This window comes from Bacteroides sp. Phil13, assembly GCF_001940965.1.
Taxonomy (GTDB): Bacteria; Bacteroidota; Bacteroidia; order Bacteroidales; family Bacteroidaceae; genus Bacteroides; species Bacteroides intestinalis.
This window is the reverse complement of the sequence record NZ_MSHA01000049.1, coordinates 119434-177104: the sequence shown is the minus strand read 5'-3', so window position 1 is coordinate 177104 and position 57671 is coordinate 119434. Positions and strand designations below refer to the sequence as shown.

The following is a 57671-nucleotide window of genomic DNA, read 5'->3' as shown; positions in this document are numbered from 1 at the left end:
TAATTAGCTTTAAACGTAGCAATTCCTCTGATAAAATCAATGCCCTTACTCACATTTCCCATAAAAAACCACGAATCAGAAGATACTGGTTGTTCCCGATAGGAGTATAAAAGAAAATCATCTACGAAACATTGCTCGCTTTGGTAAGGTGAACTGTTCCAAAAACGAAAAATACTTAGATTTGCAAAAAACTCTTCTAATGACCGCTTATAATAGATGTTTCCTATTATAGATTTTCCAACAGAAGTATCATACGTTTCATATCCACTTTTCAAGGTACGATAATCCGTAAGAATCAAACTATTATAATAATTCCCTACGTCATAACCTTGAGAAGAGACCTGCCCACTCACACTTACATTTAGCCTGGAATTAACATTCCATCTGACAACAAGTTGTGGAGAAAAAAGAATATCATTCTTTGATTGCAAACCACCTCCCAAATTCCAATGATAATAATTAGCAGGAACATTCAGCATAAAATCCCATCTACCTATCCCATATTCTAACTGCGGAGCAACATACAGTTGCAAATAATTGGATGTTATATCGTTTACTACTTGATTGGATGGTAAGGATACACCCTCCAGTTTACTATCCATTGAGCGCAATAATCCTGCCATCCCTCCCTTCAATGTAAGTACAAACTTATTAAGCGCAAGACTGTAACTGGCACTTTCATTTGTATAAAGGACTTTAGTATCCGTACTTTGATAAAGCCGCTTCTCGTTTTGTACCACATCCAAGTGCTGCGGGCGAGAGCACAATTGATTATTACTGGTAAATGTAATCAATTTCTTACCCAAACGTTGCATCCATTGCAAATGGCTACCCAGTTGATAAGAAGGCATCCATGCAGATTGTCTATTAGGATAAGAACCTCCGGTTTGTAAGTCAACATCATTCCATTGGATATTTGTACTTAGAACATGATTTAGATAGAAATTATCCTTGTTAGCTTCCAACATGATACGCCCTCCTAAATGATTTTGCCTGCTTACTCCCAGCTCATCCTCTGATATAACCCTCGCGCCATCCGGCAAGAAATACACCGTTTTCAACCAGTTATTGTCTACTTCCCTATTATTAAGATAATCCACTTGTGTTTTCACTTGTAACTTTTTCGACGTTTCCCATAGTTGGCTGGTAGAAATCAAATGCGAGCGATTGAAAAGCGTTCTTTCTTTTTCCAAATTAGAGATTTTTTTCGGACTGATATTAATATAGTTTCTCAATCCCATCATTGTACTGTTCTCATTCCACGCATTTGAGTAAAAGTTTTGAATATCATTTCCAATATTCACGCCTGTATTGTTACTTTTCAGAGTTGTAATATTCTGTATATTCTTCTTTATCAACATTCCGAATAAGACACTATTCCACAAAACATTCTTACTCCCGGCATATCCTCCTTCCGCCTCAAAACTGCCTACCCACTGCGCTTTAGCCTGATCTTTCAGTTTTAGATTAATAGCCGCCTGATCTGAAAACGAGAAACCTGCCATTACTTTAATGGGCTGATGATTCTCCATCACCTCCACTCGCCCTACATCTCTGTATGATATGCCTTTAGTTGCAATACCATAGCGGCCTTCCAATAAATCTTTACCCTCAATATAAAATTTGTTTATATCTACTCCATTATATTTTATTTTACCTTCTTTATCTACATTGATGCCAGGCATTTTTTTCAGCACATCGCCTATACTTTTATCTTGTTCGGTGGCAAAACCGGCTACATTATAAATCAACGTATCCCCCTGTTCGCCTATTCTCCGTGCTTTAACTACTACCTCTTTTATATGTATGGAGGTTTGCTCCAGACATACATTAAATTCTTGTTTTTTTCCATTTAAGGCATAAGACTTTGTTTTATAACTCATCAAAGAGAAGGAAATATTACAACTCGAAGCCATTTCATCCGATACATTAAGGCTGAAAAGTCCGTCATTATCGGTCTGTGTATATTTTATTATGCTACCTTGAGAATTTTTCAGCATAACAATGACATTGGAAAGAGAAGCATTGTTTTCTGCATCCACAACCTTTCCGGTTAAACTTACTTGTGGATAAACCGTCAATGCCGATAAAGATAATATGACAAGTATTAGCCAATTTTTCATGCATCACTTTCATTTATAGTCCCGCTCCATAGCATCTACTACATCTTCAGATATCCTTTCTGATTTCCCCAATTGCTGCATATCTCTATTTAATTTCCGTACTACATTCTTTAGACTTTTAGCTTGTTTGGCTATTATCTCTTTTCTGTCTACATCTTTATATCCACCTACATTATCCTCTCGTGGCTCAGCCAAAAAGATGCCCTCATTATCAGTTTTCCGTATCCCTTGTATTTCAAAACAATACAATTGTTTGCTATCTTCCACCTTCATTATCAGTCCCGGTAACCCACAAAATTTATAAGGACCGTCACTAATCGGTATATCAAGGGTAAACCATGCCGTATATTTTCTACCCCTCCACTTACAAGTCGCTTTCTGACAAGAATAGCCAATAATAGTCATAGTATCTTCTGCAATCTCCCATGATTGCAATTTTTGTATATCGTCTTCAATGTACTTATAATACTCATGAGATGCAGCATCCTGCACCAACATTTTCCCGTTTTCAGGATAGTTTTTATAAATCATATATTCAGATGCACGGCTTGGAATACCCATCAATAAAACTTTCATTTTGTCTTCTTTTCGGGATGTTTGAGCACTCTGCTTCAAAGCTTCATTAAATCTTTGATTAATTAATTGCTTACCATCAGGAGTACTGCATAAGGAGTCATGTTCAAATGTACTGTAGCTATAGAATTTAGAAAGTCGCTTTCCTACCTCAAGCCTCGTTGTTTCCGCCGTTTGTACGTTTGCAACATAATTATACTGAGAATATTTATACTGGCATACAAGATATACAGTGTCCAATTGCTGCCACCCCCAGGCTTTCATTGTTTGGGTTTGGGCATGAATGCCAATAGAGAAAAAAAAGAAAAGAATACTAACTGATATCTTCATAATATTTTCTATTAAAATAATCCCTCAAAACGTTTTAAGAACTATCCCACACCTTCAATAATAATAGTCGTATTAATTTTGAGATAGCCTCCAATTGTTAATTGATAAAGGCATATTCCTAATGAATATGCCTTTAAAGTCTTACGACATTACTCATCCTTTAGATACTAAAGTAACATCATCATACATTTTATCGCATCCGGCCTGCGTCCAACCTACCGCAAAACCCGTTGTTTCTCCAGCGGTAAAATTGCCATTACGGTTGTGGTACAAATCATGAAGTTGCTTGCAATACTCTTCTGCCGAAATACCACCTGCAATAGCATTCATCTGAACCTTGTTCAGCTTGAATGCTTCAAAACTACTTAAATTTTTCATAACAATAAAAAATTTAAAGGTAAATAAAAAGGTTATCCCGGATTTTTTTAAGCTGATTCCAAAACAGCTATTACTTCGCGAAAATAATATCTTTATGTTAATACATATCTTAAATCTGATAGCGGATACACTTCCGGTATATAATGCTTACTCACTATAACAGAGGGAGCCTTGTTTATTCTCTGTCTCCGGCAATATACCTGTTGCTTCATCCACAAGTCTTGTACCTCGGTTGTTATATTGTAATCATCCGCTTCTTTGATGCATTTCGTTTCATACCACTCTTCCAAAAGTTGCATTGCCTTATCCCACCCATCCATGTAATAAGCTGCAATGACAATTTGCGCAATTTTTTCTCCCAACCTATCATTTGGAAATGTCAGAAATACCAATGATACAGGAATCCTTGAAGCTATCTCTTTTACATGACGATGAACCCTCGCACAATTCTTACAATTGGGGTTAGTTACTATCATCACCTCACCACCTCCTGTCGCCTGACTATGCAGCGCAATATCCGGACTTGCCATCCCCTCTATTTGAGGCTTTAGTGTCAGTAACATCTGAAAAGTCTCCGAATTAAACAAACTACCAAGATGTTTCTTTAGAGAAACTCTTTCCCTCTCCTTGTTCTGGATAGTTTTTATTTGTATTTCAACAATCAAACAAATACATCCTATAGCAACAAATACGGAAAATGAAGTAAAGGAAAAGTCTATATCAAAATAGTTTCTTAACATATAAAGAGCAGCTGCATTGCCCCATACTGCCAAGTTTACCAACATGCAAAGCATGCACCCCTTATGAAAAATGAAAGCCTGATAAATAATGGAATATAGAGTGAACACCGTTGCAACAACACAGCAAATGGCAGAAATCCCATAAAAATCATTCCAACGGCTCAAAGAAAACAAAAAGAGAACAGCAAAGTAGAACAGAGATAATTCTCCTAATCCTACACCTGCTATATTTGCTCCCTTAGAATGAAGCACTTCATTACAGTTCACCGCCTTCCCTATATGGCAGAATGACTCCATGAATTGCTCATTCACCCGTTCTTTGTAGAGGATAGCGATAGACGCAAGAATGCCAAGACTCAATGTACATAAATAGACAATAAAAGCAGGTGATTGATTTTGAGAGAATGCAGTTTGCATCCCCAATATCAGGATAAAAAGTATAGCGATGGCAGACCTATAACGCAACAAATAGAAAATAATATTTTTCATTACATAGTAATGTTCATTCGAGGTCTTTTCAGTAGGCTCTCCGAATAAGACAATACCCGTCCAGTGTGGCAAAAATTTGTCCACCGTCATACTGTGTTCTCGTCCATCTCCATTAATGAATTCTACGATGAAATCGTCCTTTTTTGTCACTACACAAAATGGATTTTTGTCCACCTGAAGCATTGTGATGAAAGGAGATTCTAATTGCGAAAAATAATCGGATGACGGAAGTTGATATACTTCATTCTTTACATGAAGCATATCCAGTGCATCGCTGATACTTCGTATGCTATCTCCTAACGGAGTATCGAGCAAACGATGCACAGTACTTCTGCTCGCCTTTACAGATAGTACCCGTAAATAGTGATAGAGTACAACAGCGATATTATTATCAACTTCAGCCATGATTACCCTTGTTTATATAGAATATTATAAAGGGAAATATCCTTCTAACGTGATTTCATCAGAGACAAGTTCTATCATATAATCTCCTGCGTCTTTCCCGCTTAGATCAATAGAAAAGCTTGTAGGATTAGTAAACAGCTCAGAATAAACAGTTTCTCCAGTAGTTTCATTAATAACATTGACCGTAACAGCAGAGAATGCAGCCTGGAAGTCAACTATTACCACCTTATTATATAAGTAAGCATACACAGGTTGAAAAATAACACTGCGAGTTTGGGGAGCATCTTCCGGAGTTATATCACCAACCGGCCCGATTGGATCTCTATCCCCATCCTTCTGGGTAAGCATTATCTCCCTATTACCAGAAACGAACTGAGCGTTTGCAGAACCGGCTAAAACCAAAAACGAAAATAAAATAAATAATACCTTTTTCATATGCATCAGACTTTTGTTTTATGATGGCTAAATTACAAAAGTCTGTGCAAACAAAGTGTGTCACAAGTGTGTCATCACCTATTTTCTTTGCAAAATTTCTTCAAATCCACAATTTTGCTCAACACCCATCCGCTTAAGCAAAACATTTTTCTTTCGATAGAGTGTTTTTCTGGAAAGATGCAATAAGTATTCTAAATGGGAAAATGGAAAGCCTGCCAAACTTAAACACACCAAATGAAGTTCTTCTTTAGATAATTGGTACTTTGCACAAAGATCTGTTATGACGTTATTCCACTGTATATCCATTCCGACTACAAATTCCTGCCATTCCTGATCGCTTATTTCTTCATCAGATTGATCCCTATCCTGATAATCTTTTATAATAGCCTGCATCTTTGTGTAAAGCGGTGAGTGCAGGAAAGCCTCTTTTGCCAAAGTCCTTCGCTTCAAAATCATCTCGTCCAGTTCTGCCTGCAAGTTTTCTCTTTGTTCTTCATCAATCTGATGCGAAGCCAATTCTTTTCTCAACCCTTCAATCTCCAGATTCTTTTGTTCTATATTAGTCTGTAAACTAACATAATGTTGATTTAAATTCTGATTTATCTTTTCTAATTCTTGTTTATCCCTTTGCAATAAGTCATTTTTTCTTTGATATCGTCTATATAGAAAAAGAACAATTGCCACAATTATTATTGTTATTAGTATAAAACCATATATATATGTATTTAAACGTCCTTTATAATATAGCTTTTGAAGCATTGCTTGTGCATCTGTTTCTGCTTCAATTATTTCATTGACAACTACACTCCGACGAAACTTATATAGGCTATCTTTATATGCAGAACTGTTCCTCTCCAATTCTACGGATAAGGCGGCATTTCCCTGAATCATTGCAATGTCTGCCAAACGCATATAAGCACCTGCCTTTCTTCCATAATCTTTACTCAACAGACTTTTATTTAAATAGAAAGTAGCAGAATCATACTGGCCTAATTTATAGTAGGCATCTCCCAGAAGAAGAAAAGCACGATAAGCCCGTGCTGTATCTCTCCGCAAGGAAAGATTCAACTTTGCATAATACAAAGCCTTTTCTCCCTCATCCATCCGACTGTACAAATTACTGAGTGAAGCTGAAATATTAGCTTTCAAACCATTATTCCCCACACTATCTACTGCCCCAAAAGCATCCGATAATTTCCGTTCAGCAATAGGAAAATATTCCTCCCCTTTTGTTAAAGCTATAGAACCTTGCTTAGACAGGGCTTCTGACCAAAGAGTGGTATCCTTAACCTCTTGAGCTATTACTTCCATCAACTTATAGATAGAATCTGCTTTTTCATTGAAATCCTGTATATTATAGATAAATCCTATATTATTATATATCAATCCTAATTGTCTTTTTTCTTTCGCTTTCTCCGTCAAAGGCGCCGCAATAAGAAATTCCCGGATTGCTTCCGCCTGCCGGTTCATATCCCTATACACACATCCCCAATAATAATGTGCCTTTGCCTGCATGCGCACATCATTCGTTTTATCGTAATATGCCACAGCATAGCGTATCAACGAATCATCCGTCTGCACAACATAATTCTTATCCCTTGCCTGCGTCAACAACAATGCATAGCAAGCACTATCAGCCTGTGTAGCAAATTTATCCATTGAAATGCCCTGCAAGATACACAACGCACTGTCCGGCCGCGATTGCATAAGAGAGTCCGCCAATATCAGCTGTCTGTTATTACTCTGCCGCTCATTGCAGGCTACCGGTAAAAAAGCAATCAAAAGAATTATTAAAGCTATATTGTTTTTCATTGTATCCGTCATATTACTATAAATTGTAGCGCAAAGATAGAATTTTATATCAAAATGTAAGAATAGTTTGGTAATAGTTTACTTCAATACAAAGAATATAACTTTAACCCCGTCAACCGGATTGCAAAATGGTTACACCCTTTCACCCGGATGGTGTAGCCCTAAGCATAAAAGGGTGTAGCCATCCGGGAGAAAGGGTGTAGCTATTACAGGGAACTGATTATTAACTATTTATAAGTTCCCAAATTCATAAAAATGAAGAAACAGACATGGCCGGAAAGACATCCGCACCTTCTCATAAGTTTCTCCGTTGTATAAAAAAATCGGTTAATCCCTCAGATATTGCAACCGTTTTCCCCAGTCTTCCATAGCTACCTGACGCCACTTGTAGACAGTCTCAGCCCCCTGAAGGTTCCGCCAGAACAATGCAGGGTCACTCTTGTCAGTGTACCAGTTGGGACCCACCTTGTAGTCGGTGGCAGACTCCCGGCCCGGCCACAGGTTTTCAATGGTTATGGCACCTTCCAGCGCAGGAAAACCGGGTATATCGGAAGTAATGGTATAGGGGAGCGTGCCGAGGTAATACGTAGAATGACGCACGGCATAATCACCGCCTCCGAGGTGGAATCCGTCCCATTTCTGCCGCCCTATGGTGAGGGTGAAACAGGCCGAGTCGGCGGGAATATCGGAACGGTCGGGACCTTTGACATGAAACTCGATAATCGAATAGATGGGTACGGTGTCCGCAGCCGTGGTAAGCCGGTGGAAGACCGGTCGCGAACTGCGTGCGGTTGGTTCGAAGCTGCCTCCCCATGACTCGCCCTCAGGATCATCGGGATTGCCGTCCATCACATAAAGAAGTGCCGGTGTGTCGCCCATCTTGGGGATGCCCTTGTAATAATTGATAAAGTCTGCGCCAAGATGCCCTGCACCTTTGATGTAAGCATCATAATATCCGGCATTGTATTTATCTTTCACTTTATTTTGGGTGATAAAACCCCGATAAGAAGCGTTGTCTTCAATCATCCACAAGTTGGGAAAATTCTCGGCTATATAGGCATAACTGTTAGTACTCCACTTTTTGTTAGGACCTCCAATCCAGTAGACACGGATTTTGTCAACAATGTCAGGCGCATCGTGAAGGGCTTGAGCCACGTCGTCAAGTCCGCCCCACACAGATATCCACAGCGGGCGTTCATCCTGCCGACGCGCACATTGCACTATCCACCGGGAACCTTCGGTGGGAGTAAGGAATCCCCGATAAGGAGCCGCTCCCTTACGCCCTTGCTTGGTTATGGCGCGAAGTTCTGCGGGAGACATCAGCCCCTTAATATGTTCGGACAGTTTGGGAAGATCTTTCTCGTAGAGGTCGATCATACGGAGAATTTCTTCCCGGTTTCCCGAACCGTAAGAAGGAGAAGAGACAATTCCTTCAAGGTCAAGACAATCAGTATACATCAGCAGATGAGCCATTGACTGATTGTCGTCAGGATCCGTTCCCCCGATGTCAGTACTAACGAGCACACGCGGTTTTATAATGTCAGTAGCCTGAATCTGTGTCCCGATCAGGCCTAAGATCAAAATGGCAAGTAATACTAATCTTTTCATGATAGTTTGCTAATTTAAGATTTATTCTGCAAATTTACGCTCGAAATTCAATTTAAACCACCCACAAATTCGTAAAAACATGTCAGATTCCGAGAAATTGAAGACTTTCGATGAAAAACGTGACGAGTTTAAGCCCTACGGCCTGACGTGTGAGATCTGGCGTCCGCAGCTTATGCCGAAAATCGATCGTCATAACGAGATTGAGCTTAATTATATTCCCGAAGGGGGTATTACCTATTTCTTCCCTACAGGAAAAGTGACGGTTCCACCTCGCAAAATTACGCTGTTTTGGGGGCTTATACCCCACAAGATCATTAAAAGTGAATCTGACGCACCCTATTTTGTGGTCACTATACCGTTTAACCTCTTTTTAGGCTGGAGATTGCCTTCAACCATTGTCAATAGAATTCTCGGAGGGGAAGTTGTAGTCGAGACCGTCGAGTCAGAGTGCAGACTCGACAAGCCAATGTTTGAGAGATGGGTTTCTGATATGACAGGCAAGCAAAATCAGGAGGCGGTAAGCCTTGAGATTCAAGCCCGAATATTGCGGTTAACAAAAAATATGTCTGTATCCGAAGCCAAGCCCACTGCCATACTTAACCCTGCCGACGCGTCGATTTTGGAAAGGATTGTAGTCTATATTGCCCACAACCATAACCGCCCAATAAAAATTTCCGATATTGGACGGGCTGTGGGGCTTCACCCCGATTACGCCAATGCTATTTTCAAGAAGGCCTTTGGTTGCACGTTAAGTCGTTATGTAGCAGAGGAACGGATAGGCCAAGTCAAACGCAAACTTATTCTGACAGACATGAGCATAACGCAGATAGCCTTTGAATGCGGATTCAATTCAATCAGCCGTTTCAACAATACTTTTTTTAACATCTGCGGACAGACTCCCCGATGCTATCGCGAACAAAACAAGTGAAACTATTTCAGGCTGCTATATAAGTAAGTTTTATCAAAGCCATACCAAAGCCTATCATGCCACTTGAATATACACACTTCACATGATAATTACCATAGGATAATATATTTTCCTCCTATGATTGTTTCTCCCTATAATGCTCCATTTTGTGATGCCTACAGATGTGATTCAGCAGCGTCACTACTATGAAGCACGTGCTTCACAGTTGTAAAGCACGATACCCACATCCGTGGTCACTACTAAAATAATGGTTATCAACAAAATACAGATGATTAGTTTTCTTAATGAACATAAGGGATTGACATTTACAATCCCTATTTGGAATGGACAAAAACAGGCAGGTGTAAGTAACTTTACCTACACGCCATTTTTATCTACCTACACCACACTCTAACACCGATGAACAGGGAGGTACAGAGCATGAGTGCAAGCGTGCAAGTAAAAGTATACTAAAATCTTATGTATGTTTGAGGTCAGACTTCTTCCCCCTTCAGCGTTGCGGAACTGGCTTCGGTAATCTTCACCATTACAAAATCACCCACGCGATGTGTACCCCGGTCGAATACTACCACCCGATTTTGCTCCGTACGTCCTACAAGCTGCTCACGGGAACGTTTGGAAACACCTTCCACCAACACTTCATACGTCTTGCCGATGCAACGGGCGTTAGACTCGGCGGATAGACGATTCTGCAAAGCGATAATCTCATTCAGCCGACGTATCTTCACTTCTTCAGACACATCATCCGGCAGATGCTTGGAAGCATACGTACCCGGACGCTCGGAATATTTAAACATGAAAGCCGAATCGTAACCACATATTTCCATCAAGGAAAGGGAAAGCAGGTGATCTTCCTCCGTTTCGGAATGGAAACCGGAAAATATATCTGTAGACAGGCCACAATCGGGGATAATACGACGAATAGCATCCACACGTTCCAGATACCACTCACGGGTATATTTACGATTCATCAATTTCAGGATGCGAGAACTCCCACTCTGTACAGGCAGATGGATATGCTTGCATACATTGGGAACTTGTGCGATGACTTCCAGTGTTTCGTCACTCATATCCTTAGGGTGCGAGGTAGTGAAACGGACACGTACCCCCGGTGCGGCTTCAGCCACAGTGCGGAGCAGCATAGGGAAAGTAACAACCTCCCCATCCGGTTTCTCAAAACGGTAGGAATTTACATTTTGTCCCAACAGGGTGACTTCCTTATAACCTTTAGCCACGAGGTCGGACACTTCGTTAAGGATGCTTTCCACATCACGACTACGCTCACGCCCACGGGTATAGGGAACAATGCAATACGTACAGAAGTTATTACATCCACGCATGATGGACACAAAACCTGAAATGTGGTTTCCACAAATGCGCGAAGGAATCACATCCCGGTAAGTTTCAGTGGTAGAAAGCTCCACATTGATAGCTTTCTCGCCTGCCTCCACAGCTGCAACCAGATCAGGAAGAGTGAGATAAGCATCAGGTCCCACCACCAGGTCGACGTGATGATTCGTTATCAAATCATCCTTTACCCGCTCGGCCATACACCCCAATACACCCACAATCAGATTTCGTTTTTTCTTTTTAAGTGAATGGAAGAACTCTAAACGATTCAGGATTTTCTGTTCGGCATTGTCGCGAATGGAGCAGGTGTTCATAAACACGGCATCCGCTTCTTCCAGTGTATCTGCCGTTGAGTATCCCGCCATCTGCATTACAGAGGCAATCACTTCACTGTCCGCCACATTCATCTGGCAGCCATAGGTTTCAATGAACAACTTCTTGTTGTCATCAGCAGTTGCAGATTTAAAGTCTGCTCCCGTTACTTTTTCCATAATTTCTTTTTTTTATTTCGGTTGCAAAGATACGCCTTCGGCACTAAATTACAGATGAAATGAGGAAAAATAACACTCAATAGTTAGAAAATGAAGAATTTCTGGTAATTAATGTTAAGAGACTAAACATTTTTGAGGTAGATGTTTGGCGTAAAGCAATTAATTTCACAATTTTGTGCAATGAAAGAAACATTAGATTTTTTCATAGTTAAGGTTTAGGTTAAAAAAAATAAGGGGAGCTGTGAAGCTGCCCTTTTTTCATGTTTAAAAATTGGCTGTAATTCAGATAATTTAGTTACCTTTGGCGATGAAAAACTTAAATGAGTATGGATGACATATTACAGTTTCTGTTAATCGCAGGCATAATCGTTATCGGAATTGTCAAACAATTCAAGAAAGAAGCAAAAAAGAACGCTGACAACAGCCCCGCTATGCCCATGCCGGACACTGACTTTGACGATGACGCACTGCCCATTCCCGAAAGCTGGGGAAAGACTTATGGCGGATATATCCCCGAAGGTCCCCAACCGGAACCGAAACCCGTTTCCACAGCTAAAGAAGAATACCAATTCTCTTCTTCAAAACATATTTTTGGAGGAGATCCTGCAAATACATCCCCAAAACCTATTACGGCTCCGCCGAAACAGAAGATTTCTCCTCCTCCATCCGTACAGCAAAAGCCCGAAACTGATTCCGAATATGCGATCCATTCGGCAGAAGAAGCACGAAAAGCTATTATCTGGTCGGAAATACTGCAACGAAAGTATTAACAAACGGAAAGTTGAGAGTTGAAAATGAAGAGTTGAGAGTAACTCTTCCGGTAACTTACGAATTTTCACACAGAAAAAATAACTAAATACATTATGGCACTCAATTACATCTCGGCAGCGGAAGCTGCAAGCCTGATTAAACATGGCTACAACATCGGCTTGAGCGGATTTACTCCCGCAGGAACAGCCAAAGCCGTTACGGCTGAATTAGCAAAAATAGCAGAAGCAGAACATGCAAAAGGTAATCCCTTTCAGATAGGTATCTTTACCGGTGCTTCTACGGGTGACTCCTGCGACGGCATACTTTCACGCGCCAAAGCTATCCGCTACCGTGCTCCTTACACAACCAATTCTGATTTCCGTAAAGCTGTGAACAACGGGGAAATCGCTTATAACGACATCCACTTGTCACAGATGGCACAGGAAGTCCGTTACGGTTTCATGGGCAAAGTAAACATTGCCATCATCGAAGCTTGTGAAGTGACTCCCGATGGTAAAATCTACCTGACTGCAGCCGGTGGTATCGCTCCTACAGTTTGTCGCCTTGCCGACCAGATCATCGTGGAACTGAATGCTGCTCACAGCAAGAATGCTATGGGTCTGCACGATGTATACGAACCGCTTGATCCACCTTACCGTCGTGAAATTCCTATCTACAAACCGAGCGACCGCATCGGTCAGCCGTATATTCAGGTAGACCCGAAAAAGATTGTAGGTATAGTAGAAACCAACTGGCCGGATGAAGCACGTAGCTTTGCCGATGCCGATCCATTGACTGACAAGATTGGCCAGAATGTAGCCGACTTCCTGGCTGCGGACATGAAGCGTGGTATTATCCCGTCAACATTCTTACCGCTGCAATCCGGTGTAGGTAACATTGCCAACGCCGTACTTGGTGCACTGGGACGTGATAAAACGATTCCGGCATTTGAAATGTACACAGAAGTGATTCAGAACTCCGTAATCGGACTGATTCGCGACGGTCGTGTGAAATTCGGCAGCGCTTGCTCACTGACTGTAACCAACGACTGCCTGCAAGGCATTTATGACGATATGGATTTCTTCCGTGATAAACTGGTACTCCGTCCCTCGGAAATCTCCAACAGTCCCGAAGTCGTTCGCCGTTTAGGAGTTATTTCCATCAACACAGCTATCGAAGCTGACCTCTACGGAAATGTAAACTCTACGCATATCGGCGGTACGAAGATGATGAATGGTATCGGTGGAAGCGGTGACTTCACGCGTAATGCTTATATCTCCATCTTTACTTGTCCGTCCGTTGCCAAGGAAGGCAAAATCAGTGCTATTGTTCCGATGGTATCTCACCATGACCACACAGAACACGACGTCAACATCATCATTACCGAACAAGGCGTTGCTGACTTGCGTGGTAAGAGTCCGAAAGAACGTGCACAGGCAATCATTGAAAATTGCGTTCACCCGGATTACAAGAATATCCTCTGGGATTACCTAAAACTAACCGATGGTAAGTCTCAGACTCCGCAAGCTGCACGTGCTGCACTGGCTATGCATGCAGAACTTGCCAAAAGCGGAAATATGCAAAACGTAGACTGGGCACAGTACAAGTAAATACTTTAAAAACGGGGCTTGCCACCATACAGATAGCAAGCCCCGTTTATATTTTCTACAAAAGTCATTATGCGGCAATCCAACTGCCCAATATTTTTCCTGCATTATAAATAATACAAAAACAGAAAGCAACAATACCTATATAGACCAACCAACGAGTAAATTCATTTCCCATAAGTTTTTGCCAAACACTCTTCAATACATCAATCATTCCTTTCATTTTAATTGTATTTCTTATTTGTTATACTGTCGTTTCCTATATCAGTCGCCCCCCCCTTACTCATTAATCACATTAATAACCTACTTTATCTTCCTCTAATCACTTCATCGCATACCGCATCCTGAAAAGCACGCGCCTTAGCTCCCGAAAGAACATTTTGATTCATAATGGCAAAAGCAACCTCATGTCCGTTTGCCATACGCAGATAACCCGCCAGACAATTAATAGCTGTAAAAGAACCTGTCTTGGCATGTACATTCTTATAAGAAGGAGTTCCGCGTTTCATACGATACTTTAATGTACCATCTACTCCACCAATAGGCAAGGCCTTATATAATTTCTGAAAAACATCCGTACAGGAATAGGCAAACTTCAGAAAAGAAACCAGCAGGTCCGGAGAAATATAGTTATAATTGGAAAGTCCGCAACCATCCGCCAGATTGTAGCGACCAACATCCTCACCCAAAGCCTTTACTTGTTTACGGATAGCAGAGAGTCCGTCTTCATCCGAAATCCTCTTCTTTCCGGTGGTTTGTGCACCCAGGCGACAGAGTAAAGCCTGCGCATTCAGATTATCACTTTCTTTCATTATCTGATTGACAACATCCTGGGTAGCGGTTTCAAACAAGGCCATTTGTACCGAAGTACTATCTTTCAACAATTCATTAAAAGAATAGTCGTCAGGACAACTGATACCTTTTGCCCGCAAACGCTCAAGAAAGGTATGCATAAAGAAATCCTGGGAGGAATAGATATTAACCGTACCTATCCGCTTACTTTCCACATTTCCTTTTACAACTACGTTATTACCATTCTGTAGCCAATCCCGGGAAACCCCGAAACGTCCGGCAGCAGGAGTACGGGATTTGGTTTCATTCGTTACGGTATAATAAGAAGAGGCAGGAACACAATCGAGACTTGCCAAGTGACCCCGTTCGCCGGGAGAAGCCGTAACAGTGACCAGACCTTTATTCAGCATCAATGGCGAGAGATAAGGTTGATAGGAGGCAGGCGTATCATCCCAAGCCCAACCGCTTCCCCAATAAATGGAGTCTTTCATAGAAACATCTCCATATACATGGCCCGATATCACCGAGAATGGGAAACGACTTACCGCATTTACCAATGAATCCAGAGCTTCATCGTCAAATTCAGGGTCATATCCACCCACAACATACAAATCACCTTTCAGCGTATCTTGTTCAATCACACCCTGATACCATACTTCTGTTTTAAAAGGATCATCCGCATCCGGATGGGCAAGGGCGGTAATAGTAGTCAGCAGTTTCATAGTAGAAGCCGGACGAGAGAGCTTATCCGCCTGATAAGTATATAAAGGCTTCTCGTCAGTCAGGTCGTATATGGATATGCCAACGTTGGAGCCGACAGGAAGTTGATATTTAATCAAGGTATCCAGACGGGAAGAGAGGTCCTTAACAACCGTATTTTGTCCCCATACAGTTACAGGAATAAACAAGAGGGAAAGAACAAGAGACAACAGATATTTTTTCATGTTTATCGGGTTACAACGCTTCTTTAAAAATCTCTGAAACCGTGGGATGCGGGAATACTATTTTCTTCCAGGCTTCAGTGGTCAGTTTCAGTTCGATAGCCATGCCTGCCAGAGTGATAATTTCAGAAGCCGGATTACCCAGTATGTGCGCTCCCACTATGGTCTCGTCATCTGCTATCAGAAGTTTACAAACTCCATTCACTCCTTCGTTCTCAGCAACAAAACGACCGGAATAAGCCATCGGGAGTTTTACAACACGATAATTAATACCTTTCATTTGCAGACTTTCTTCCGTCTGCCCTACTCCTGCAATCTCCGGATTGGTATATACTACACCGGGAATAGCCCAATAGCTCATGACATCTTTCTTGCCAAGTATTGTATGCACAGCTACTTCCGCCTCACGAACGGCTGTATGTGCCAGCAAAGAATAACCAGTCAGGTCGCCACATATATATACTCCCGGAGCAGAGGCTTGCATCTGTTCGTTTGTACAGATATTCCCTCTTTCCGTTCTTTTTAATTCCAGATTCTCCAACCCGAAACCTTTCGTTACCGGACGACGACCTACACTCATCAATAGTTTCTCAGCAAGCACGCTGCCTGTACCTTCTGCATTCTCAAAATTAACCTGTACTTGTGGCTTCCCGTCTTCGGAAGAAGCCTCAGCAAGAGATACGACCTTCGTACTAAGCATAAACTTGATTCCACGTTTAGCATATTCCGCACGCAGAAGAGCGGAAAGCTCTTTATCCATACCTCCCAGGATTTCATCAAGCATTTCGATAACAGTGACCTGCACGCCCAGACTATTAAAGAAAGAGGCAAACTCTATACCAATTACTCCACCACCAATAATGGCAAGTGAAGCGGGAAGTTCCTTATTATCTAGAGCATCGCGGTGCATCCAGAAAGGTACAGTATCCACTCCGGGAATAGGAGGGATGAATGTTTCCGAACCGGTGCATAGAATCAGATTCTCGCACTCATAAGTCTCACCACTACACTGCACGGTATTCTTATTGATAATGGTAGCTTCTCCCTGCACGATATTCACTCCGTGGGCAGTCAGCTTACCTTTAACACCCAACACCAGTTTACGCACCACTTTCTGTTTACGGGCAATAATCTTCGGTAAATCAAATGAGGCTTCGGAAACAGTGACTGCATATTTGGAAGCATGACGCGCAGCATCATACGTTTTTGCCGAATACAATAAAGTCTTGGTAGGGATGCAGCCTTCATTCAGACAGACTCCACCTAAACTTTGCTTTTCAAACAACACTACGCTTAGTCCGGCTTTCCCGGCAGCTTCGGCAGCAGTATATCCCGCAGGACCTCCACCGATAATGGCAACTTGGTATTTCATAGTTTCTATTTATTTATAGGTATATTGCAACTCAAGACCAGGATTCTTTTCTTTAAGTGCGGCTATCAGCCCTTCCGGGTCAGCAGGAGTAATCGGGAAAAAGCCTTTCTTCAATCCATTTTGATACCTGACCACCATCTGGCGGACGCGCCATTGCCATCCTTTGGCAGACGGGTTATAGAGGATACAGTTCACTCCGATCGCCTTCTGAGATACACCGAACACAGTCTTCACCCAAAGGTCTCCATTTTCTTTAATGATATATTTCCTTTGGTAATTACTGATCAGGAAAGGAATAGCCACAATGAATCCACATAAGGCAGACGCTTCTTTCAGCAACAGGTATGCAACGCACATAAAAGTAAGAACAAATACTATTACCCATTTTTCAGTAGTAGTCATACCTTTCGATTTGAATATTTTTTCCATGTATACAGGGGTTATTTATAAACTGCCTGCAAGTTAATAAAAACCTCTCTTATCTGCACAAAAGAATTGTCCTTTCTTTATCTTTTTCACCGTACGCTTCATCTTTAAAGCATATAAATTCAGTTCTATCGAAGATTCGGTTTCTGTTGTATCTTCCATCTCTTCTACAGACAATAATTCGTGAAGTAACTCGCTACTGCGCTGGGTTAATGTTTTCTGTTTGCCTTCATCTGTTTCTGTTGACAAGATATTTAGATTACGAGAGAGCTCTCTCAAATGGGCAAAAGACTCTATAATAGCAAGAGTTGTAGCCGTAGCACGAGGACTTTTCAAAACGGTAGCAAGCATGTAAAGACCTTTTTCGGTGAAAGCTTTAGGTATTGCACGTACTTTAGGGGATAAATTTGCGGTCGAAAGTTTCGACCGCAAATGTCGTATCTCACTTTCATTCAATTCAATAATGTAGTTCTTAGGACAAGGTACAACTAATATTCTACAAAAAGCACCGCCCCTTATCTTTTTCTTACTAAAAAAACATACCTTTGCTTGCAGTATTCCTCAATAAAATACGTCTATAAACAAAAGCTATTTAAACTAACGGAACTAAAGGTACATGAAACGAACAAACTTATTCCAACTGCTATTGTTCTCCACTTTCATTCTTTTATGTGGGACAGCTTGTGATAACGGTGAAGATGAACGCCTTTCTCCTATGAAGAAAGTCATCATGGAAGGAAATAATAACAGTGTGGAAATTATCATGAGCCGGACCAACTGGAAGATAGTTTCACTTACTTCCCTTGATGGATGGAACCAGTTGGCAAGCGGACTGGAAGGATTTGGCACAATCTATTTTGACTGGGGAAGCATCACAAGAGATAAAGAAGACGCCCTGACCATACAGGCCAACGAGAACCTGGAAGATGAAGAACGGGGACTAATTATCAACCTGAGTACCAGTAGCGGACTCTATACAGAACAGATCATTGTACAGCAAAATCCCGGAGATAAATATGAAATAAAAAGCATCACCTACTCACTGGAAGAAGGAGACGGAGAATTCTGGATGGATTCACGCCCCTATGGCCTTACCTTCCGAAACTATACGGACAATTCCACCACTACTACCATATTTCCTTATGACCATGCACCTGAAGAATATCAGTTCCACTGCCCCAACGATCTTGCCTTCAAATTATTGAAGTACGAAGAACCTTTAGTGGATGTCCCGGAAATAGTAGACGAAAAAATACAGCTGACAGGTGAGAAAGTGAAATATAGCCTATTTCCACAACAGTATGACAGCAAACTAAAGTATACGGAAGTGAAAGTAGAGACTCCCCCTCAGAAACAAACCAAAATTTCGGGACTGATACTCTATAAATTGCACCAAATAACCTATACATTGACACTCACAAATGTACGTACACAAGAAGAGAAAATTGTAAAAGGAGAAATGTCGAGGAAGTTTCCTTACTTTCACACGAAACCCCGTACGGAAGTCAGCGAACTACCTTCGCAAGAATAACTCATTCTCTATTCACTATAATACCCAGCATCGTAATCTCTTTTTTACTAATGCTGGGTGATTGCTTTTCATCCAGCTTACGACAAACCAGCTTCGCTACCTTCAAGGCGTCTTCCTTCGTTGCAAAAGCTATTTTCCTCCCTACAGCAGGTATATAAGGCTGACGAATCAGTGTATCTCCCTTATGGAGTACCATATACCCATAGCCACCCTCCGCCTGCATGGCGCGGCAGGTAAATTCCGTCTCACCGGTATTCGTGCAGCCGGAGAAACAAGAAAGGCATACTGCCACCAGGGACAATACACCAATCTTTACAATAAACACTAGCTTCATAAATCACAAAAACACTAATCAACATCTTCCTGCTCATAGGGCAGGAGTTCATAAACATCATCAAAATAGCTGGTTCCCGAAGCTCCCGCCAATACAAAGCCACGCTTGCCCGTAGAGAAAGATACAGCATAAGCGCGCGACGAACCTCCTGAACTTACATTATGTACATTCGTCATTGGCGTATAGTCATCATCGGAGTCACCATACCACAAATCCTCATCAGGATCATACACCCAATAATCACTGGTTACCCCACTACGGGTTCCGGTAGCAATATACCCTCTTCCGTCTATCACGAAAGATACAGTACCTAAGCGCGCTATGGCGTAATCATCATCATAATCTTCATCGCTATTAGTATTGGCAATGTCGCGCAACTGAGTCCAACCGTCACCATCAAATTTCCATAAATCATCAACCAGCGTATTATTGTTCTGCCCACAGCAGATATAAGCTACATCATCTATAACGAAAGCCGTACCATACCAACGCTTGTATCCCCCGAATCCATTTACAATTTCCCATTGCTTTCCGGCAGCGGCATTAGGATTAAAGCGATAGAAATCTTTCAGATAATTATCATTGAACCCTGTACCCACATAACCGTATCCTCCAATCGAAAAAGCCAATGCACCGTAGCGTGCACCACCACCAAAGTCATCCATCTGAGTCCAGGTGTCTGTGGCGGGATTATACTCCCAGGTATCTGCCAGATATGTGGGTTCGGCCTTCTGAATGCCGGTAGTAATGTAACCTTTATCATTCAAGGCAAACGAAGCCACACTATGGCGTCCCGCTGCTGCATCGGGCATATCGGCACATTGTGTCCAATAATCTCCATCCATATTGTACTCCCAAAGGTCTTTCAGATAGGTCTTATTCGACCCACGATAGCCACAACACAGATAACCCTTATTTCCAATGGTGAAACTGCCGGCCTGTCCCCGTGCTACACCGTCCAGGTCCGATCTTCTCATCCATACACCCTGTGTATATTCATCGTCGTCCGTACAACTGCCGGCCAGGTATCCAACCGCCAGCAGTATCATTCCAAATAATAGTCGATTCATTTTTCTCAGAACTTATTTTGATTTACTATATTTTTGGTAGCAAAAGTAGGCTACAGGTACTTCATCAACAAATATAACCGACAAACGGCACTAAATTTCCGGTAAATACCTTTACCGATAAAACCTGCCCGATAGCCGATTTTAATAGGAAGATATAGAAGTTTCATTTTCCTTTGCGACTCTAAAAACCGCAGCAATGAAAAAGTTATTGTATAGTCTGATTATAATGATCGCCGCCATCTGTGCTTGTCAGGATGAAAATTCAGAATTAGGACAAAGTCTGGTGAACAGTTCTTTCTATAATGTATATGTAGATACTTGTACGGTGGACATCAGTACCATTCTTATGGACTCCATAGAGACCAGGGGAGACAGTATTTGTCAGTTAGGACACTATAAGGATGCCTCATGGGGTGAGGTCTCCGCCGCTTACTATGCCGAATACTCTAAAAACAGCTTTACTCCCAACGAGGATTATAGTTACAGCTTCGACTCGTTAGTACTGAGGATGACGCCTTCCGGTAACTTCTGGGGCGATACCTTAACACAGCAACGAATATCTGTTTACCGACTAAAACAAGCCATCTATCTGGATGATGACGAAGATTTATACAACAGTACTATCCTGCCTACCGAAAGCATGCCTCTATTCAGTTTCACTTTCACGCCAAGCCCCGGACGAAAGAAGGAGTTAGAAATACGTCTGCCCGATGAACTGGGAAAAGAGTTACTGAATGATCTCGTAACAGAGGAAGACTATTTCGACAGCCAGGATAAGTTCAAAGAAAAGTTCCCCGGACTGGCACTCATAGCCGAAAACAGCGGAGAATGCATCACCGGCTTCATGGTAAATGATTCATCCATGGCCATCACTCTGCACTATAAAGAAATAGCCAGTCAACGCACAGAAAAAGAACTGACCTTCAGTGTGAACACTGATTATGCCTATATCGGTATCCGACACGATCGCACCAATACCCCTCTCGCTACCTTGGAAAGCGGAATAGAGAACCTTATCCACTCCGGCAGTCTGGGCAGGCGGGCATATATGGAAGGATTGACAGGATTCTATAATCAGATAGAATTTCCCCATCTGAATAATTTGCAGGATGCAGGAGAAATCGTTTCCATAGAAAGCGCCACACTCTACCTCTATCCGCTGGCCGGAAGTTATAACAAGCTAAACCAACTACCGGAAGATATACGCCTTTACATCACAGATGAAAACAATGTATTGGAAGATTATGTATACGGCAGTGATGGTGTTACGGTACAGACCGGAAATCTGACAGTGGACGATATGTTCGGGCGGGATACTTATTATTCCTTTGACGTAACCGAATTCATCCGCAACAACTTCGGTACGTGGGGCATAAAACGACAGAAGCTACTCCTGAGTCTACCAGAGAATGAAATGACAATGACTTTCAATCAAATAATCTTCACCAACGACCCCGACCAGGAGAGACAATGCAGATTAGAGATCAGATTTAAAATATACAACGAAAAATGAAACATTACCACCGGATTCCCCTTATGCTGTGCAGCTTCTGTGCAGCAAGCCTTTCCATCATAGCCCAAAATAACGCCAATCTACCCACTTCTATGTATGGAGTGGGTGAACTAAGTACCAGTGACGGCGGACGTTATGCCGGAATGGGCAACATAGGTATTGCCCTGAACAGAACCGGATTCCAAAATACCTTGAACCCGGCAGCCATTACTCGAATGGACAGCACCTGCTTCATATTCGATGTCGGTGCATCGGCTTCATATGCCCGTTATTCCTTTCAGAATGATCACAGTTCCAGTTTTATGGGCAATCCCAACCGCTTCAGCATAGGATGCAGAATCCTGCCACGCTGGTATGCCATGATAGGTGCTGCACCCTATAGCAGCGTGGGCTACATTATTCAGACCGAAGAAGAAGTGGAAGGTATGCCCGGAAGTTATACCTATTCCTTATTTGAAGGATCGGGAGGATTATACCGTTGTTATCTTACTAATGCCTTTGCATTAACCAAACGCCTGTCCGTTGGCATAAATCTGGGTATCATACTGGGAACGGTAACCCAAAGCGAAACGCAAGAAAGTGCCATTGTGGAGTACGAATCTTCTAAGCGTGCTTTTTATGCCGACTTCGGAATACATTATGAATTCAATACCACCGGAAACCAAAAGTGGGCAGCGGGACTTGTATTTGCCCCCTCCCTTCAGGTTAACCACGAAAACAATCTGACCTATAGCAATTCTTCCACCAGTGAAGGTGTCGATAAGAGTTATCATAGCCGGACGCAATATTTGCCTATGCACATCGGTGCCGGAATATCAATGACTACCGAACGTTGGGTAATGACCACCGATTATAATTATCTGGATTGGAGTCGCAATACCTCATCTTACACTTCCATGAAGTACGAAAATCAGCACAAATTGAACATCGGGGGAGCCTATATTACCAATCCACGCCTTCCCCGGTCCACTGAATTGATGGGGGGAATAGGTTTAAGTAATTCGTATATAAATCTGCGAGGTGGAAAAATGCAATACCTGGAAGTGAGTGCAGGAGCAAGCTTTCCTATCCGGTACTCCTATCTTTCATTAGGCGCCACCTGGCGGAAACAAATCAATTCACGCAGTAGCCTGATGCAGGAAAGCCGATTCAGCATGAATCTGAATATTACGTTTGGAGAAAGAATATCACGGTCAAAATTGAGGTAAGGGAATAGTATTCTTCTGACGGATTATGAACTAAATGTGATAATGTGGTAGGGTGATAAAGCGATAATGGAATAACTCCACACGGTAACTCCATTTACATGCCGAGGTAAAGACCGTTACATGCCGCGGTAAAGGTCGTTACAATAAGGGGTAAATGCCGTTACATGCGGTGGTAAATGCTTTTACATTTTGTAGTAAACAGTTGGTAAATGCTATTTGTTGATTATTAGTAAATTAATAAAAAACCATCAGCAATCTTTAATTCATATCTGTAGGATATGAGTCAATTCCGGCAACAAGCATTGAAGCATACTAAAGGACAGAATAATCAGAAATATAATTCTTCAACTTCTTTCGGTAAACCTCTCCGATAGGGATACTTCTTTTATCCAGAGCAATTTTACTGCTCTCTATGGTACGTATGCAATCTTTGCGAATAATAAACGAGCGGTGCACACGTATAAATTCATCAGAAGGTAACCTCTCCTCCATATATTTCATTGTACACAGACTCAGTATAGGCTTTGGTTCATCCTTACTATAAATCTTCACGTAATCGCCCAACCCTTCGATATAAGATATTCTGGATATATCCAAACGGAAAATCCGATTGTCGGACTTTACATAAATCACTTTAGGCATTTCGGGCTGAGATGTATCTGCCTGAGACTTTTCGGAAACGACAGTAAGCTGCATCCCTGTTTCACCTTTCAGACTGAACCAGCGCGAAGCCTTATTCACCGCTTCAAAAAAGATAGGAAAATTGATTTCAGATATCAGGTAATCCAATGCATCCAGACGGAAGCACTCAGCGGCATACCGGGGAGTATCTGCAATAAAAATGACACGAGTGAACGGAGAAAGCAATTTACTGAATTCCATTCCGTTGATTCCCTCCATTTCTTCCTGCCCGATTCCTACGAAGTAAAGGTGTACCTTGTTGTCATAATAACCTTTCAATGCCTCAATAGGGTTACTGTACTTCCCACACAAAGAAAGAAAGGGTGTTTTGGCTATGAACATTTCCAGTTGTTCACTCACCTGTTGGTCGGCATGCAAAATAGCACAAGTCAAATTCATCATCATTTCTCTTATTTTTAGAAATTAGACGAACGACTTTCCGGAAGGCTGCAAAAAGAAAATCGAGAATTAATATTTCTTCACTTCACTTAAACGATTAGTAAGAGTTTTTATGAACAGATCTTCCTTCACCGGAAGCAACAAAGCACATTTTCCCTTCGTTCCGTACTTCACCAGCACATAGCGCATCACAGCGAAACGTCCTATTTTCATAGAAGAGGCACGCTCTACAGAAATAATGTCTTTCAGGAGTATTTCCTCCGAACGGGAAAAGCGACCGTAAAAAAGGAGAAGCCTGCCGTCTGTGGTCAGCGTATACGTAGTATGGATGAGGCGCTCGATAGCGATGATGAGCAGGAGCATAAAAAGAATAGCCATAACAGCATGCTGCATCCACATGGCATAAATGACGATGATCGTTGTCAGCACCAAAAACAAATATTGTCCCACAGCAATGCGGGCATGGAAGATACGATTCATTTTATTCTGTTTTTGCTGCTAAGATAGGTATTTTTATGGAACGACGTGAGTTATTCTTCTAATATCTCCCTCAGTTTATCACCTAACCGCTTTTCTCCCTCCAACCTCATTTTCCAACATACCGATTTATGGAACATATATACCTGCTCGGCAGGCAGGCAAAACAGTTTCTCAATTTCTTCTACAGACTGTCCAAGGGCGACCAACATACAAAGCAGTTCCTCATCTTTCGTAACACCGGGAATCAGTTCCTGTACTTTCCCTATAAAGTCCGGATAATGGAAAATAAATATTTCGCGGAAAACAGCACCACGCGCTCCGCAAAGCATATCTTTCGAAGCATAAGGCGAGTCTTCGGAAATCATTTCTATCAAAGCCCGACTGATCTCTTTCATACACAATCGGGATATTTTCTCTACTTTATTCATTGTCGGTTAGTTTTCTATTATTAGTTGCAAATTTGCAGAAACTATAAGATAAAATCATAAACAGCCAATATACAATCCAATATACAAAAATGTATCTTCCTCATTATCAACCATGAATAAAAGTCATAAAATTATAGATATCATTTTCTTTCTTTTCCAAATGGAATTGTATCTTTGCCCAAACAAAGTAAGTTTTTAGAATCATGAATATAAGGAAGCCATTATTCTTGCTCTTACTATTTGTAGGAGCTTGTTCTACTGATTCACATTCTCCAAGTACAGAAGATGTCGGACAGTGGCAACAAACAGCAGAAAAACTCACCACATTACTAAAAGAGGAAAAATTCCGGGAAACTGAAAATATGACTAAAATAAAGTTAGCGGAATTACTGGTAAATGTAAATGATACAGAAAAGAATGACACGCTGATCAAATATGCCCGGCAGATACTTTCTATCTCTTATTACAACTACTTAAAAAGTAAGCAATTTCGTTCCGGCATAGAGTATATGGATAGTCTCAGCCAGATTCCGTTCATACAAGAAAACTGTAAACATGAACTGTTATCCGCCCGGGCAAGTATGCACCAAATGTATGGAGACAATGAACAAGCCATCGAGTTAGCCAATGAATACCTGCAACTACCTGACTATGAGGACACAGACCGCTTTATTCCACAAGCAGAAATAATCAGCGGAGTTTATATCTATTCCGGAAATGATATCCCCCAAGCCATCCGAATATTAGAAAAGGCCATGAAAGCTTACCGGCAGGGAGGAAAGTACCGGAATATGCTTCGCATCATGTCCCGACTCGGTATTTATTATCGCCTCATCGGAGAATATGAAAAAGCTGTCGCTATTAATCAGGAAGCCATCAGCAGTTATACCGACAGCATAGCTCCCCCTAATATCGTAATAGCCTATGGCGAACAAGCCAACCTTTATGCAGAACTGGGCATGTACGACCGTGCCTTGCAACTGAATACGAAAGCCCAACATTACTCGCTTCTGAAAGACAGTTTCGGACTGGGCGATCTCTATCGTTACCGGGCGGCCATATTCGGTCAAACAGGAATTAAAGATTCAATATTCTACTATTTAAACCAGGCTGAGAAGATATCAGCCCTACAAGGTAGCTTCAAAGGAGTATTTGTGAACAAAGTTACTACAGTAGAAGCCTATCTAGACTATACCGATTCTGTACAAAAGGCGTTAACGCTTGCGTTAAGTATCTGTCCGGACAGTTCCCGCATGCCGCAATGGGCCAAATATGAACTGGAACTTCACTTAGGGCGAGCTCTATTACAAACAGGAAAAGCTACGCAAGGAATACCTCTGATAGAGAAAGCCGCACAAGGTTTTATAAGCATGGATATGAGATCCGGAGAACAAAAAGCCAACAATATACTTATGGACTACTACCTAAGTATGAATATGAATGACGCATTTGTCCGTTGCTATAAACGTAGTCAAACTTTTACAGATTCACTGAATTCAGCTGAAAAGATGCGTGCCGTCGCTGCTGCCAATATCCGGTTTGATACCGAACGGAAAGAAAAAGAAAATACTTTGCTCTCAGCACAAGTGAAATTGCAAAAGCAACAGTTATTCTATAATATATGTATTTCAATTACCCTGCTGTTGACACTTATCATTTCTGTTGCCTATTTCATAAATAAACGAAAGTCCAATCGTTTGCTCTTAGGAAAACATAAACAGGAAATAAAGAAATTAATCACCCGCCAGCAAGAACTGAACCGCCGTAACGAGCAGTTGACCGAACAGATAGAACAGGCAATGGCTACCAACAACCTGACTTCTATCCGCCAACTGACCGGGCAGAACCTTCTCAGCAAAGAAGACGAAAATGATTTCAGACAATCGTTTGCTGTAATACACCCACTTTATTTACCCAGATTACGGGAATATTATCCGCAACTCACCCGCAATGAAGAGTTGCTTGCCATGCTTATCTGCATGAACCAAAGTACGGATGAAATAGCTCTGATTATGGGTATTAACCGTAACAGCGTCAATATGATACGTTCACGTATGCGAAAGAACATAGGACTTGCAAAAGAAGAGTCTCTGGATGAAGTTGTTAAACAGTTCTTATCATAATTTTATGAATTAATATACGGGAAAAGTACAATGAAACTACTTATTTCGTAGCTTTGCAGTACTTAAACATACAAAATATGATTAGAGAGTTCGACTTTTTAGTAATTGGTTCCGGTATAGCCGGCATGAGTTTCGCTCTGAAAGTAGCTCATAAAGGTAAAGTAGCGCTCATCTGCAAAACGGAATTGGAAGAAGCTAATACATTCTTCGCACAAGGGGGAATCGCCTCAGTAACCAATACACTGGTAGATAATTTCGATAAGCACATTGAGGACACCATGATTGCAGGTGACTGGATCAGTGATCGTGCCGCCGTAGAAAAAGTGGTACGTGAAGCACCCGGACAAATCAAGGAACTGATAGAGTGGGGAGTAGAATTTGACAAGAATGACAAAGGAGACTTCGACTTACATAAAGAAGGCGGACACTCTGAATTCCGTATCCTGCATCATAAAGACAATACAGGCGCCGAAATACAGGAAAGCCTTATCAAAGCTGTAAAGACGCATCCTAACATTGAGATATTCAACCGCCATTTTGCCGTAGAAATCATCACACAGCATCACATGGGGATTATTGTAACCCGCCATACCCCGGGTATCAAGTGCTACGGAGCCTATGTATTGAATGAAGATACAGGCGAGGTTGATACTTTCCTCTCTAAAGTAACTCTCATGGCTACGGGTGGTGTGGGTGCCGTTTACCGAAATACGACTAACCCATTGGTTGCCACCGGAGACGGGATTGCTATGGTATACCGTGCCAAGGGTTTCGTACAGGATATGGAATTTATTCAATTCCATCCAACTGCCCTTTATCATCCGGGAGACCGCCCCTGTTTCCTGATAACAGAGGCAATGCGCGGGTATGGTGCCGTATTGCGCAACATGGGAGGCGAAGAATTCATGCAGAAATATGACCCACGTCTTTCTCTTGCTCCTCGTGACATTGTAGCACGTGCCATCGACTGTGAAATGAAACAACGTGGTGATGATCATGTTTACCTGGATGTTACCCATAAAGATCCGGAAGAGACCAGGAAGCATTTCCCGAACATCTACGAAAAGTGCCTCAGTTTAGGTATTGATATCACAAAGGACTATATACCTGTGGCTCCTGCCGCACATTATCTGTGTGGTGGTATCAAAGTTAACCTGAACGGAGAGTCTTCTATCAACCGCCTGTACGCTGTAGGAGAATGTTCCTGTACTGGTCTGCATGGAGGCAACCGCTTAGCTTCCAACTCTTTGATTGAAGCAGTTGTCTATGCCGATGCTGCTGCTAAACATGCACTAAGCATGCTCGACCGTTATGAATTCAATCATGAAATACCTGAATGGAATGCAGAAGGTACTGTGACTAACGAAGAAATGGTGCTTATTACTCAAAGCATGAAAGAAGTCAACCAGATTATGGGTGCGTATGTAGGTATTGTACGTAGTGACCTACGCCTGAAACGTGCTTGGGTACGTTTGGATATGATATATGAAGAGACGGAAGATCTTTTCAAGCGCAGCAAGGCATCCAGAGCTATTTGCGAGCTGCGTAATATGGTCAATGTCGGTTACCTGATTACCCGTCAGGCAATAGAACGCAAGGAAAGTCGCGGATTACATTATACGATTGATTATCCGCACGCAAAGAAGTAAAAGAGGTTCCTTTAAATCTGGGGGCAAAATCTCAATTCATTAAATACAAGCGCCCGGATGTTTCTTCAAGCGAAACACCCGGGCGTTCTTTATCATAGAAATAAGAATTTCTTAATAGTTTTCTTTCTTCACTTCGAAGTAAGCCTGCGGATGCAAGCAAGCCGGACAAACTTCGGGAGCTTCTTTACCTGTGAAGACGAAACCACAGTTACGGCATTGCCATACTACTTCGCCTTCCTTAGCGAATACTGTAGCATTCTCGATATTATTTACGAAAGCCAAGTATCTTTCTTCATGACCTTTTTCGGCAATTGAAATGTTGCGGTACATAGCAGCGATTTCATAGAAACCTTCTTTTTCTGCTACATCAGCAAAGTGAGGATAATCCAGAGACCATTCTTCGTGTTCACCAGCAGCAGCTTCTTTCAGGTTATCCAATGTAGTGCTGATAATACCGGCAGGATAACTTGCAGTAATTTCTACCATACCACCTTCCAGATACTTGAACATACGCTTAGCGTGTTCCTTTTCCTGGTCAGCCGTTTCAGTAAAAATAGCAGCAATTTGTTCGTAACCTTCCTTCTTTGCTACACTTGCAAAATAAGTGTAACGCATTCTTGCTTGTGATTCTCCTGCAAATGAGGTCAACAGATTCTTTTCTGTCTGAGTTCCCTTAACACTTTTAGCCATAATCTTTTTTCTTATTTAGTTAGTAAATTACGTATCAATTGTCGTTAGTCATTCATATTAACAACACAAAAATAAGTTTTTTGTTTGATATTTACACACTTTTTATTCATTGTATTTATCTATGAAAACATAGATAAAATCTATTTCCGGAAATATAATTCGGGAAAAACTTTATCTTTGTATTTGGTAAACATAAATACTTCCGTCTATGAAGACAATAACTAAATTATTAATTCTCTCATTCATAATGATGGGAATTACAGCTTGTTACACTTCTATTCCGCTAAAGGTAGGTGAATCGGAGAATAATACGACCTATCAGGTCAGTTATCTCTTTGAGCACGATGGGTGCAAAGTATATCGCTTTTATGACAGAGGCAACTATGTCTATTTTACGACACGTGGGGATGTTACCTCCATCAAGAACGATTCGACTCAGGAGCGCAGGGTTACAATCTATAGAGATACGATCTATTCAAGCAATAACGAACTAAAACCTTAATAGTCATCTGTGTAAATCAGCACCTTCAGTTTTTCCGAGATTCTGTATCATTCTGCACTATTTCTACCACAACTTCTTTTTCGTCAGTGTATGGATTTACAATCTCAGCTACTTCGGCTGCTGTCTTCGGCTTCACAGTAATACCTTCTTTGGTCTGCTCAACATACGCCATACGTCCATCGGGTAGATAATAAAGATAGTCAACGCACACGCTTCGACGCCCTGTGGCACCGGATTTACCATCTATGGTAAGTATTGCATTATGATAGAACAGATAGTTTTGTCCCTTGAATTCAATGATTCCCGGGTGTATGGTAAAGCTATTTTCTGCCATTCCTGTCAAGGCTCCACGATAGGTCCATGGACCATTCATACTTGGTGCCGTGGCATAGCTAATGGTTTCACGTCCCTTACCCATCGATGCATACGTCAGATAGTAAAGATTTTCACGCTTATGAATCCATGGTCCTTCCACAAATTTCGGCATTTTAAGAATCTCTATGTTTCCGTCCAGTTCTGTCATATTAGGTTTAAGTTTCACTAAGAAGCAGGTACCATTACCCCAGCTCATCCATGGTGTGCCGTCATCATCCACAAAAACAGTCGGATCGATATCGTTCCACCATCCACGAGGACCGTTAGGAGTCATATCATCTGTAATAAGCGGTGTACCCCGAGCATCAATGAAAGGTCCCGTCGGACTATCTGACACGGCAACGCCTACTACTTTACTATTATATGGCGCATCAGCCTGCACCGTTGTATAATAATAGAATTTCCCATCTTTCTCTACAACCTGGGAAGCCCATGCTTCTCCAACTCCCCACGAGAAATCCGTAGGTTTCAGCACACAGCCATGATCGGTCCATGTTTTCATATCTTTTGTTGAATAACACAGCCATTCGGTTATGTTAAAGTCCTGTCCTTCTTCAGCCTCATCGTGACCCACATAGAGATACAGTCTACCATTATGCACCATAGGTGCCGGGTCAGCGGTGAACTTATCCGTCACTATCGGATTACCTTCCGAAATAAACTTCACTTCATTTCTTTTCTCACCACAGGCAGATAAGATCAGATACAAACTAACAATAAAAAGAGTGTTTCTCATGATCAAAAACAATTAAGTAAGTAATTCTATTTTTTATATTCTCACTGAACCGGTGTAAATTTATAAAGAAGTACCCCATGAGCCGGAACATTGAGAGGCAATGGTTTCCGTCCTGTATCCAAGATTTTTATATCCTTTTGTCTCCAAAGGTCACGCACAGTTTGTTTACCAGTAATGTTCAGTTTTTCAAAATCACGGAAAGAGATATTAGCCTTTTCGCGGTCGAAATTACAGAAACCAACCGCCTTACTACCATCTTCAAGTTCTTTCACATAAATACGTAATTCCCCTATTGAATATATACATGTGGCTTGTTTACCCAAAGGGTCCTGATTCACAGCTATCACCTCATTGTTAGTCAGCAAACTCAGGGTAAAATCATCCATTTTCTCCAAGTCACAACCTATCAGAAGCGGTGCAGAGAATAAACTCCAAAGACTGAAATGGAGATACTGTTCATCAGGTTTAAGCTTGGTTTGGTGAGGATTTCCCCAACCTACAATACCAAGAACCAACATGTCCGGATCATTCCAGTTACCGGGTTTCGCCCATGCGGCTGCACGGTCTTGAGAAAGAGCAATACCTTTTACACTTTCCCAAGTATCCGTGATATCGTTAGTCGTACGCCAGCACTGGCCTCCAACGTCATCTCCCCATTTCCAGACATCTCCCATACCATACTGACACAGGTTATAAACAATGTCCCTGGGCTGCTGACGCAAATAATCCCCCATAATCTTAAATGGCTTTCTACCGGCAATTGAATCCCCACCCCCTTGAAATGCCAAGGAAGACACACTGTAAGGATCCTTATCTAAATCACGGTCAAGAACTCCCCCGTAACTGCACCAATCATATTTCAAATAATCAAATCCCCATTTACCATACATATCAGCATCTTGCTTTTCATAACCATAACTGCCTACGCAACCTCCACAAGTCCACGGACCGGGTGAAGAATAAATACCCACTTTCAGTCCAAGTGAATGTATATAGTCCGTTAACCCTTTCATATCAGGAAATTGGGCATTAGGTATGATATTACCCTGATCGTCACGTAACCGTCCACCTCTGGTCCGGTCGTTGGGATCTCTGTGATGTTGCCATGAATCATCTATATTGATATAAGTCCAACCATAATTCACTAAACCACTTTCAACCATAGCTCTTGCCGCTTGCTTCACTTTCTCAGCCGAGACTTCATGTCCGAAGCAGTTCCAACTGTTCCATCCCATCGGCGGAGTAAGAGCAATTCTGTCACCACACTCAATACGAAGTTTTCTTTCTGCCGTCCCTTTCACATTTTTCGCCTGCAAAACCACTTCAAATGTACCAGCCTTGGTTAGTTTACCCGTAATCAGACCCGTCTCCGGGTGAATCTCCAATCCTGCCGGTAATCCCTCTGCTGCAAATGTCATCGGACGATCGCCTGTAGCCGCTATCTGATATTGGAATGGGGAACCGGGACGCACCCCAAACACAAAAGCCCCATTAATTCTCGGCGTTGCGGGAGCAGGTGGAGTCAGTATATAAGGTTCCGTAGCAATGAATTTAAGTGTAGGAAAACTCTTCTTTCCTTTTGATATTATCTTTGCATCCGCCCAGTCAGCATGGTCATAGTAAGGCCCGTCACCACCATCAGCAACTATCAGCTCAAGCCTTTTGACTCCATCCAATGAAACCGAACATAATTTAGGCGCATCTCCTACCTTTACAATCCCACTGGACCAAAGCCTGGCTCCATCTCCTATTACAATAAATTCGGCAGACGTTTTATGCTCGATGATCTCATCATCCAGCCCTACCTGAGCCGTAAATGATACGGCTTTGCCATCCAATTGAATTGCTATCTCACTGACTGAATGGGTACCTACTCCACGTTCAAACGTTTGTCCTCCGATTGTCAGGGTTTTACCGTCAACCGACTTATTTTTCATAGCTACTCCATTACCTTGAGTCATAGCTGTCAGATCCAAATCATCAAGCCACACAGTATGGGATTGACCACATCCTGTAGTAATGGACGCTATTACAAACCCTACGAGGGCTAAAAACTGTTTCATATTATTCTTCATATTTTAAGATATTTCCAGATCATTGCCTTAAAAAACACTACAGTGATATCACCATTGATTTTCCCTCATAGACAATGCTCTTGTTCACTTTTGGCTGATAAATTCCAGTGCCCGATTCCGGCGTTACAATTACAATATTGAAAGCCATTCTTTCCTTCATTCCTGCAAACGAACCTTTTCTGTCACTGATAGTAAGGGTTTTATCCGAATCATTCCACTTCAGATCAAACGTGCTGAACTGACCTTTCTCATAATTGTAATTGATTCCTTCGTCTTCATAAACAGAATAAGAACCATCAGCCCCCGGATAAATACGGATTTCCCACGGTTGTTCCGTCTCCTCAGCTGCATACTGTTTCTGAGGTCCTAACGGCAATATAGAACCCGCTTTCACAAATAAAGGAGTCTTCATAAGATCCACATTTATATCAATGAATATCCCTCCCTTATGAGGTGTACCATCCCAGAAGTCTACCCAGCCGGCTGCACATTCCGGAAGATAAACTTTCATTCGGTTAACACCGCTTTCTACCACCGGAGCCACCAGTATAGAAGGTCCGAACATGAACTGATAGTTTTGTTCCAGTGCAAAACGGTCTTCAGGGAAATCCATCACCAACGGACGCATCAAAGTAGAACCATTGAATGAAACCGCAGCATTTTGTGAATAGATATAAGGAAGAAGTCTATAACGTAAATCCAGATATCGGGCAATGATATGTTCCACCTTTTCTCCATATCGCCACGGCTCGGTATTACTCATATAGCCATGCACACGCATCAGTGGGAAAAATGTTCCTGCCTGTATCCAGCGGATCAACTGTTCATGATATCCGGTATTTGTATACTGGTCGCCTGGACGGAAAAAACCACCTGCATCATAAGTCCACCAAGGCAGCCCTGTCGCCATCTGCCCCAATCCCCCTACGATTTGTCGACGTAAGGTTTCCCAGTCATGTCCTACGTCTCCCGACCATGTGGCGGCTGCATAACGTTGCATTCCTGAAAATCCACTGCGAGTAAAAATCATAGCTCGCCTGTCTGAATCATCCTGACGTAAACCTTCATAGATTGTCTTGCTGACATACATCGGATATACATTCCGGTAAACCTCTCCCGGAGTTTGTTCACGATTGATGCGACGGTTCTGCAAATCATCATTCTCCGGTTCAGTGGCATCCTGCCACCAGGCATCAATACCATATTTCAATAATCCGGTACGGAAATTCTGCCAATAGAAAGCCGCTGCGTCCGGATTGAAAAAGTCAATCCAGTCACTGCCCGATATGTAATATCCCTTTTCCTTGGCTTGTTTTCCCACTTCGGACTGAGCATCAATTTTAGACCATACAGAGATCATCAGACGCACATCCATCTCATGAAGTTCCTTCATCATACTTCCCGGATCAGGATATCTGTCTTCATCAAACTTCATGGCATTCCAGCCATATTTTCCCCAATATTGCCAGTCCTGTACAATTATATCGATAGGCAATTTCCGTTCCCGGAATTCACGGGCATTCTCCAGCAATTCCGCCTGAGTATTATAACGTTCCCGGCAATGTATATATCCCAGACTCCACAAAGGCATCATGGGGGCAGGTCCGGTCAATTCCCGATAGCTGGCGATCACTTCATCTCCGTTACCAGCGAAAACCGTATAATCTAACATTTGGGCAACCGGAGAACGGAATACAGTCTCTTCTGAAACAGGACGCCAATATAACACAGGTTTATCATTACGTTCACCTTGCACTTCTATATCGTGCTTACCGGCTGTCAGCTCCACAATGGCAGAAGTAGTGGGAGGCAACCATAAATTATTGACATCCATAATCTTTTGTCCGTCAATAACCAGATAATACTTCCGTGCCATTCGTTGTCCCACATCCAGCAACAAAGAATAGCTACCGGAACGAGGTACTTCCACCGAAGCTGTAAACGAATAGGTTTGTCTGGTTTCCCTTACATTTCCACTCGTACCGGTGGTATTTACCGTAACAGCCTCTCCACTTGCATTAGCGGGAGTCAACTCCACAAATTGATCTGCCGGATTAAAATCTGTCAATCCATAGTTATTCCACAGCAGCCCATAGCCTTTACTTGAAAGAATAAAAGGAATAGAAATCTGCGTATTTACCTGCGTCAAGCGCCGTGTCAATCCCCGGATATTTAGATAACCGTCCTGAAACTGACCTGTACCGTATATATATTCATCTTTCGGAGAAACAAAATGCTGTTCCACCTGATAGGTAGGTTCATTCTGTACAGAAGAAGCTTTCATGAAACGCCCGTCAACTTTCTCTTGAAGAATGATGCGCTTATTCGCATCTTTAAAAGTCAAGACTTCCGTACCTTTGTCGAATTCCACTGAAATTTCATCCAGAGATAGAACCAGCGATTGCTTATCTTCTGTAACTTCATATTCAGGAACAGGAAGTTTTTCTGTATAGATAAGCTCTTCCATAGGCGCCGAACCCGGTTGGGAAAACTGTACCCGGACAGCATTTTGATTTAATGGTATCAGCGAAAGCACTCCCTGGTTCAGTTCAAGAACGACTTTCTCTTTTTGCTTTGAAACACATGCCGTATTCAACAAAGCAACACAGAACAGCAGGATGATTCCTGTTGTTCTGATATACTTCCTTTTATTCCTCATAGTATTTAGTACAAGTTATTTAGAAAACATCCAATAATCAAAATACATAAGATTGGTAGCAGGCCGCCCCTTTACTATAAAATATAAATCATGTACTCCGGTCACTTTTGTAATGTCAATAGTCCGTAAGTCCCAACGATCACTTCCTCCTGTACGCGGTACCTTCATTGTCCCTATCAATTGCCCGTCGACACCATCCAGACGGATTTCCAGATTTACAGGATCATTATGCGTAGTTCCTATTCTGGCACTGAACTTCGTTGCACCGGTTGCCTTGAAATCTACACCGCGAACACAAGTATAACTACCATTCTTCATTGCCGTAACAAAAACACCCACCTGATCATTTTTGAAAGACTTGAATCCTTCGGAAAAAGCAATAGTCTCCGCTTCCGTTTTTACATACGGATTCAGTGTCGTAATCCCTTTGATAATACCCTCTGTCATCTTCAGTTGAGGAATAGATCCGTCTTTGTTGAATTTAAGCTCTTCCACACATACCGAACGATTGAATCCACCACCTCCGGGCAACTGTCCGTTATGATAGAAAAAGTAAGTTTTACCCTTGAAATCAATAACTCCCGGGTGGATGGTAAACGCTCCGCCACCGGCAGGCATCACTACTCCACCGTATTTCCACGGACCTGTAGGAGTATCGCTGGTTGAGTATCCGATATGCTCGGGCAGCGGACCTCCCGGCCAGAATAAATAATATTTCTTATCCCGTTTATAAAGCCAGGGGCCTTCTTCATACAGAGTGGCTCTCTGGGCATCGCCTTCGCGTTTACCAAACGATTCTGCTACCAAAGGTACACGCACAATATCCCCACTATAAGAAATCATATCTTCATTCAACTTCACATAATACAGGTTGGGATTTCCCCAATACAAATAAGCCTGTCCATCATCATCAATAAAAACAGTCGGATCAATGTCTCCCCATTCACTCTGAACCAATGGCTTTCCAAGCGGATCATAGAAGGGACCATAAGGACTATCAGCTACCGCCACACCAATTGCACCTCTATTGTTTATATTCGAAATCATGGGTACGTACATATAAAACTTACCATCTCTCTCAATGCATTGTGGAGCCCATGCATCCCCTTTTGCCCAACTAAAATCAGTATATGATAACACAGCGCCATGATCCGTCCAGTTCACCATATCACTGGTCGTATACAATCGCCAGTCGTTCATCGTAAACCAGGTAGAATTATCCTCATCATGGGTAGTATAAAGATATACTTTATCGTTATATACCATCGGAGCCGGATCGGCCGTATAATTTGTCTGAATGATCGGGTTCTGTGCCAGTCCCGAAGTAGCCACCACCGTCAATAGCGATGAGAAGAATAAAGACTTCATTTTATCCATATTGCTTTTTTAGTTTGATTATTCTACAATTAATATTCCACCATTGCAAGGCATTGTCAATTGCAACTCCTGTTTCTTATTTACCTTTACTTGTTTTACATTTCCTTGCAATTCTTCATTATCACTGAATACCCGTACCTGATTGCCAGGCATAAACATCGGCAAGGCAATCTTCAGCTTTACAGTTTCTTTCTGGGCATTAACCCCTGCAATATACCATTTATCTCCATGCCTGCGAGCCATAACTACGTATTTTCCGGGATAGCCATCAATAAAGCGTACTTCATCCCATGTGGTAGGAACTTCTTTCATGAAGCCTATCGCCCATTCCGGAGCATCCGTCAGGTTATTCGGAGCCAAGGCAAAATGTTGCACCGGACTTTGGAACAATACTGCAGTAGCCAAAGCAAACACGTCAGAAGTCATACGCCGGCTTCCGCGCGGAGCATTATCTGAGTTATAATATTTATTCAGTGCACTGCCCCCAAAGTCCATGCTACCCACCGTATTACGGATAAACGGATGCAGGCAGGCATTGAATGCCTCAACGTCACAGCTTCCCTGAGAGAAATGCAGGTTTTCACTCGCCAATACTGCTTCACTCGACGCATAGTTAGGATACATACGTTCCCAGCCGCGAGGCAAAGTACATCCGTGGAAAATCACCAGCAACCCGTATTCATTGGCATCAGCAAGAATATCTTCATACAGTTGCATGGTAACTTGCTTATCACCACCAAAGAAGTCAACCTTTATGCCACGTATTCCAATGCTTTGCATCCATTTCATTTCTTTACGACGGGCTATCGCATTGTCCATAATGCCACGGGGTGATTGTGGAGCATCATTCCAGTATCCGTTAGAGTTATACCACAGATAGAGACCTACCCCTTTCTGCGCTCCATATTTAGCCAACTGCTCAATCTTATCATATCCAATCTGCGTATCCCACAATGCATCTACCAATACAGACTGATAACCCATTGCCGCCGAGAAATCAATGTAACGCAACTGCTCTTCATACTTCGTGCTTCCATCCATACCGATAATCCAACTCCAGGAACCTCTGCCGTACTCATATTTGCCGGACGCTGCATATAGTGGCTTTACCACATCAAAAGAAACCGTTGTTTCAACAATCGGAGCTAAAGTTTCGCCCAAAGTAATCGTCCGCCAGGGAGTTTCTCCCGGCAATGCAAGTCCGGGTGCAGTTGTACCGTTTCCGTTCATTTCACCTTCTTGAGGAAAACCGATTGTATACAGGCCATTTTCATGTCCCAGCAAACGGCTTCCGCAGTATTTGCTATCCACACCTGTTTCTGAAATAAGTATCCATCCTTTGTCACCATTACGGAACAGGCAAGGGAAAGTATATCCTTCACCCCATCCATTCTTGCCCATGGAATCATCCGCTTTATAGGGAGTTTCGTAGCTGGGCGAAGTGCGGGCAAATCCTCCCATAGGTTTACTCTGCGGACACAGGAAAGTCGTACTCCCCTCAGGAAGCACAAAACCGGTCATTTCCTCTTTCACAACGCAGGACAAGGCCTTCTTCTGAGGATACATTTTATATCTGAAAGCAACATCCCGGTCACTTACGCGAAATATAACATCAAAAATAACCTTATCTTGCTGGCTAAACTGGTATACAGCTTCTGTAGCCACATAGTGCACATTGCTCTGCTTTATATTAGGCAATGTATAGGTCTCGTCAATTTTGTTCGACCGGACATTCTGTCCCAAAGACATATCCCGGGAAAAATCACCGACATTAGTCACAAGCCCCAAAGGAGAAGAATGAATGAAAGGAGTACCATTATAGCTGATGCTATATGAAGGTTGCCCATTTTTATCGGAGATAGTTACCAATATTTTCCCATCGGGACTTGTAATTTGTTTCTCTTCCGCTTTTATTGCACCGCAAATTAATAACGCTGCTATAACTAAAAAATGTTTCATAAGTATTAAGTTTTGAGGGAAAGTAGGCAAAAAGTGCCACGTCCCGGATATGCTTTTGTAAATAGATTTAAAAAACGCCATACGCTCTGTTTTCTAAGTTAGACATGCCCTACAGAGCATTCTGAAAGGGGATTGAGACTTGTGCTAAGTGTCGGGCATACTTGTGCTAAGTGTCAGGGATACTTGTGCTAAGTGTCAACGACACTCTTTAAGAGCTTCCCCTCTTCAGAACATCTGTCATTATTTATGCAAATCAGGAGGTAGAGAAGTCAAAGTAATCAACGTCGACATAACCTCCCAGCGACTTTGTTGCATAGTTGAAGATAGCAAACTTGCTTCCCATAAAGAGCCTTGTATAATCAAAGCGCATTTTGAAATCCGTTCCGATCTTCTTCCATTCCTTATTATCCAGGCTATAATAGAAAGTAGCAATATCGCGTTTCAGCATGAAGTCGCCTTCTATACGCAGATAAATGACGTCCTGATTAAAATCGACTTGTTCTTTTTCTTCTATATCCACACTGGCTATTGCCTTATTGGGAGTATTATCAAAGTTGACAACATTGGTAGACATAACCAGACGCTTTGCATCCCCTTCCTTCACCACTGACAAAAGCCCGGAATGTCCGTTGAATGCGCTGAATCCGGCTACATCCCCATCCTTCATATGAGAAACATCAAGAGAAATGGTAGCACTGCACTTCGGCCCTTCCATACGTTGCGTAATCGTATTCGGAGCTAAATACAGGTTATCAACCACCCGGCTGGTCTTCAATCGCAGATAACCCGGACGTTCCGTCAAAGACCACTTATCATCTACCGGATTATGATTCCATTGCCAGTAGAGTGAAAGCTTCTCATCGCTGAAGTCATCACTTCCAAGTATTCCTTTGGTATTTTCAGTCGGATATATCTCTTTTTCCATCGTCAAGGGTACATGTCCATTTTCATCTCCCAGCATCGGCCATCCGTCTATCCAACGGCAGGGCATAAGAGTAGGTACCCGGCCTATTCCTCCGCGATCCTGAAAAATAACCCCATACCAATCTCCTTCTTCCGAGTCAATAATACAACCTTGACCTACTCCTCCATAACCATCAAAATCATGTTCCAGAATAACCTTCTTCTCATAAGGCCCTGTTATCTTGTCTGCACGATAACATACTTCCCTGCGCACCCGACCGGGGATACTCCAATCCATAGAAATCATCAGCAAATAATACTTTCCGTTATGTTTCACAACCTGACTTCCTTCCAGCAAGCCTTGTTCATCAGCATCCCGTTCAAAAATCTTCATACTGACTCCATCGGGTTTCACATCCGACAAGTCACTCTTCAATTCCTTCAGCTCACCGGTTCCATAGAATACATATACATGGCCGTCATCATCAAAAAACAAAGAGGCATCATGAAAATGCTGTGTTCTCGATAATAGTTCCCACCTCCCGGCCGGATCTTCCGCCGTGAATATATACGACCGATAGGGCACATCATTTGGCGAGAACAATACATAAAATTTCCCATTATGATAGCGTATGGAAGATGCCCATTGTCCGCGTCCATAAACAGTTCCACCAATCAAATCATACTTTGAGTTATCAGTCAGCTTATCGAAAACATAGCTCACTGTTTCCCAATTCACCAAGTCTTTTGACCTCATAACAGGTCCACCAGGCATCAAGTGCATGGTGGTACTTATCATATAATAGTACTCTCCTGCACGTGTAACGGACATATCCGGTACATCAGCATAAATTACAGGATTACGATACGTCCCCTTCACCGACATTTCCGAACCGGAACACCCCATCAGTAATGAAGTAACAGTCAGCCATGCCAACATCATCTTTTTCATGATACAGATATATATTTATTTGCTATTTATTTCTGACACAGTTTCCTGGTCATCTTACTTGAATCTCCAATAGTCCATGTTGAACATCTCTCCATCGCCTCCCCTAAAGACAAGGTACAGATCGTGAACTCCACCCACCTTCTCTACATCAGCAGTAAAGGTTTTCCACGTATTCCAGCCACCGGTATTATTTATATTACATACACCCAGCAACGTACCATCAAGACCATCCAAACGGATTTCAATCTTTCCTTTGGTTATTGTAGCTGCACGAACTTCAAATGTTTTTGCCCCCTTGCCGAAATCAACCGCTTTCACCTGAAGGAAATCCCTATTATGAATAGAAGTAACATACATCCTGTTTTCATCGTCCTTAGCGGTCTTGAGTCCCTGACTCCAGGCCATTGTTTCTGCCTCAGTCCGCTTATAAGGATTCAATGTACCGACAGGTGCAACTCCGACACCGTCGTCCCACCAGGGTAGTTCTTTGATTGTGCCGTCAGGATTATATTCCAGTTCAGCCACACATATAGAACGGCGTTCATGATGTTTGTCGGTTATCATGAAATTCAATCTATAATTAAATCCGAACACATAAGATTTACCTTTATAATCAATGATTCCCGGATGGTTTCCAGAAGATTTCCCATTAGGTTTCATTATATATCCTTTAAACTTCCAGGGGCCTACAGGGCTGGGGCCCATTGCATAACCAATTCCTTCCGGACAGCATGTACTTGCATAGGCCATATAATAGTGCCCATTCTTCTTGTATGCCCAGGGACCCTCCTGAAAATGATAAGGGTCTTTCTGATTTTCTATCTTCCGGATCAATTTATCCTTCGTAATCTCTCCCGCACAGGAAATCATATCTTCATTCAGTTTCACATACCAGAGATTAGGATTTCCCCAATATAAATATGCTTGTCCATCATCATCTATCAATACACTCGGGTCAATACTGTCATACTCAGCACCAATCAAGGGTTTTCCGAGAGGATCAGTAAAAGGGCCCAAAGGACTATCTGCAACCAACACTCCGATTCCTCGTCCCTGTACCGGGCAATATAAATAGAACTTTCCATTACGCTCGATACATTGAGGAGCCCAGGCACCATTCTCAAATCCTCCCCAACCTGATACGGCAGGATCTGCCCACTTGAAATTATATAAATTGGCTATGGTTCCATGATCAGTCCAGTTCACCATATCGGTACTGGTGTACAGCAACCATTCTTTCATGCGGAAACCTGCCATTCCTTCGGGAGCATAATCCTCGTCATGGGTAGTATAAAGGTATACCATACCCTTATGTACCATGGGGGCAGGGTCGGCAGTGAATTTTGTCTGTATAATAGGGGTCTGGGCATTCAAATGTCCCAGAGGAGAAGCTATAAACAGTATAGCTACCGTCAATCCGGATAAAATAAGTTTCTTCATTACTTCTGGTATTTAAAAATCGATGTTTCCCAATAGTACTAGAATTTCACACTAACTCTTTTTCCGTTGTAGTTAACCACTTTCTGAGTTCCGTCTTGAAGTACGATTGTGAACTTTCTATTATTCAACATTCCCTTATATGCACCTTTTCGAGCCCCTATGGTTAACTGGCGTGATGTATTATTCCATACGACAGGAATCTCTGTATATGCTCCCAGTTCATAATTATAGTTATCAAATTCATCCTCATAAAGAACAAAGGAACCATCGGCACCGGCATATACTCTCAATTCAAGGTTATCCCACGGTTTTTCCGTTGCATACTGCACTTTAGGACCCATTGGAATAATACTGCCTGCCTTGACATACAAAGGAATGACATCGATAGTCGTTTCCTTTTCTATTTCCTGTCCACCGTCATGCTTTTCATTCGTCCAGAAATCATACCAGGTAGCACCCTCCGGCAAATATACCTTTGCGGACTTAGCCTGCATAAAGTCTACCGGAGCTTTATCCTCAAACTTCTGAGCATTATTTCTATTCCAACCATCATTCTCATTTACCTTCACTACCTTTTCCTGAGTGTACTGCGCACTGACCACCGGCGCTACAAGAATGGATTTGCCAAACATATACTGGTCTTTTATATCCCATACATTCTTATCACCGGCAAAATCCATTACCAAAGCACGCATAAAGCTCGATTGACGTTCAGTCACTTCCCAAGAAGTGGAATATATATAAGGCAACAAAGAATAACGCAGATTAATCATTTTTTCAATAGCATCATATACAGGTTCGCCTTTTTTCCCAAATTGATAAATTTCTCTTGGCGTATCAGCTCCATGCGAACGCATCATCGGAGTAAATGTCCCGAATTGTAGCCAACGTACATATAATTCCTGAAACATTGGATTCTTAGGTGCACTCCCGTCATTCCAACTCTTGTTATAATGTCCGGCAAAGAAACCACCTATATCAGTATTGAAATTAGGATTTCCGGTAAGGGTAAAGTTTAAGCCTGCCGGAATCTGATTACGCAGTGATTCCCAGGAAGATCCGATATCTCCCGACCATACATTGGCTCCGTAACGCTGCTGCCCGGCAAATACGGAACGGGTAAGAATAAACACACGTTTATCGGAAGTTACTGCACGTTGGTTATCATATACTCCACCTACTGTCAACAGCGGATAAGCATTGCGTACTTTACGGAATGAACCCAGATAAGTCTTCGTATTAAAGTCTTCCGGTTTCCAGTCTAAATGGTCAGGTTCTGTAGAATCCATCCACCATCCATCCATGCCTAATTTAAAAATGCCTTCATTCAGATATTTCCAGTAGATATCACGAGCTTTTGGATTATAAGCATCGTATACACGTACTCCGGAGGGATATTCCATATCGGGTGGCCAAGTTTCAAGTCCCGACTGAGGCCATGTAGAGAAGTTAAACAGCATACCTTTCTTATCCAGTTCTCTATAAGGTTTGGTCATTGGTCCAAACGAAGACCAGATAGAAATCAGCATGTGCGCATTCATTCCATGTACATCATTAATCATCTTTTGAGGTTCGTTGAACAACGGATTTTTGAAATCCATAGCATTCCACAAATAATTGTGTCCCCAGTATTGCCAATCCTGAATAATTCCGTCAAGAGGAACACCTAATTCACGATATTTTCTCACCACTCCTACTGTTTCTTCCTGACTTTTATAGCGTTCCTTGCTTTGGAAATAACCGTAAGTCCACAAAGGAAACATGGGTACTTGTCCGGTCAATGCACGCATTTGTGCAACTACACCATCAGCATTTCCACCATACATGAAGTAATAGTCTATACAATCTCCTACTTCAGATTGAAAAGACGTCCCTTCCGCTTTATCAGCAAAGTTAGTTGGTGAATAATTATCCCAGAAAAGACCATATCCTTTCACTGACTGTACAAATGGAACCACGTCCTCCACATTGCCCTGTACAAGGTGTTTGGTTTGATTACGTTGTGACATTTTTCCATTCTGGAGGATTCCTAATCCATAAAGAGGTTCATCTTTATCTAAAATAAACGATTGCTTGATTGCAAACGTTTTGGTTCCCGCATCATCAAAATCGGTAAACTCGGGCTTTCCTTTTTCACTAAGCAACGGCTCTCCTTTCGCATTAAAGAAAGACACAACACCAGACTCCAAGTTAAGAGTAACCCCCATTTCACTACTTTTCAGTCTTACAATATTGCCTTCCTGAGTAACGGCAGTCTTCACCTTCTGAGGAGTTTCTATTACAGAAAGGCTCTCCTTTGTATACTTCCACCCATTAGGAGATTTTAGTATTCTTACAATTGACGGAGTATAGAATTGCAATTCTACATCTACAGAATTAACGGTCGCCTTAATTCCCTCAGGAATTTGCTGATAATCTTGCCCCGCAAGTGGGATACAACAACACAGCGCCATTAATATTAATACAATTTTAATTGATTTCATGGTATTTATTACATTTAATGATTAAAATTCGCATTCCATAATTTTGTACGATACAAAAATAGCTGCATATCATTATACACCTTTTTCAATATTAGATATTTGACTTTCAATATTAGATAAATTGATGGCTATCAATCATAATATTCCATCAAATAACCATAATAATAAGCTTGATTGCCATCCATTGTATATTCATCCAATGTTCTTGCCCCCCAAGAATCAGCACCTCCTACGCCATGAATATTCAAATCAATATTCACATTCACATAATCGCGTCCGGGTAGTTCATAAGCATGTCTGCTCTTTTCCAAATCTTCCTCACCATACGGCCACACACGAAAGCAGAGCGGTTGCAAGCCTGTCACTTTTATAGTCCGGTTCTCCTTATCATTCAATGAAAACCAACGGACATCACACCTGTTTGCATTATCCTGTGGAAAAGCATAATCCGTAACAAAACTATTGAGATCCGTTGTATAATAACCGACTAAAGCAGCCGTTTTCCTATCCGGATAGTTCTCAAACTCACCACGACCATACCATTTGACATAATCCATGGAAGAGGGTAAACGCATCCTCATTCCAAACTTAGGCATCAATGGGATCTTTTCTTTTTTTGGTTTATAGAGAGCTTCAACTTGTATCTTTCCGCTCCCATTTACAGTATAGTGCAATTGATAAGCAGCACCTACCACAGGCAACGACATACTAACCTCCACTACAGCCAGCCCATTCTTCACAGAATAATCCACACCTTCGACTACACGTTCACCAGCAGCGTTTCTCCATATTCCTAAACGGTTATTATAACCATTATTCATCTGATTACTGTCCGCCGGTTTCCAGAAATAAGGTTCTAAAGGAGCATATAGAATTTCCGTTCCATCATTTTTCCAACTTGTCAAAGCACCGGATTTCACATCTACGATGAAACAATTCAATCCAGCCATTATCTCAATAGTAGCCTGTGATGCATTCACTTCAACACTTCCCCCTTCCGAAACAATAGACTCCGGTTTGGCCATATTCACCAAAAATTGTTCCTTACTAATAATAAAACCTTTTTCAGCCCAGCATGTACTCTGTTTCAGCTTGGCAAATACATTCAGGAAAAGCTCACCCGATCCCGTGAAAGAGGGAATATCCAAATGATCTCCAGCTACAAGCGGTACTTCTCCCGACTTTACAAGTTCACCATTCTGCAACCATTCATACTCATAATCGAACTCATCCAAAGCCGTAAATTCATACTTATTGGTAAGACGCACCTTATTCGGACCTTCAAGTGAAAAACCAATATTCTGATACACTTTCTGAACCTGATAGTAGTGTGGATGAGGAACACGGTCAGCCCCAATTAAACCATTAAAACAGAAATCCCCATTATTAGGAAAATCACCGAAATCTCCTCCATAAGCCCAAAATTCACCTTCCTTCAATAGCAAAGAACCTGAATTTTCCACTCCTTTCTTATATCCCGGATTTATCCTCTTTGCAATTCCCTGATCGACCCAATCCCAAATAGCCGCACCTGAAACGTGATCATTAGCCTCAATGACATCCCAATACTCCTGCAAATTGCCTACTGAATTTCCCATGGCATGAGCATACTCACGCATAAAGATAGGTTTATCACGTTTTTCCCGGGCATATTCCTTAAATTTTCCGGGAGTATAATAAGAAGGATCATTAAAAGCCGATACAGAAAGATCGGTATCGCTAAAAATAATACGTGAAGCATCTATGGCCTGTATTGTATCTGCCATGGTCTGCATATTGCGTCCGGCACCTCCTTCATTACCCAAAGACCAAAAGACCACACAAGGGTGATTCTTATCTCGTTGTACCAATGCAAGTGCCCTGTCTACATGCGCTAACGTCCATTCCGGGTTATCACCAAGTATTTTATTACCTAAACCATAATCATGACTTTCCTGATTAGCCTCATCCATCACATAGAAACCATATCTGTCACACAATTCATAAAACAACGGGGAATTAGGATAGTGTGCAGTACGGATCATATTAATATTGGCTTGTTTCATCAGTCTCAAATCCTTTTCCATAGTCTCACTGTCCACAAGTCGGCCGGTGCGTGGATGATGTTCATGGCGATTCACTCCCTTCAATTTAACAGGCTGTCCATTAAACTTAAATACATTTCCATCAATCTCGCATTTCCATATTCCTATATGTGATTGAAACTCCTCAACCACCTTCTTACCATCGTAAAGCCTAATTTCAACATCATACAAGTTTGGCTTTTCCGCCGACCATAGCTTCGGATTTTCCACAACAGATGACAAAGTATAGCAGCCTGTGGATGTTGCCAGCAAATTCTTTACAGGAGTGATTAACCGTTTCACAAATCTTTCCTCATTCCGATTCTTCCCTTTTAACAGAACCTCAAGACTCAGTTTTCCCGATTTACTGTCCGACAAGTTTCTTAACCAGACTTTTGCCTTAAAACCGGCAGACGAAAAATCATCTGCCAGATCGGTAGTCAGTGAATAGTCTTTTATATGGATTTTAGGGCGTACCCATAACTCTACCGGGCGATAAATCCCACTAAAACGCCACATATCCTGATCTTCCAGATAGCTGCCATCCGACCAACGGTATACCTCTACCGCCAGACGGTTTTGCCCCTCATTTACATATCCGGTAATATCAAACTCCGCCGGAGCCATAGAATTCTGGCTATATCCTACTTTTTCCCCGTTAATCCATACATACATAGCCGACTTAACTCCTTCGAAGTGCAGATACAATTGCTTATCTTTCATATCCTCCGAAACATCGAAAGTTGTCACATAAGCCCCCACCGGATTTCGATTCTCATAACTAAAAAAATGCTTGGGAGGTTCTCCCGTCACTTTCGGCTGGTCTTTCTTAAAAGGATATGTCCAATTGGTATAAATAGGTTTTCCATAGCCTTGTAACTGCCATGTCCCCGGTACAGAAATGTTATCCCAGCCACTCACATCAAAATTATTTTTATAAAAGTCCGACGGCCGACTTTGCGGATCGGGAGACCAATAAAACTTCCACCTCCCGTTCAAAGGCACAATCTCTTCACACGAGGATTTCCCGGACGGCAACGTCAATGTACTGTGATACTCCTCTTTATTGATATCTACTACGCGAGGATTTTCCCAATCAGGTACTTGCTGTGCACGCATCTGAAAGGTAAAACAAACAGTTAACAGAAATATATAAATTCTCATGTTTATCATTTTATAACAGCTACAAATCCTCCACGCGGCAAGCATTTTATCTCCACACTCATTTCGTCTTCTGACAAAGGAAGATCCTCTGCAATAGTAAAGCTTCTGTCATATATACCATCCTCAAACAAGGTTATTTTCTTACCGACAACGGAAAGGTCTTTCAGCAAAAAACAAAGGGTTCTCGGTTTATTGGTTCCATTAATCCCTGCAATATACCATACATCTCCTTTGCGCCGTGCCATAACAACCTCCATACCCGGATAGCCGGCCAAAAGCTTCGTATCATCCCAGGCTACCGGCAAATCCGATAATAACTTCTTTACAGGTTCCGGCATATCATAGTAAACCGAAGGCCTGTCCGGCATATGCTGCAAGGCCGACTCAAAAATTATCGGTAATGCCAATTCATGACCGTAAGAGGTGATATGCGGATGCTGAGAATCAGAGAAAGTGCCCGGAGTATAATCCATTGGACCTACGACATTTCTCGTAAAGGGTAAGGTAGCATTGTGTTCCGCAGCCCGATTCGTCAAAACTGGAGTGTTATTGTACCATTCCGCCCCATATACTCCCTCCACCGACATCATGTGAGGATACGTACGTTGCCATCCGCGAGGAATAGTGGCACCATGAAAGTTAAGCATCAATTTATACTTCACGGCATCTTCAAGCAGATCTATATAATAATTCATTGTAGAAACACTATCACCCGAGAAGAAGTCAACTTTAATGCCGGCAACTCCCATATCGCTTAACCATTTATATTCCTTTTCCCTGTCTGCCTTTTTATTCAGACGAAAGAGAGGACCGGGACCTATCCAATTCGTGCTCGAATTATACCAGACCAAAGGTTTAACACCTTGACTCAAAGCATATTTCACGGCATCTTGGATGTTTCCCCCATTTCTCATTACATCCCATTCCCAATCGATCTGATCATAAGGCCACTTCATCTTGACTGCTAGGTCAATGTATTCCTTCACGATTTGATAATCTTGAGAACCATGGTTGTATGCCCAATAAATCCATGACACCATTCCGGGTTTTATCCATTCCGTATCCTCCACCTTAGAAGGGTCAGACACATCCGTCACCAGTGTAGACTCAGTAATATCAGCTAAAGAACCAGCAATAAGCAATCGCCATGGAGACTCCCACACACCGCTAAAAGCAAGTTTTTTATCGCCCAATCGTACCTGATAATTATCGCGATTATCCCCGTTATACAGAAAAGAGCCACAATGCCCCCGTCTGATATTAGCCTCCGTAATCAGCACAAACACAGAATCCCGTGGCTCTATAAGCGCCGGATAGCCCCAAAGGTCAACCTCCGGGCGATTGGCAAGCTTACCGTCAGTAGACAGCGGGAAAAACTTTTCATAACCCGGATCATATTGTTGTATCCATCTTTTACTCCCTTGTGGCAAGGCGTACGCCGTATATTCATTAATGATATGTTCTTCATCCGAAATAGCCTTAAGCCCATACTTAAATGCAATCCCATCGTTGTACACCCTAAACGTTACCTCCAAAGTTTGCCCTTCATTGTTTTCCAGAGAATAAACCCGTTCGGAAGCCTCATTCACACAATGGCTCCGTTTTCCCGTAATCATCCTATAATCATCAATCACGGATTTCGGTTCCGAAACTGATTTCAGTCTTAAGTTACCGGCAAACTTTTGCGCATCTGTTTCCAATCCCAGTTCGGAACGAAAAAGAATACTATCTCCCTTGTAATGCACAACGAAAGCGGCTTTTCCATAATCGCCATCCTTTGTTGTCACTACACCAACCTTTAAGGCTCCGTCAGGAGAAATAGTATCAAATGTTGCCGAGTGGCACGAACTGATTATAACAGCTATTACAATCCCCCATGTTTTTCTAAGTAAGTTCATAAACATACATATTTAGTTAGTACAACACCCCTGCCGCATGAAACTTTGTTTCCTTCCATGGAAACCCTGTTTACCCCCAATGATAACTTCATTTACACGCCGAAGTAAAGCTCGTTACATACCGTGGTAAAGAGCGTTACAATAAGGAGTAAATGGCGTTACATACTGCGGTAAACGCTTTTACATAGTGATATCAACTATCGGTAAATGCTATTTGCTGATAATCAATAAGCTATCCAAATTCGTTGATTAAGTTAATTCATTTCAGGCAGGTTATGAATATTTCTTCCTGGTCACGCTCACACCTACCCGATATGTTCCCCAAAAAGACTTTTATTTATCTGTCACCGTCGATTCTGGAACCAACAATCGTACTGCAAAAATCCCTCCTGCTGTAGTATCCGACTTACTCTGGAACCTAACCGTAATTTTATCTTTCGATTTCAGCAAAGTGGCCGGAATATTATATTCCACATTGCAGAACAAGTCTTTCTTCCATTTCCCGACAATATTTTCCGTAGCGATAGTTTGACCATCAACCAGAATATCAAAGCTTCTACTACCAGACTCAGCTCCCCAATAACGGACCATCAATGAGAGATTCTCATTTCCTTTCGTGGTCAGTGTATATTCGAAATATCCTCCATTACGGGCATCACGCCACGCCTCACCGGCATGTACTCCGCGATGCGAATCCTGAGTTTTCATTGCATGATCCGACTCAGGTTGTTGCTCACCCGATGATACCATATCCACAGTACGCTTGTCGAGTATCATTCTCCCATTCTCTTTAGCTTCTACGGCTTGTTTATATTCCCTGAATGCGGGCTCGGGCATTGATAACCAATACATCATATAGCGGCTATCATGAATTCCATAGAATGGTTCAAGTATCAGATTCTTATATTTTTCCTGAGTAAACAAACCGGGAACAGTAAAACTAAAAGATTTTCCTTCGACCGGCTTCATACGATTCAATTTATTCAGAATATCACTTCTTTCCCCTATGATATAAGGTACATCAAAAAGTGAAACCAGAGATCCGTGTGCAATATGCTCCCAACGCCCGTCTCCGGCAATTAATCCGGGCATATTTTCCGTTCCCGTCCTCGCACCTAACAATATAGGGCCACGCATGATCGAGATAGCGTTAGGTACATTAGGCAGTTCTTCAATTCTCACGGTCATCGGAGTTTTTATTTCCACCACATCTCCTTTTGACCATTGGCGATCAATGGCTATATAAGAACCTGGCTGTGCATTTTTTGCATAATCAACTCCATCGCAGACCACCTGCATTTTTCCCTGCTCCACCCATGAGGGATAACGTATCAGCAGTTTAAACTGTGTTGCTTTGGAAGGATTAACAGTCAACGTAGTCCCTTCTTCATTCGGAAAGTCCGTTTCTTGTACAATCTTAATCTTTTTCTCTTTCCAGTTTAATTCGGAAGGTATAAAAAGATTCACATACAGAGCATTATCCACCGTATCATGGGTATAAATAAACTGCCCGTATTTACCATGATTCTCCATACCGGTACCTACACAACACCACATTGCTTCTCCCGGTGCCGAATAAACACGATAATGCGAGGGGCAAGCAGGTGTGAAATATACGTATCCCCCATGTTCAGGGTGCTGGGTAGAAAGGATATGATTATACAGGGCACGTTCATAAAAATCGGCATATTCCACTTTGGGATGGATACGGAACAGACCTTCGGTAAGTTTCAGCATATTGTTAGTATTACACGACTCCGGTCCCTGACGTTCATGCATATAATCGGAACATTTTCCTGCTTCGGGAAAATGCTCACCCCGACTGTTTCCGCCTAATGACAAAGAGCGATGAAAAACTACAGTCTCCCAGAAAAATTCAGCAGCAGTCATAAATTCATTGTAATCCGAAGCAGTTTTCGAATTAAGTTCGGCCACACGTTGATATCCCACGGCTTTAGGCACTTGTGTATTGGCATGCTTGTTATCCAGGTTATCAATGCGCCTTGTCATACTATCGAAAATCTGCTTGTGTGAAAAGCGCTTCGCCGTATCGAGGTATTTAGGATTGCCGGTCATTTGCCAAGCATCCGCATACACTTCATTCATACCACCGAATTCATTATCCAGCATACGCTCCATTTGCCGGTCGTCTAAATTAGAAATAACGTCGACACCCCAGTCACAGAACTTCAAGAAGATCTTTTTCGCTTTTTCATTTTTACCGTAAAGCCAGGCATCCCGCAGTCCGGCATAGGTTTTATGCATATTATACCAGGCCACCCAGTAGTTCCATACAATGCCTACATTTCCTTTTCTTATTTCTTCCGCAAACTTCTTACTGTTCGGAAAGCCGCAAATAGAACCGTCATCATTAGCCTGCTGTACACGCGCAAATTCAGAAACCATATAATCCATGCGTTTTTTGCACTCCTGATTACCTGTAGCGGCATAATGAATGGCTAAAGCGCTCAGATAGTGCCCACCGATATGCCCGTCAAGACCGTCTTTTTCCCAGTTACCATACGTTTCCGCTTTCTTAGGTAATCCTGCTTCACGCAGGAAAGGGGCCAGCAGACGATCGGTATCATATTGAAGCAGAACCTTAACGTTCAAATCACAGGCATGCTTAAAAGGGCCTGCAGTTATTCTCACATCTCCCAAAGGAAAAGTGTTCGGATAAAGCGCGTCCTGCGCAGCAAGGTTTGTAAAACTAATCGTTATCAGTAACAATAGAATCCATTTTTTCTTCATTTCCTAATCCTTATTTATTTCCATTTATAATCATACTTCCATACGATCTGGCACAATGCAAAAATAGGCCTATTGTATTATAGTCATTGTCAATTCCAGACATTTGATTTTAGATTTCAGATAAAACTTACCGCAGCTCTACTGTACTTACTCCGTACATTTTTCAAAAGATGTAACATCAGGAAAGAAACATGTAACATCATTATTGGGCTGAGAAAACAGAATGCTGTATGTTTGTGACATAAAATTCAGAACCATGAAAAACATTGCAATCATTTTAGTATGCGCATTGGCGTATTGCTTCGGGGTACAGGCACAAAGTACCATCCCCCACTCCCAGGCTGGTTTCGACGTAGAAAAGGCAGGAATAGCCCAAGGGAAAATAGAAACAGTGACTTATAACTCTAAAACCGTTGGTACGAAGCGGAAAGCATTGGTTTATACCCCTCCCGGCTTCAGTAAGAGCAAGAAATACCCTGTACTTTATCTGCTGCATGGTATCGGTGGCGATGAACTGGAGTGGTTCAATAATGGCAAACCACAAATCATTCTCGATAACCTGTATGCCGAAGGTAAACTAACACCGATGATCGTAGTATTCCCCAACGGAAGAGCCATAAAAGATGACCGCGCTACGGGCAATATCATGGCTCCGGATAAAGTGGAAGGCTTCGCCATTTTTGAAAAAGATCTGCTGAACGACCTAGTTCCTTTTATTGAGAAGACATATCCTGTAATCAAGAATCGAGAGAGCAGGGCCATCGCAGGACTGTCAATGGGTGGCGGGCAATCCTTAAACTTTGGTCTGGGAAATCTGGATAAATTTGCTTGGGTAGGAGGATTCTCATCCGCCCCCAACACCAAAGCACCCGAAGTGCTTGTTCCAAATCCGGAAGCTACCACACAGCAACTAAAACTGCTGTGGATATCCTGCGGGGACAATGACAACCTGATGTCTTTCAGCGAACGTACTCACCTCTACCTGCAACAGCATCGGATTCCCCATATCTTCTATGTGGAGCCCGGAGGCCACGACTTCAATGTATGGAAAAACGACCTCTACCTGTTCTCTCAATTGCTATTCAAGCCTGTAGATACGTCAAGCTTCGACAAATATGGCCTTCATGGAGCACGCGCAGAATCCAACGTACGGAACTCCAAATATCCGCAACTGACGGCAGACCACCGCGCTATTTTTCGCATAAAAGCCCCGGATGCACAGAAAGTACAGATAGACCTGGGACGGAAATACGATATGGTCAGACAGGAAGGAGGTATCTGGGAAACGGTAACCGATTCTTTGGGTGAAGGTTTTCATTACTATTCACTATTGATTGACGGAGTAGCGGTATCCGATCCCGGAAGTGAGACTTTCTATGGCATGGGACGCATGGCAAGCGGCATTGAAGTTCCTTTCAAGGGTGGAGAATATTATGCACTGAAGGATGTGCCACATGGTGATATCCGCATGAAACGCTACTATTCGGAAGTAAGTCGTTCGTGGAGACGCTTCTTTGTATATACACCTGCCGGATATGACACCCACACGGCTGAAAAATATCCTGTTTTATACCTGTTGCATGGTGGCGGAGAAGATGAACGCGGTTGGGCTACACAAGGCAAAACCGATCTGATAATGGACAACCTGATCGCTGAGGGAAAAGCTAAACCGATGTTGATAGTGATGCTCGATGGCAATATGGCTTCTGCCGGGTTCAATGCCGGTGCCTTGAAAGCATTCGAAGCCGAGCTGATGCAGGCTGTCATTCCATTTGTAGAAGATAACTACCGTGTCAGAAAAGAAGCAGACAGCCGGGCACTTGCAGGCCTCTCTATGGGAGGCATACAAACACTTTATGCCGGCCTATACCATACAGATTTGTTCGCTCATCTCGGTGTATTCAGTTCCGGATGGCTACCTTTCTACCAGAAAATCGCAGATGGCCAATACGAGTTTATCAACAAGAATAAAGCAGCAATAGACTCTCAACTCAGATTACTCTGGATCGCCATGGGAGGCAAAGAAGATATAGCCTACCAGAACTGCCAGAATATGCTTAAAGAGTTTGATACACTAAAACTGAAGTATACGTATTCCGAATATCCGGGTGGACACACTTGGCCGGTATGGAGAAACAATCTGTATAATTTTGCACAGTTATTATTCAATAAATAACAAAAGGCACATGAGAAAACAATCTATCTTCTTATTCAATACTTATAAGGATTATCACAAATATATCTGATTTTGAAATTCAAATATCTAATATCGAAAGCCAGTCATTCTTCGATAGCTTACTTTTGTCGCATAGTGTCCTATTGAACAAATAATAACATAAATATTTACGTATAAAAAAGATTAGATTGGTTATGAAAAGAATTCAAATCATTTTATTATTATTTGCTATTGTCCCCATGTTTGTAATAACAAAAGCAATAGCCGGTAATAATAATCAGCCCAAAACGTCCAAGTTTGTTTATCATGGAGCTGGTAATCCGTATCTACCGTTATGGGAACATTTGCCGGACGGAGAACCCCGTGTTTTTGAAGACCCCGACAATCCGGGAAAGTTTCGCGCTTACATCATCGGTTCGCACGATGTCCGTTTCGGCAGTTATTGCGGGCCGGACATCAGAATGTGGTCAGCACCCGTAGAAGATTTATCAAGCTGGCGTGACGAAGGAGCTATCTTTACCTATCAGGTAGAAGGACAATGGGATGTGATGTACGCTCCCGACCTTGTTGAAGTGAAAAGGAAGGACGGCACAAAAGAATATTATCTGTACCCGCATAGCCGCGGTAGAGACAGAGAAGCAATGGTTGCCAAAGGAAGCCGTCCTGACGGACCTTTTACCCCTATCAACCTGACCGCTGATGGTACAAAAACCCTACCCGGAAGTATTCTGGGATTCGACCCGTCGGTATATATTGAATATATCACAGACCCGAACGATCCAGATTATGAAATTGGGTTCAGAGCTTATGGATATTGGGGATTCCAACGTTCATTAGCCGCCCAACTGGATCAGAACACCATGTATTCCGTACGTCCGGGAACAAAGGTTATTCCTTATTTTATGCCGGCAGGCGTTCGCAAAGGTAACAACCGCGGTCCGAAGAATATTTCATATCCGCATATCTTTCCCGGAGAGGACCTTGAAGCATTCAACTTCTTTGAAGCTTCATCCATACGTAAGATCGGAAACAAATACGTGACCATCTATAGCGGACATTCAGGCCCCGACTATGGATTGGGCAGCTCCAACTCCACTTTGCGTTACGCTTATGGTGATTCCCCGCTGGGTCCGTGGAAGAGCGGCGGTGTTCTGGTCGATTCGCGTGCACCGGTGCTAAACCAGGATGGTTCACGTCTGCAAACAACTAATGCAGGGCACAATACGCATGGAAGTATAGAACTCATCAACGGACAATGGTATGTATTCTATCACCGCCCGCCCCGTGGATTCGGAAACGCCCGCCAGTCAATGGTAGCTCCAATCCATGTGGAATGGGATAAGAAGCCGGTATCGGAAGGCGGTAAAGTATCCATCAGAGCCTACGATCCCTATGCAAAAGATAAAATCTGGACAGCCAAAGACAGCCAGGGGAATGAATATAAAGGAGCAGAAGTAACCTCGGAAGGATTCCACATATTTGGTCTTGATCCTTATCAGTATTATTCCGCAGGATTCGCATGTTATCTCTCCGACGGACGTATCCAACAGGATTCATGGGACATCTGGGATAACCACGCTCCTATCACAAACGTGAAGAACGGCCATATAATAGGATATAAATACTTCGGTTTCGGTGGATTAAATAAAGATAAACTGGGCCTGAAAGCTTTCGAAGGAACTAAAAAGGGAAACAAAACAACCTTCAATCTCTTCCTTGCACCGAAAACATCAAAGACGTTTAAAGTGAACGTTTGGTTAGACGGTCCGTGGGACAACGAAACCTGGAAAGGAACGAAGATAGGTGAAATAGTTGTTCCCGCTAACTCGGCGCAGAAAACGGAACAGTTTACAATTGATGTATCGAAGTTTGTTGACCACCTGGACAAGAAACATGCAATCTATCTCGTTGCTGAAAGCGAAGAAACGGGCAATCTTTTCGATTTAGCCGGCTTGGGATTCAGTTCAAACAAAAAGAAGATCACTCGCCCTATTGTCCCCAAAGTAAATATAGAGGTCAATGGAAAAGCAATCGAAATACCGGCAACTCCTGTACGTTCTACTGAAAGCAATGGTATTACCGGCTATGATATCTATGAAACTGTTTACAAACTTCCGGCCGGAACTACCGGAACCCCTACTGTATCGGCATCAGCAACTGATAAGAATGTGAAAGTAGAAATTATCCAGGCAACATCGGTTTCCGGAACTGCTATTGTGAAATTCGATTATAAAGGGGTAGTTAAAACATATAAGGTTGTGTTTACCCCTCTTGCATAAGAATATCAGAATGTAACCATGAAAAAAACATTTACTATTCTACTATTTATATGTGCAGCCACAGCGATAAATGCACAAGATAAATTGTATCCCAACGAGTTTCCGCTCTCACAAATAACACTCCTCGAAGGGCCGTTGAAACATGCCCGTGACCTGAATATCGAGACATTGCTCAAGTACGACTGTGACCGTTTGATGGCTCCCTATCGAAAAGAGGCAGGAC

General features: G+C 42.3%; 42 protein-coding genes (2 of these 42 only partly in view). 12 read left to right on the top strand and 30 right to left on the bottom strand.

All coding sequences use genetic code 11. From position 1 onward, the window contains the following. The 7 genes from BWI44_RS09465 to BWI44_RS09435 all read right to left on the bottom strand — a co-directional run. On the bottom strand, positions 1-2123 hold the 5' portion of the coding sequence (locus BWI44_RS09465) for a carboxypeptidase-like regulatory domain-containing protein (RefSeq protein ID WP_286813080.1). The gene continues 469 nt to the left of window position 1, outside the view; the window shows 2123 of its 2592 coding nt (coding positions 1-2123); the start codon lies at positions 2121-2123; its stop codon lies off the left edge, out of view. Positions 2124-2132: 9 nt separating this feature from the next. Then, on the bottom strand, positions 2133-3026 hold the full coding sequence (locus BWI44_RS09460; protein ID WP_286813078.1) for a GLPGLI family protein: 894 nt from the start codon (positions 3024-3026) through the stop codon (positions 2133-2135). 153 nt (positions 3027-3179) lie between these two features. Beyond that, on the bottom strand, positions 3180-3404 hold the full coding sequence (locus tag BWI44_RS09455; RefSeq protein WP_286813076.1) for a hypothetical protein: 225 nt from the start codon (positions 3402-3404) through the stop codon (positions 3180-3182). Between the two features lie 92 nt (positions 3405-3496). After that, the gene (locus BWI44_RS09450; protein ID WP_286813074.1) at positions 3497-5038 is read right to left on the bottom strand and encodes a vitamin K epoxide reductase family protein; all 1542 of its coding nucleotides are present in this window, start codon (positions 5036-5038) and stop codon (positions 3497-3499) included. 24 nt (positions 5039-5062) lie between these two features. Then, positions 5063-5473 carry a DUF3244 domain-containing protein gene (locus BWI44_RS09445; protein WP_286813072.1) on the bottom strand — a complete coding sequence of 137 codons (411 nt, stop codon included), beginning with the start codon at positions 5471-5473 and terminating at the stop codon, positions 5063-5065. A 78-nt stretch (positions 5474-5551) separates the two neighbouring features. Continuing rightward, on the bottom strand, positions 5552-7021 hold the full coding sequence (locus tag BWI44_RS09440) for a tetratricopeptide repeat protein (protein ID WP_286813070.1): 1470 nt from the start codon (positions 7019-7021) through the stop codon (positions 5552-5554). A 591-nt stretch (positions 7022-7612) separates the two neighbouring features. Further along, positions 7613-8893 (bottom strand): nucleoside hydrolase-like domain-containing protein, encoded by a 1281-nt coding sequence (locus BWI44_RS09435; protein ID WP_286813068.1) that lies wholly within the window; start codon positions 8891-8893, stop codon positions 7613-7615. A 79-nt stretch (positions 8894-8972) separates the two neighbouring features. On the opposite strand from BWI44_RS09435, the gene BWI44_RS09430 reads away from it, so the two are divergent. After that, complete coding sequence (locus BWI44_RS09430; protein WP_117707262.1) at positions 8973-9821, top strand: helix-turn-helix domain-containing protein; 849 nt, start codon at positions 8973-8975, stop codon at positions 9819-9821. A 473-nt stretch (positions 9822-10294) separates the two neighbouring features. On the opposite strand, the gene miaB is transcribed toward BWI44_RS09430, so the two are convergent. Continuing rightward, positions 10295-11662: a tRNA (N6-isopentenyl adenosine(37)-C2)-methylthiotransferase MiaB gene (miaB, locus tag BWI44_RS09425; protein WP_117707261.1), complete on the bottom strand. Its 1368-nt coding sequence runs from the start codon at positions 11660-11662 to the stop codon at positions 10295-10297. Positions 11663-11988: 326 nt separating this feature from the next. Between miaB and BWI44_RS09420 the strand changes: the two genes are divergently transcribed. Then, positions 11989-12432, top strand: a complete 444-nt coding sequence (locus tag BWI44_RS09420; RefSeq protein WP_021967236.1) for a hypothetical protein — start codon at positions 11989-11991, stop codon at positions 12430-12432. Positions 12433-12525: 93 nt separating this feature from the next. Further along, positions 12526-14022, top strand: a complete 1497-nt coding sequence (locus BWI44_RS09415; protein ID WP_044534413.1) for a butyryl-CoA:acetate CoA transferase — start codon at positions 12526-12528, stop codon at positions 14020-14022. Positions 14023-14089: 67 nt separating this feature from the next. On the opposite strand, the gene BWI44_RS09410 is transcribed toward BWI44_RS09415, so the two are convergent. The 5 genes from BWI44_RS09410 to BWI44_RS09390 all read right to left on the bottom strand — a co-directional run bounded on the left by BWI44_RS09410 (position 14090) and on the right by BWI44_RS09390 (position 18015). Further along, complete coding sequence (locus BWI44_RS09410) at positions 14090-14242, bottom strand: hypothetical protein (RefSeq protein WP_286813062.1); 153 nt, start codon at positions 14240-14242, stop codon at positions 14090-14092. 85 nt (positions 14243-14327) lie between these two features. Next, positions 14328-15755 (bottom strand): D-alanyl-D-alanine carboxypeptidase/D-alanyl-D-alanine endopeptidase, encoded by a 1428-nt coding sequence (dacB, locus tag BWI44_RS09405; protein WP_286813060.1) that lies wholly within the window; start codon positions 15753-15755, stop codon positions 14328-14330. Between the two features lie 10 nt (positions 15756-15765). Further along, the gene (lpdA, locus tag BWI44_RS09400; protein ID WP_286813058.1) at positions 15766-17124 is read right to left on the bottom strand and encodes a dihydrolipoyl dehydrogenase; all 1359 of its coding nucleotides are present in this window, start codon (positions 17122-17124) and stop codon (positions 15766-15768) included. A 9-nt stretch (positions 17125-17133) separates the two neighbouring features. Then, positions 17134-17553 (bottom strand): hypothetical protein, encoded by a 420-nt coding sequence (locus BWI44_RS09395; RefSeq protein WP_007661054.1) that lies wholly within the window; start codon positions 17551-17553, stop codon positions 17134-17136. A gap of 33 nt (positions 17554-17586) precedes the next feature. Next, the gene (locus BWI44_RS09390; RefSeq protein WP_502688832.1) at positions 17587-18015 is read right to left on the bottom strand and encodes an ORF6N domain-containing protein; all 429 of its coding nucleotides are present in this window, start codon (positions 18013-18015) and stop codon (positions 17587-17589) included. Positions 18016-18166: 151 nt separating this feature from the next. Between BWI44_RS09390 and BWI44_RS09385 the strand changes: the two genes are divergently transcribed. After that, positions 18167-19081: a hypothetical protein gene (locus tag BWI44_RS09385; protein ID WP_007661056.1), complete on the top strand. Its 915-nt coding sequence runs from the start codon at positions 18167-18169 to the stop codon at positions 19079-19081. Between the two features lies 1 nt (position 19082). Here BWI44_RS09385 and BWI44_RS09380 read toward each other — a convergent pair whose 3' ends face one another. Together BWI44_RS09380 and BWI44_RS09375 are read right to left on the bottom strand one after the other, a co-directional pair. Next, entirely contained in the window at positions 19083-19415 is a 333-nt protein-coding gene (locus tag BWI44_RS09380; protein WP_138291386.1) for a DUF4907 domain-containing protein, read from the bottom strand. A gap of 14 nt (positions 19416-19429) precedes the next feature. Beyond that, positions 19430-20485, bottom strand: coding sequence for a Kelch repeat-containing protein (locus tag BWI44_RS09375; RefSeq protein WP_286813052.1), 1056 nt, complete (start codon positions 20483-20485; stop codon positions 19430-19432). Between the two features lie 196 nt (positions 20486-20681). Between BWI44_RS09375 and BWI44_RS09370 the strand changes: the two genes are divergently transcribed. Next, on the top strand, positions 20682-21998 hold the full coding sequence (locus BWI44_RS09370) for a DUF4270 family protein (RefSeq protein WP_286813050.1): 1317 nt from the start codon (positions 20682-20684) through the stop codon (positions 21996-21998). After that, positions 21995-23206, top strand: coding sequence for a BamG family beta-barrel-assembly machinery protein (gene bamG, locus BWI44_RS09365; RefSeq protein ID WP_286813048.1), 1212 nt, complete (start codon positions 21995-21997; stop codon positions 23204-23206). The genes BWI44_RS09370 and bamG overlap by 4 nt, the downstream gene beginning before the upstream one ends. A 312-nt stretch (positions 23207-23518) precedes the next feature. Here the strand turns inward: bamG and BWI44_RS09360 are convergent, their stop codons facing one another. From BWI44_RS09360 to BWI44_RS09350, 3 genes are all read right to left on the bottom strand, one after another. Further along, positions 23519-24292 (bottom strand): LytR/AlgR family response regulator transcription factor, encoded by a 774-nt coding sequence (locus BWI44_RS09360; RefSeq protein WP_278580563.1) that lies wholly within the window; start codon positions 24290-24292, stop codon positions 23519-23521. Between the two features lie 63 nt (positions 24293-24355). Then, positions 24356-24766 carry a PH domain-containing protein gene (locus tag BWI44_RS09355; RefSeq protein ID WP_278580564.1) on the bottom strand — a complete coding sequence of 137 codons (411 nt, stop codon included), beginning with the start codon at positions 24764-24766 and terminating at the stop codon, positions 24356-24358. A gap of 50 nt (positions 24767-24816) precedes the next feature. Beyond that, positions 24817-25194: a helicase gene (locus tag BWI44_RS09350; RefSeq protein WP_286813045.1), complete on the bottom strand. Its 378-nt coding sequence runs from the start codon at positions 25192-25194 to the stop codon at positions 24817-24819. Positions 25195-25397: 203 nt separating this feature from the next. On the opposite strand from BWI44_RS09350, the gene BWI44_RS09345 reads away from it, so the two are divergent. Both BWI44_RS09345 and nadB read left to right on the top strand, forming a co-directional pair. Next, complete coding sequence (locus BWI44_RS09345) at positions 25398-27317, top strand: tetratricopeptide repeat protein (protein WP_286813043.1); 1920 nt, start codon at positions 25398-25400, stop codon at positions 27315-27317. A gap of 77 nt (positions 27318-27394) precedes the next feature. After that, complete coding sequence (gene nadB / locus BWI44_RS09340) at positions 27395-28966, top strand: L-aspartate oxidase (protein WP_286813041.1); 1572 nt, start codon at positions 27395-27397, stop codon at positions 28964-28966. A 111-nt stretch (positions 28967-29077) separates the two neighbouring features. On the opposite strand, the gene rbr is transcribed toward nadB, so the two are convergent. Then, the gene (rbr, locus tag BWI44_RS09335; RefSeq protein ID WP_117707254.1) at positions 29078-29656 is read right to left on the bottom strand and encodes a rubrerythrin; all 579 of its coding nucleotides are present in this window, start codon (positions 29654-29656) and stop codon (positions 29078-29080) included. 208 nt (positions 29657-29864) lie between these two features. Here rbr and BWI44_RS09330 point away from each other — a divergent pair, with 208 nt between their 5' ends. After that, positions 29865-30158: a DUF4884 domain-containing protein gene (locus BWI44_RS09330; protein ID WP_007661068.1), complete on the top strand. Its 294-nt coding sequence runs from the start codon at positions 29865-29867 to the stop codon at positions 30156-30158. Positions 30159-30183: 25 nt separating this feature from the next. On the opposite strand, the gene BWI44_RS09325 is transcribed toward BWI44_RS09330, so the two are convergent. The 11 genes from BWI44_RS09325 to BWI44_RS09275 all read right to left on the bottom strand — a co-directional run bounded on the left by BWI44_RS09325 (position 30184) and on the right by BWI44_RS09275 (position 52993). Next, positions 30184-31269: a glycoside hydrolase family 43 protein gene (locus BWI44_RS09325; RefSeq protein ID WP_286813040.1), complete on the bottom strand. Its 1086-nt coding sequence runs from the start codon at positions 31267-31269 to the stop codon at positions 30184-30186. Positions 31270-31310: 41 nt separating this feature from the next. Continuing rightward, positions 31311-33344, bottom strand: a complete 2034-nt coding sequence (locus BWI44_RS09320) for an NPCBM/NEW2 domain-containing protein (protein WP_502688831.1) — start codon at positions 33342-33344, stop codon at positions 31311-31313. 37 nt (positions 33345-33381) lie between these two features. Continuing rightward, positions 33382-36003, bottom strand: a complete 2622-nt coding sequence (locus tag BWI44_RS09315) for a glycoside hydrolase family 31 protein (protein ID WP_286813036.1) — start codon at positions 36001-36003, stop codon at positions 33382-33384. 15 nt (positions 36004-36018) lie between these two features. Continuing rightward, positions 36019-37380, bottom strand: a complete 1362-nt coding sequence (locus BWI44_RS09310; RefSeq protein ID WP_195208643.1) for a glycoside hydrolase family 43 protein — start codon at positions 37378-37380, stop codon at positions 36019-36021. 18 nt (positions 37381-37398) lie between these two features. Continuing rightward, a complete protein-coding gene (locus BWI44_RS09305; protein WP_195208642.1) occupies positions 37399-39339 on the bottom strand; it encodes a glycoside hydrolase family 97 protein in 1941 nt (646 codons plus the stop codon). A 253-nt stretch (positions 39340-39592) separates the two neighbouring features. Beyond that, positions 39593-41194, bottom strand: coding sequence for a glycoside hydrolase family 43 protein (locus BWI44_RS09300; protein ID WP_195208641.1), 1602 nt, complete (start codon positions 41192-41194; stop codon positions 39593-39595). A 54-nt stretch (positions 41195-41248) separates the two neighbouring features. Then, entirely contained in the window at positions 41249-42634 is a 1386-nt protein-coding gene (locus BWI44_RS09295; RefSeq protein WP_195208640.1) for a glycoside hydrolase family 43 protein, read from the bottom strand. Positions 42635-42672: 38 nt separating this feature from the next. Further along, a complete protein-coding gene (locus BWI44_RS09290; RefSeq protein WP_195208639.1) occupies positions 42673-45117 on the bottom strand; it encodes a glycoside hydrolase family 31 protein in 2445 nt (814 codons plus the stop codon). A 131-nt stretch (positions 45118-45248) separates the two neighbouring features. Next, entirely contained in the window at positions 45249-48344 is a 3096-nt protein-coding gene (locus BWI44_RS09285) for a glycoside hydrolase family 2 TIM barrel-domain containing protein (RefSeq protein WP_286813033.1), read from the bottom strand. A 5-nt stretch (positions 48345-48349) separates the two neighbouring features. Next, positions 48350-50248 carry a glycoside hydrolase family 97 protein gene (locus BWI44_RS09280; protein ID WP_195208637.1) on the bottom strand — a complete coding sequence of 633 codons (1899 nt, stop codon included), beginning with the start codon at positions 50246-50248 and terminating at the stop codon, positions 48350-48352. 327 nt (positions 50249-50575) lie between these two features. Beyond that, positions 50576-52993 (bottom strand): glycoside hydrolase family 127 protein, encoded by a 2418-nt coding sequence (locus BWI44_RS09275; RefSeq protein WP_195208636.1) that lies wholly within the window; start codon positions 52991-52993, stop codon positions 50576-50578. Between the two features lie 256 nt (positions 52994-53249). On the opposite strand from BWI44_RS09275, the gene BWI44_RS09270 reads away from it, so the two are divergent. The 3 genes from BWI44_RS09270 to BWI44_RS09260 form a co-directional block, all read left to right on the top strand. After that, on the top strand, positions 53250-55169 hold the full coding sequence (locus BWI44_RS09270) for an alpha/beta hydrolase-fold protein (RefSeq protein ID WP_229036096.1): 1920 nt from the start codon (positions 53250-53252) through the stop codon (positions 55167-55169). A 194-nt stretch (positions 55170-55363) separates the two neighbouring features. Beyond that, positions 55364-57448 (top strand): hypothetical protein, encoded by a 2085-nt coding sequence (locus tag BWI44_RS09265; RefSeq protein WP_195208634.1) that lies wholly within the window; start codon positions 55364-55366, stop codon positions 57446-57448. A gap of 18 nt (positions 57449-57466) precedes the next feature. Further along, positions 57467-57671 carry the start of a glycoside hydrolase family 127 protein gene (locus BWI44_RS09260; protein ID WP_195208633.1) on the top strand. 2168 nt of this gene lie beyond the right edge of the window, so only the first 205 of its 2373 coding nucleotides appear in the window; the start codon lies at positions 57467-57469; the stop codon falls past the right edge of the window.

Bases quoted from the DNA above. Each gene is read 5' to 3' on its own strand.
- BWI44_RS09460 (WP_286813078.1), bottom strand. From the start codon at position 3,026: ATGAAGATATCAGTTAGTATTCTTTTCTTTTTTTTCTCTATTGGCATT.
- BWI44_RS09455 (WP_286813076.1), bottom strand. From the start codon at position 3,404: ATGAAAAATTTAAGTAGTTTTGAAGCATTCAAGCTGAACAAGGTTCAG.
- BWI44_RS09450 (WP_286813074.1), bottom strand. From the start codon at position 5,038: ATGGCTGAAGTTGATAATAATATCGCTGTTGTACTCTATCACTATTTA.
- BWI44_RS09445 (WP_286813072.1), bottom strand. From the start codon at position 5,473: ATGAAAAAGGTATTATTTATTTTATTTTCGTTTTTGGTTTTAGCCGGT.
- BWI44_RS09435 (WP_286813068.1), bottom strand. From the start codon at position 8,893: ATGAAAAGATTAGTATTACTTGCCATTTTGATCTTAGGCCTGATCGGG.
- BWI44_RS09430 (WP_117707262.1), top strand. From the start codon at position 8,973: ATGTCAGATTCCGAGAAATTGAAGACTTTCGATGAAAAACGTGACGAG.
- miaB (WP_117707261.1), bottom strand. From the start codon at position 11,662: ATGGAAAAAGTAACGGGAGCAGACTTTAAATCTGCAACTGCTGATGAC.
- BWI44_RS09420 (WP_021967236.1), top strand. From the start codon at position 11,989: ATGGATGACATATTACAGTTTCTGTTAATCGCAGGCATAATCGTTATC.
- BWI44_RS09415 (WP_044534413.1), top strand. From the start codon at position 12,526: ATGGCACTCAATTACATCTCGGCAGCGGAAGCTGCAAGCCTGATTAAA.
- BWI44_RS09410 (WP_286813062.1), bottom strand. From the start codon at position 14,242: ATGAAAGGAATGATTGATGTATTGAAGAGTGTTTGGCAAAAACTTATG.
- dacB (WP_286813060.1), bottom strand. From the start codon at position 15,755: ATGAAAAAATATCTGTTGTCTCTTGTTCTTTCCCTCTTGTTTATTCCT.
- lpdA (WP_286813058.1), bottom strand. From the start codon at position 17,124: ATGAAATACCAAGTTGCCATTATCGGTGGAGGTCCTGCGGGATATACT.
- BWI44_RS09395 (WP_007661054.1), bottom strand. From the start codon at position 17,553: ATGGAAAAAATATTCAAATCGAAAGGTATGACTACTACTGAAAAATGG.
- BWI44_RS09385 (WP_007661056.1), top strand. From the start codon at position 18,167: ATGAAACGAACAAACTTATTCCAACTGCTATTGTTCTCCACTTTCATT.
- BWI44_RS09380 (WP_138291386.1), bottom strand. From the start codon at position 19,415: ATGAAGCTAGTGTTTATTGTAAAGATTGGTGTATTGTCCCTGGTGGCA.
- BWI44_RS09375 (WP_286813052.1), bottom strand. From the start codon at position 20,485: ATGAATCGACTATTATTTGGAATGATACTGCTGGCGGTTGGATACCTG.
- BWI44_RS09370 (WP_286813050.1), top strand. From the start codon at position 20,682: ATGAAAAAGTTATTGTATAGTCTGATTATAATGATCGCCGCCATCTGT.
- bamG (WP_286813048.1), top strand. From the start codon at position 21,995: ATGAAACATTACCACCGGATTCCCCTTATGCTGTGCAGCTTCTGTGCA.
- BWI44_RS09360 (WP_278580563.1), bottom strand. From the start codon at position 24,292: ATGATGATGAATTTGACTTGTGCTATTTTGCATGCCGACCAACAGGTG.
- BWI44_RS09355 (WP_278580564.1), bottom strand. From the start codon at position 24,766: ATGAATCGTATCTTCCATGCCCGCATTGCTGTGGGACAATATTTGTTT.
- BWI44_RS09350 (WP_286813045.1), bottom strand. From the start codon at position 25,194: ATGAATAAAGTAGAGAAAATATCCCGATTGTGTATGAAAGAGATCAGT.
- BWI44_RS09345 (WP_286813043.1), top strand. From the start codon at position 25,398: ATGAATATAAGGAAGCCATTATTCTTGCTCTTACTATTTGTAGGAGCT.
- nadB (WP_286813041.1), top strand. From the start codon at position 27,395: ATGATTAGAGAGTTCGACTTTTTAGTAATTGGTTCCGGTATAGCCGGC.
- rbr (WP_117707254.1), bottom strand. From the start codon at position 29,656: ATGGCTAAAAGTGTTAAGGGAACTCAGACAGAAAAGAATCTGTTGACC.
- BWI44_RS09330 (WP_007661068.1), top strand. From the start codon at position 29,865: ATGAAGACAATAACTAAATTATTAATTCTCTCATTCATAATGATGGGA.
- BWI44_RS09325 (WP_286813040.1), bottom strand. From the start codon at position 31,269: ATGAGAAACACTCTTTTTATTGTTAGTTTGTATCTGATCTTATCTGCC.
- BWI44_RS09320 (WP_502688831.1), bottom strand. From the start codon at position 33,344: ATGAAGAATAATATGAAACAGTTTTTAGCCCTCGTAGGGTTTGTAATA.
- BWI44_RS09315 (WP_286813036.1), bottom strand. From the start codon at position 36,003: ATGAGGAATAAAAGGAAGTATATCAGAACAACAGGAATCATCCTGCTG.
- BWI44_RS09310 (WP_195208643.1), bottom strand. From the start codon at position 37,380: ATGGATAAAATGAAGTCTTTATTCTTCTCATCGCTATTGACGGTGGTG.
- BWI44_RS09305 (WP_195208642.1), bottom strand. From the start codon at position 39,339: ATGAAACATTTTTTAGTTATAGCAGCGTTATTAATTTGCGGTGCAATA.
- BWI44_RS09300 (WP_195208641.1), bottom strand. From the start codon at position 41,194: ATGAAAAAGATGATGTTGGCATGGCTGACTGTTACTTCATTACTGATG.
- BWI44_RS09295 (WP_195208640.1), bottom strand. From the start codon at position 42,634: ATGAAGAAACTTATTTTATCCGGATTGACGGTAGCTATACTGTTTATA.
- BWI44_RS09290 (WP_195208639.1), bottom strand. From the start codon at position 45,117: ATGAAATCAATTAAAATTGTATTAATATTAATGGCGCTGTGTTGTTGT.
- BWI44_RS09285 (WP_286813033.1), bottom strand. From the start codon at position 48,344: ATGAGAATTTATATATTTCTGTTAACTGTTTGTTTTACCTTTCAGATG.
- BWI44_RS09280 (WP_195208637.1), bottom strand. From the start codon at position 50,248: ATGTTTATGAACTTACTTAGAAAAACATGGGGGATTGTAATAGCTGTT.
- BWI44_RS09275 (WP_195208636.1), bottom strand. From the start codon at position 52,993: ATGAAGAAAAAATGGATTCTATTGTTACTGATAACGATTAGTTTTACA.
- BWI44_RS09270 (WP_229036096.1), top strand. From the start codon at position 53,250: ATGAAAAACATTGCAATCATTTTAGTATGCGCATTGGCGTATTGCTTC.
- BWI44_RS09265 (WP_195208634.1), top strand. From the start codon at position 55,364: ATGAAAAGAATTCAAATCATTTTATTATTATTTGCTATTGTCCCCATG.